At 46.4% G+C, this 50,379-nt stretch carries 42 protein-coding genes, 4 tRNA genes, 2 rRNA genes and 2 pseudogenes (2 of these 50 only partly in view); 24 read left to right on the forward strand and 26 right to left on the reverse strand.

Annotation, left to right across the window (positions count from 1 at the left end; genetic code table 11):
- From EYB58_RS24960 to EYB58_RS21775, 3 genes and pseudogenes are all read right to left on the reverse strand, one after another.
- Positions 1-119 (reverse strand): annotated as a pseudogene (locus tag EYB58_RS24960) (IS4 family transposase) (its annotated part extends 750 nt beyond the left edge of the window); the annotation flags it as partial.
- A gap of 36 nt (positions 120-155) precedes the next feature.
- Positions 156-491: pseudogene (locus EYB58_RS24965) on the reverse strand (GntR family transcriptional regulator); the annotation flags it as partial.
- A gap of 472 nt (positions 492-963) precedes the next feature.
- Positions 964-1,332, reverse strand: coding sequence for a VOC family protein (locus EYB58_RS21775; protein ID WP_111958883.1), 369 nt, complete (start codon positions 1,330-1,332; stop codon positions 964-966).
- 334 nt (positions 1,333-1,666) lie between these two features.
- Here EYB58_RS21775 and EYB58_RS21780 point away from each other — a divergent pair, with 334 nt between their 5' ends.
- The 7 genes from EYB58_RS21780 (at position 1,667) to EYB58_RS21810 (ending at position 8,612) form a co-directional block, all read left to right on the forward strand.
- Positions 1,667-1,852: a hypothetical protein gene (locus EYB58_RS21780; protein ID WP_111958885.1), complete on the forward strand. Its 186-nt coding sequence runs from the start codon at positions 1,667-1,669 to the stop codon at positions 1,850-1,852.
- A 188-nt stretch (positions 1,853-2,040) separates the two neighbouring features.
- Positions 2,041-3,162 (forward strand): branched-chain amino acid ABC transporter substrate-binding protein, encoded by a 1,122-nt coding sequence (locus tag EYB58_RS21785; protein ID WP_111958887.1) that lies wholly within the window; start codon positions 2,041-2,043, stop codon positions 3,160-3,162.
- A 15-nt stretch (positions 3,163-3,177) separates the two neighbouring features.
- Positions 3,178-4,086 carry a branched-chain amino acid ABC transporter permease gene (locus EYB58_RS21790; RefSeq protein ID WP_111958889.1) on the forward strand — a complete coding sequence of 303 codons (909 nt, stop codon included), beginning with the start codon at positions 3,178-3,180 and terminating at the stop codon, positions 4,084-4,086.
- A 25-nt stretch (positions 4,087-4,111) separates the two neighbouring features.
- Positions 4,112-5,329 (forward strand): ABC transporter permease subunit, encoded by a 1,218-nt coding sequence (locus tag EYB58_RS21795; RefSeq protein ID WP_111958891.1) that lies wholly within the window; start codon positions 4,112-4,114, stop codon positions 5,327-5,329.
- 2 nt (positions 5,330-5,331) lie between these two features.
- A complete protein-coding gene (locus tag EYB58_RS21800) occupies positions 5,332-6,129 on the forward strand; it encodes an ABC transporter ATP-binding protein (protein WP_111958893.1) in 798 nt (265 codons plus the stop codon).
- Positions 6,122-6,829, forward strand: a complete 708-nt coding sequence (locus EYB58_RS21805) for an ABC transporter ATP-binding protein (RefSeq protein ID WP_111958895.1) — start codon at positions 6,122-6,124, stop codon at positions 6,827-6,829. Before EYB58_RS21800 ends, EYB58_RS21805 begins: the two co-directional genes overlap by 8 nt.
- 16 nt (positions 6,830-6,845) lie before the next feature.
- Positions 6,846-8,612, forward strand: a complete 1,767-nt coding sequence (locus EYB58_RS21810) for an aminopeptidase P family protein (protein WP_111958897.1) — start codon at positions 6,846-6,848, stop codon at positions 8,610-8,612.
- Positions 8,613-8,855: 243 nt separating this feature from the next.
- Here the strand turns inward: EYB58_RS21810 and EYB58_RS21815 are convergent, their stop codons facing one another.
- From EYB58_RS21815 to EYB58_RS21850, 8 genes are all read right to left on the reverse strand, one after another.
- Positions 8,856-9,395, reverse strand: coding sequence for an LOG family protein (locus tag EYB58_RS21815; RefSeq protein WP_111958899.1), 540 nt, complete (start codon positions 9,393-9,395; stop codon positions 8,856-8,858).
- A gap of 3 nt (positions 9,396-9,398) precedes the next feature.
- A complete protein-coding gene (locus EYB58_RS21820; RefSeq protein WP_111958901.1) occupies positions 9,399-10,217 on the reverse strand; it encodes an RnfABCDGE type electron transport complex subunit B in 819 nt (272 codons plus the stop codon).
- Positions 10,214-11,002 (reverse strand): electron transport complex protein RnfA, encoded by a 789-nt coding sequence (locus tag EYB58_RS21825; RefSeq protein WP_242637481.1) that lies wholly within the window; start codon positions 11,000-11,002, stop codon positions 10,214-10,216. The genes EYB58_RS21820 and EYB58_RS21825 overlap by 4 nt, the downstream gene beginning before the upstream one ends.
- A 115-nt stretch (positions 11,003-11,117) precedes the next feature.
- Positions 11,118-11,735 (reverse strand): electron transport complex subunit RsxE, encoded by a 618-nt coding sequence (rsxE, locus tag EYB58_RS21830; protein WP_111958903.1) that lies wholly within the window; start codon positions 11,733-11,735, stop codon positions 11,118-11,120.
- The gene (locus EYB58_RS21835) at positions 11,735-12,427 is read right to left on the reverse strand and encodes an RnfABCDGE type electron transport complex subunit G (protein ID WP_111958905.1); all 693 of its coding nucleotides are present in this window, start codon (positions 12,425-12,427) and stop codon (positions 11,735-11,737) included. The genes rsxE and EYB58_RS21835 overlap by 1 nt, the downstream gene beginning before the upstream one ends.
- A 4-nt stretch (positions 12,428-12,431) precedes the next feature.
- Positions 12,432-13,448 carry an RnfABCDGE type electron transport complex subunit D gene (locus EYB58_RS21840; protein ID WP_111958907.1) on the reverse strand — a complete coding sequence of 339 codons (1,017 nt, stop codon included), beginning with the start codon at positions 13,446-13,448 and terminating at the stop codon, positions 12,432-12,434.
- A gap of 128 nt (positions 13,449-13,576) precedes the next feature.
- Complete coding sequence (gene rsxC / locus EYB58_RS21845) at positions 13,577-14,950, reverse strand: electron transport complex subunit RsxC (RefSeq protein WP_111958909.1); 1,374 nt, start codon at positions 14,948-14,950, stop codon at positions 13,577-13,579.
- A 162-nt stretch (positions 14,951-15,112) separates the two neighbouring features.
- Positions 15,113-15,847 (reverse strand): universal stress protein, encoded by a 735-nt coding sequence (locus tag EYB58_RS21850; protein WP_163354587.1) that lies wholly within the window; start codon positions 15,845-15,847, stop codon positions 15,113-15,115.
- A gap of 282 nt (positions 15,848-16,129) precedes the next feature.
- On the opposite strand from EYB58_RS21850, the gene EYB58_RS21855 reads away from it, so the two are divergent.
- On the forward strand, positions 16,130-16,561 hold the full coding sequence (locus tag EYB58_RS21855; protein ID WP_111958913.1) for a flavodoxin domain-containing protein: 432 nt from the start codon (positions 16,130-16,132) through the stop codon (positions 16,559-16,561).
- Positions 16,562-17,206: 645 nt separating this feature from the next.
- On the opposite strand, the gene EYB58_RS21860 is transcribed toward EYB58_RS21855, so the two are convergent.
- From EYB58_RS21860 to cbiQ, 5 genes are all read right to left on the reverse strand, one after another.
- A tRNA-Met gene (locus EYB58_RS21860) sits at positions 17,207-17,283 on the reverse strand.
- Between the two features lie 222 nt (positions 17,284-17,505).
- A complete protein-coding gene (gene serA / locus EYB58_RS21865; protein WP_111958915.1) occupies positions 17,506-19,089 on the reverse strand; it encodes a phosphoglycerate dehydrogenase in 1,584 nt (527 codons plus the stop codon).
- The gene (gene serC / locus EYB58_RS21870) at positions 19,089-20,177 is read right to left on the reverse strand and encodes a 3-phosphoserine/phosphohydroxythreonine transaminase (RefSeq protein ID WP_111958917.1); all 1,089 of its coding nucleotides are present in this window, start codon (positions 20,175-20,177) and stop codon (positions 19,089-19,091) included. The genes serA and serC overlap by 1 nt, the downstream gene beginning before the upstream one ends.
- 159 nt (positions 20,178-20,336) lie before the next feature.
- Positions 20,337-21,047 (reverse strand): energy-coupling factor ABC transporter ATP-binding protein, encoded by a 711-nt coding sequence (locus tag EYB58_RS21875; protein ID WP_111958919.1) that lies wholly within the window; start codon positions 21,045-21,047, stop codon positions 20,337-20,339.
- Entirely contained in the window at positions 21,008-21,787 is a 780-nt protein-coding gene (gene cbiQ / locus EYB58_RS21880) for a cobalt ECF transporter T component CbiQ (protein WP_111958921.1), read from the reverse strand. The genes EYB58_RS21875 and cbiQ overlap by 40 nt, the downstream gene beginning before the upstream one ends.
- Before the next feature lie 196 nt (positions 21,788-21,983).
- Between cbiQ and EYB58_RS21885 the strand changes: the two genes are divergently transcribed.
- Both EYB58_RS21885 and EYB58_RS21890 read left to right on the forward strand, forming a co-directional pair.
- Positions 21,984-23,750 (forward strand): long-chain-fatty-acid--CoA ligase, encoded by a 1,767-nt coding sequence (locus EYB58_RS21885; RefSeq protein ID WP_111958923.1) that lies wholly within the window; start codon positions 21,984-21,986, stop codon positions 23,748-23,750.
- Positions 23,751-23,943: 193 nt separating this feature from the next.
- A complete protein-coding gene (locus EYB58_RS21890) occupies positions 23,944-24,864 on the forward strand; it encodes a manganese-dependent inorganic pyrophosphatase (RefSeq protein ID WP_111958925.1) in 921 nt (306 codons plus the stop codon).
- Between the two features lie 80 nt (positions 24,865-24,944).
- Here the strand turns inward: EYB58_RS21890 and EYB58_RS21895 are convergent, their stop codons facing one another.
- Positions 24,945-25,406, reverse strand: coding sequence for a PilZ domain-containing protein (locus tag EYB58_RS21895; RefSeq protein ID WP_111958927.1), 462 nt, complete (start codon positions 25,404-25,406; stop codon positions 24,945-24,947).
- A gap of 789 nt (positions 25,407-26,195) precedes the next feature.
- Here EYB58_RS21895 and EYB58_RS21900 point away from each other — a divergent pair.
- A complete protein-coding gene (locus EYB58_RS21900) occupies positions 26,196-27,467 on the forward strand; it encodes a metallophosphoesterase family protein (RefSeq protein ID WP_111958929.1) in 1,272 nt (423 codons plus the stop codon).
- A complete protein-coding gene (locus tag EYB58_RS21905; RefSeq protein ID WP_111958931.1) occupies positions 27,457-30,969 on the forward strand; it encodes a YhaN family protein in 3,513 nt (1,170 codons plus the stop codon). Before EYB58_RS21900 ends, EYB58_RS21905 begins: the two co-directional genes overlap by 11 nt.
- Before the next feature lie 20 nt (positions 30,970-30,989).
- On the opposite strand, the gene EYB58_RS21910 is transcribed toward EYB58_RS21905, so the two are convergent.
- Positions 30,990-31,493, reverse strand: a complete 504-nt coding sequence (locus tag EYB58_RS21910; protein ID WP_111958933.1) for a hypothetical protein — start codon at positions 31,491-31,493, stop codon at positions 30,990-30,992.
- A gap of 569 nt (positions 31,494-32,062) precedes the next feature.
- Between EYB58_RS21910 and EYB58_RS21915 the strand changes: the two genes are divergently transcribed.
- Positions 32,063-32,899 (forward strand): cytidylate kinase-like family protein, encoded by an 837-nt coding sequence (locus EYB58_RS21915; protein ID WP_111958935.1) that lies wholly within the window; start codon positions 32,063-32,065, stop codon positions 32,897-32,899.
- Between the two features lie 145 nt (positions 32,900-33,044).
- Here EYB58_RS21915 and EYB58_RS21920 read toward each other — a convergent pair.
- A tRNA-His gene (locus EYB58_RS21920) sits at positions 33,045-33,120 on the reverse strand.
- Between the two features lie 164 nt (positions 33,121-33,284).
- On the opposite strand from EYB58_RS21920, the gene EYB58_RS23410 reads away from it, so the two are divergent.
- Entirely contained in the window at positions 33,285-33,461 is a 177-nt protein-coding gene (locus EYB58_RS23410) for a hypothetical protein (RefSeq protein WP_165477792.1), read from the forward strand.
- A 13-nt stretch (positions 33,462-33,474) separates the two neighbouring features.
- Complete coding sequence (gene selB / locus EYB58_RS21925; RefSeq protein ID WP_111958937.1) at positions 33,475-35,391, forward strand: selenocysteine-specific translation elongation factor; 1,917 nt, start codon at positions 33,475-33,477, stop codon at positions 35,389-35,391.
- A 3-nt stretch (positions 35,392-35,394) separates the two neighbouring features.
- On the opposite strand, the gene hemW is transcribed toward selB, so the two are convergent.
- Positions 35,395-36,576 carry a radical SAM family heme chaperone HemW gene (gene hemW, locus EYB58_RS21930; protein ID WP_111958939.1) on the reverse strand — a complete coding sequence of 394 codons (1,182 nt, stop codon included), beginning with the start codon at positions 36,574-36,576 and terminating at the stop codon, positions 35,395-35,397.
- Complete coding sequence (locus EYB58_RS21935; RefSeq protein WP_111958941.1) at positions 36,569-37,732, reverse strand: radical SAM protein; 1,164 nt, start codon at positions 37,730-37,732, stop codon at positions 36,569-36,571. Before EYB58_RS21935 ends, hemW begins: the two co-directional genes overlap by 8 nt.
- Before the next feature lie 212 nt (positions 37,733-37,944).
- On the opposite strand from EYB58_RS21935, the gene EYB58_RS21940 reads away from it, so the two are divergent.
- The 4 genes from EYB58_RS21940 to EYB58_RS21955 are packed head-to-tail and all read left to right on the forward strand — an operon-like array spanning position 37,945 to position 42,102.
- The gene (locus EYB58_RS21940; protein WP_111958943.1) at positions 37,945-39,129 is read left to right on the forward strand and encodes a DegT/DnrJ/EryC1/StrS family aminotransferase; all 1,185 of its coding nucleotides are present in this window, start codon (positions 37,945-37,947) and stop codon (positions 39,127-39,129) included.
- Positions 39,130-39,139: 10 nt separating this feature from the next.
- Positions 39,140-40,207, forward strand: a complete 1,068-nt coding sequence (locus EYB58_RS21945; RefSeq protein ID WP_111958945.1) for an iron-containing alcohol dehydrogenase family protein — start codon at positions 39,140-39,142, stop codon at positions 40,205-40,207.
- Positions 40,208-40,209: 2 nt separating this feature from the next.
- Positions 40,210-40,947, forward strand: a complete 738-nt coding sequence (gene kdsB, locus EYB58_RS21950; RefSeq protein WP_111958947.1) for a 3-deoxy-manno-octulosonate cytidylyltransferase — start codon at positions 40,210-40,212, stop codon at positions 40,945-40,947.
- Between the two features lie 6 nt (positions 40,948-40,953).
- Complete coding sequence (locus EYB58_RS21955; RefSeq protein ID WP_242637482.1) at positions 40,954-42,102, forward strand: glycosyltransferase; 1,149 nt, start codon at positions 40,954-40,956, stop codon at positions 42,100-42,102.
- A 126-nt stretch (positions 42,103-42,228) separates the two neighbouring features.
- Here EYB58_RS21955 and EYB58_RS21960 read toward each other — a convergent pair.
- Positions 42,229-42,305, reverse strand: a tRNA-Pro gene (locus EYB58_RS21960).
- A 397-nt stretch (positions 42,306-42,702) separates the two neighbouring features.
- Between EYB58_RS21960 and EYB58_RS21965 the strand changes: the two genes are divergently transcribed.
- The 5 genes from EYB58_RS21965 to EYB58_RS21990 are packed head-to-tail and all read left to right on the forward strand — an operon-like array spanning position 42,703 to position 49,031.
- Complete coding sequence (locus EYB58_RS21965) at positions 42,703-43,206, forward strand: hydrogenase maturation protease (RefSeq protein WP_111958951.1); 504 nt, start codon at positions 42,703-42,705, stop codon at positions 43,204-43,206.
- A gap of 36 nt (positions 43,207-43,242) precedes the next feature.
- Entirely contained in the window at positions 43,243-46,290 is a 3,048-nt protein-coding gene (locus EYB58_RS21975) for an FAD-dependent oxidoreductase (RefSeq protein ID WP_163354598.1), read from the forward strand.
- Positions 46,291-46,312: 22 nt separating this feature from the next.
- Positions 46,313-46,753 (forward strand): hydrogenase iron-sulfur subunit, encoded by a 441-nt coding sequence (locus EYB58_RS23680; protein ID WP_163354600.1) that lies wholly within the window; start codon positions 46,313-46,315, stop codon positions 46,751-46,753.
- Positions 46,744-47,679, forward strand: a complete 936-nt coding sequence (locus tag EYB58_RS21985) for an NADH-quinone oxidoreductase subunit B family protein (protein WP_111958955.1) — start codon at positions 46,744-46,746, stop codon at positions 47,677-47,679. Before EYB58_RS23680 ends, EYB58_RS21985 begins: the two co-directional genes overlap by 10 nt.
- A gap of 2 nt (positions 47,680-47,681) precedes the next feature.
- On the forward strand, positions 47,682-49,031 hold the full coding sequence (locus EYB58_RS21990; RefSeq protein WP_207309107.1) for a Ni/Fe hydrogenase subunit alpha: 1,350 nt from the start codon (positions 47,682-47,684) through the stop codon (positions 49,029-49,031).
- A gap of 365 nt (positions 49,032-49,396) precedes the next feature.
- Here EYB58_RS21990 and EYB58_RS24970 read toward each other — a convergent pair whose 3' ends face one another.
- From EYB58_RS24970 to EYB58_RS22010, 4 genes are all read right to left on the reverse strand, one after another.
- Positions 49,397-49,603 carry a GAF domain-containing protein gene (locus EYB58_RS24970; RefSeq protein ID WP_111958959.1) on the reverse strand — a complete coding sequence of 69 codons (207 nt, stop codon included), beginning with the start codon at positions 49,601-49,603 and terminating at the stop codon, positions 49,397-49,399.
- Between the two features lie 151 nt (positions 49,604-49,754).
- Positions 49,755-49,831, reverse strand: a tRNA-Arg gene (locus tag EYB58_RS22000).
- Positions 49,832-50,060: 229 nt separating this feature from the next.
- Positions 50,061-50,177: ribosomal RNA gene (gene rrf, locus EYB58_RS22005) — 5S ribosomal RNA — on the reverse strand.
- An 84-nt stretch (positions 50,178-50,261) separates the two neighbouring features.
- Positions 50,262-50,379 (reverse strand): 23S ribosomal RNA (locus tag EYB58_RS22010) (it continues 2,862 nt past the right edge of the window).

The following is a 50,379-nucleotide window of genomic DNA, read 5'->3' on the forward strand; positions in this document are numbered from 1 at the left end:
TGGGCCGTGGATTTTGTAACCGCTTCCTGGCGGCGATGATATCCGCAGGTCCTTTTATCAATATCAGGATTGATTTCATTGTATCGATTCTTTTCGTCTGCAGATGATAAAAGGGCAAAAGACCACAGCCGGTAGGTCAGGGCATAAAGATGCTCGGACATTTTAGCCAAAAACGGGTTGTCCGCAGCCTGATGAAATATCTGTTTGTTTTCCATGTCAATGCTGGACAATTTCTTAGGCGCTTTTTCCGACTTCAAAGCACTGCATTCAGTCTCAAGTTTCTTGAATCGCTGAATTTGGTCTGATGACATCCGGGCAAAGGCCATGGCGCCGATCACTAATTCAAGTTCCAGGCGGAAAAGAACAGTACGCAAAGGGGTGCGGCTTACGCCGAATTCAGCGGCCAGTTCCTGTTCCTTGAGAATGGTTTCCGGTTCACAATCCAGGTGGATGATCCGGTTTTTTAATGTGTTATAGATCTCTTTATTCATTGGAGCTCTGCTGGATTGGCGACATTGAACTGGAATACGCCTGATAAGGCCGCATTGCCATGACCACCAATCATATTCCGCGTTTCCACGTCATGGATGATAATATGGCCATGGTCACCTTCAAAGATGCGACCCTCTTTGAAGGTGTCGTTCTTGGGGGATGATCGCACATATTATTCTGCCGATAACAATAGCCCCCAAGCAGGACAGCCTATAGCGTATTCAAGACCAGGTGTATAGCCTTTGGATCGCAATCATAAATTGTCCAGGCATTGATCTCTTCCCCTTGCCTAAAGCCATGGTAAGGACCGTAAATTAAATAAGCTGGGCAGAAATAACGCCGAATGTTGGTTCATCTACAAGGCGCATTAAAGGTTGAATAGCAGGCCTATTGGGCCTTTAATTCAACGAAGGAGATGGGCTAAAAGGCAAGCTATTTCGTTCAAGTTATTTAATCTGCGGTCCTAAAGGACTATCGTACAGGCACGACCTCAAGCCAGTACCCGTCTGGGTCATTGATAAAATAGATACCCATATCCTTATTTTCATAGCAGATACACCCCATTTTTTCATGCAGGGCATGGGCTGCATCGAAATTATCTGTTTTGAATGCAATGTGAAACTCTTCATCACCGAGATCGTAAGGCTCTTTTCTGTCTTTAAGCCAGGTCAGTTCCAGTTTATTGGCAGACTGATTATCCGTCAAAAACACAATAATATAGGAACCGTCTGTGGCCGTTTTTCTTCTCTGCTCCTTAAGACCCAGCGCTTCCTCATAAAATACCATACTTTTTTCCAGGTTCAGTACGTTGATATTAAAATGATCAATTGTAAAACCCATATTTATGTTTTGCTCCCAAATTAAAAAAATTAAAACCCCTCGCTGTATAGATCTGTCGACCGTGGATCATTTTACAGTGACGAGAAATAGTGTCATAACATCACCATAGGGTGATCTTTGCGTAGGGTCAACAGAAAAAGAACACCTAATTATCGCAATAATATTAAATTTATTTAACAAAAAAAGTCATAAAAAATCAGGGATTCCCCGATTGATTTGTCCGATATAGTGCTGATATTATGTTTTGCATCTATGTGAAAGAGGAAAAAACACAAAAAAATAATCAATTTCCTCTACACAAAACCCTTAAAGATTGACACAGGGAGGAAGGCAAATGATTGAAGTAACTGAAACCCAGGTACAAAGTGATATCTTTGATTTTCTTAGAATCATCGACGATAAGATCTTAAGACTTAAAGGGGCTGACGAGATCGATTCAGGCTCAAACTTCAGCTTGCATGGCATCCATCAGTTAGGTTCCGTTATTAAATCCGAAACGGAAATTAAAGAAAAAGCCTAATTTCCTATTCTCTCTTCTAATAATTTTTCTTTCTGATATTCCGGTGCCGCTAAAAAGTTCCTTTTTAGCGGCACCGGAATATTTTTTTCTAAATAGTTTAACGCTATCACCTAATTGACAGTACTAATGGTATCGGTATAATAAGGACCATAGTAAAATACCTTGACTTAACAAAAAAAGGGGAAAAAATGAAAAAATTTTTATTTGCAATGGGTTGTATATTGGCAGCTTGCCTTATCTTTTCCTGTGGTAAAAAAGAAGAAGCGGAGCAAACAATTAAACTTGGGGTTGCCGGAGCACATTCAGGTGATCTTGCATCCTATGGACTCCCGTCGGTGAATGCCGCCAAGTTGGTCGTCAAAAAAATCAATGCGAACGGCGGTGTGTTAGGCCATCAGGTAGAACTGCTGGTTGAAGACGATGCCTGTAAACCGGAAGTTGCCGGGAATACAGCAACAAAACTGATCTCCGACGGTGTTGATGTTGTCATGGGCCATATCTGCTCCGGCGCAACCAAGGCGGCTCTGGGCATTTACAAGGAAGCTAACCTTGTTACCATGTCTCCGTCTGCCACCAATCCGGACCTGACGTTGTCCGGTGATTACCCCAACTTTTTCAGAACCATCCCCCATGACGCCAAACAGGCCCAACTCCAGGTTAAATTTGCCACCCAGACCCTTAATGTTAAAAATGTCGTTATCCTTCATGACAAAGGGGATTACGGTAAGAGCCAGGCGGAACTTGCGAAAAAATACTTTGAGGAAGCTGGTGTGAATGTTCTGCTGTTCGAAGGGGTTACCCCGGGTGCCGTGGACTATTCGGCCATTGTTACCAAAGTGGAAAAACAGCAGCCTGACCTGGTTATCTGGGGCGGCTACCATCCTGAAGCCTCCAAGATCGTTACGCTGATGAGAAAACAGAGAATGGATACCCTGTTCATGGGCGCTGACGGCGTAAAAGATGATACGTTTATTAAGGTTGCCGGTGAGTATGCTGAAGGCGTCTATGCTACAGGTCCCATGGATATTTCTAACAACCCCATGGCCAAGATGGCAAAAGAGGAACACCAGAAAGAGTTCGGTTCTGATCCCGGCGCTTTTTTTGACGCGGCATATGCAGCCACCCAGGCTCTGCTCAACGCCATTGAGAAAGCGGGTTCCACTGACTATGAAAAGGTGGTTCAGGCGCTAAGAACTGAATATGTTGAGACGCCTTTGGGAAAAATTCGCTTTGACGAAAATGGTGACGCCACAGGTATCGGATTTTCCGTATACAAAGTAACCAATGGCAAATTCGTTGAAGAAAAGTAATAAAACAGGTTACACATGGATTATGATTTTTTTTTAAAACTGTTCCTGGGCGGATTGACCCGGGGGAGCATCTATGCCTTGATTGCTCTGGGGTACACCATGGTGTACGGCATTATCGAACTAATTAATTTTGCCCATGGTGAAATCTATATGATTGGGGCTTTTACTGCGCTTATCATTTCCACGGTTTTGACCATGTCCGGCTTTCCTGCCTTGGCTGTGACGCTGATTGCAGCGACAGCAGCTGTATTTTATGCCTGCTGCTACGGATATACCATGGAAAAGATTGCCTACAAGCCTCTGCGAACGGCCCCTCGGCTGTCTGCACTGATCAGCGCCATCGGCATGTCATTGTTTCTTCAAAATTATGTATTGCTTGCCCAGACATCCGATTTTTTGCCGTTTCCCAGCCTGATTCCTGATTTTGAATTCTGGGAACCCTATGCACATATCATGTCCGCCCCGGAGCTTGCCATTATTGTCACCACGATCATCGTCATGGTCGGGTTGACCCTTCTGATCAAATTCACCCAGATCGGCAAGGCCATGCGGGCCACATCCCAGGATAAAACCATGGCCATGCTGCTCGGGGTCAATGTCAACCGGGTCATCTCCTTTACTTTCATCATCGGGTCCGGTACGGCTGCCATCGGCGGTATGCTCATCGCCTCCCACATCGGCCAGATTAATTTTTACATGGGATTTATTGCCGGCATCAAGGCCTTTGTAGCAGCCGTTTTAGGCGGCATAGGAAGCATTCCCGGCGCTGTTTTAGGATCCTTGATCCTGGGATGGACTGAAAGTTTTTTCACCGGTTATATTTCCAGTGATTATGAAGATGTATTTGCCTTTTTATTCCTGGTTCTGATCCTGATATTCAGACCATCCGGAATTTTAGGCCGAGCGGAAACCAAAAAAGTTTAATTGCAATGAATCAAAGATAGAAATTATGAATCTGTTACAAGAACTCAAACAGTCCACCATTGCAGCGGTCTGGTTTATGTTCCTAACCTTTCCTCTTATGGTGATCAAGGTCAATACCGTAACCAAAACCATTGAGTGGCGCTGGTGGAATATGGCCTTTATCGGCATTGCTTTTTTTTTCCTGTCCGCCCTGTGGCGCTACATGATTAAGCACAAAGAAAAAAATACAGGGAAATTTAGCCCAGGTAAAAAAATATCTGCGATCAGAAAACGTCTGGCAGAAAAACGGTTCTTTGTTCCCGCCATGGTTTTGTTAACGATTACCACCCTGGCGTTTCCCTACTCTTTTTCCCTGTACCAAACCAACATCATGATTTCAGCATTAATTTATGTGATGCTGGGCTTAGGACTCAACATCGTCATCGGCCTGGCAGGGCTTCTGGATCTGGGATATGTGGCCTTTTTTGCCGTGGGCGCCTATGCCTATGCACTTTTACATCTGAATTTCGGTATGACCTTCTGGATGGTGCTTCCCCTGGGGGGGCTTCTGGGTGCCATTATGGGCATTATCCTGGGGTATCCCGTACTTCGCCTGAGAGGCGACTATCTGGCCATTGTTACGTTAGGCTTTGGTGAAATCATCCGTCTGGTCCTTGAAAACTGGAATGAATTTTCCAAGGGTCCCAGCGGCATTGCCAATATCCCAAAACCCGGTCTATTTGGGCTTGACCTGACACTCCAGCAGCACTCCATCTACCTGTATTATATTATTGTGGCACTGGTTATTTTTACCATTTTTGTGATCAACCGTCTCCAGGATTCCCGGATCGGACGGGCCTGGATCGCCCTGAAAGATGATGAAATCGCCTGCCAGGCCATGGGCATTGATAAGGCCAAAACCAAACTGCGCGCCTTTGCGCTGGGAGCCACCTGGGCCGGCATGGCCGGCGTGGTTTTTGCCGCCAAGACCACATTTGTAAATCCGGCCAGTTTCACCATCTGGGAATCGGTCATTATTTTGTGTACTGTTGTACTAGGCGGCATGGGCTCCATTGCCGGTGTCATTGCCGGTGCCTTGATGCTGATTCTTCTGCCTGAATATCTTCGAGCCGTATCTGAATACCGGATGATTGTTTTTGGCGCCGTCCTGGTGCTGATGATGGTCTTCAAGCCCGGCGGACTGATTGAAAACGTCAGAAAAACCTATCACTACAAAGGACACGAACACATCACTGCGGAATAGATATGAACAAACCCATTTTGGAAGTTAAAAACCTGACCATGGATTTTGGAGGGTTGCGGGCCATTAACAGCCTGGATCTGAATATCAACCAGGGGGAGATTGCCGCTCTGATCGGTCCCAACGGGGCAGGGAAAACCACATTTTTTAACTGTATCACAGGAATTTATACCCCCACCCAGGGAGATGTTTTTATTCGGCCCAACGGGAATGATGCAACCAAAAAACGAATCAACGGGCTCAAACCCAACCTGGTGACCCGCAAAGGCCTGGCCCGAACATTTCAAAACATCCGGCTGTTTGCGTCCATGACGGTGCTGGAAAATGTCATGATCGGCTGCTACCCCGTCACAAAAGCCGGGATACTTGGCGCCATTTTCAGAGGCCCCGCCACCCGTGCCGAAGAGCAGTCTATCGTGGATAAAAGTTACGGGATCCTAAAAAAAATCGGTCTTGAAACATATGTGGATGAATTGGCCCTGAACCTGCCTTACGGTGCCCAGCGGCGCCTGGAAATTGCCAGGGCCATGGCCACGGATCCCTTTCTGCTTCTTCTTGACGAACCTGCGGCGGGTATGAACCCCAAAGAGACCCAGGCCCTGAACGAATTAATTCTGAAGTTAAGAGACGAAGAGCAAATTTCGATCCTTTTAATCGAACACGACATGAAACTTGTCATGACCCTGTCTGACAACATCTTTGTGGTGGATTACGGTAAAAAAATTGGTGAAGGCACCCCTGAGCGGATACTGAATAATCCGGTGGTGATCAAAGCGTACCTGGGAGAAGATATAGATGCTTAAGATCAGAAATGTACAAACCTATTACGGCAATATTCAGGCCTTAAAAAATATCAGCATGGACGTCCAGGAAGGTGAAATCATAACCCTGATTGGGGCCAACGGTGCCGGAAAATCTACAACCCTGATGACACTGTGCGGGGTGGTACCTGCCACCAGCGGCACCATTGAATTCCAGGGTCGGAATATCACCGGCATGCCTGCCGACCAAATCGCAGCATTAGGCATCAGCCAGGTGCCCGAAGGCCGCAGGATTTTTCCCTATCTCACGGTCATGGAAAATCTGGACATGGGGACCTTTTTACGAAAGGACAAGGATCAAATAAAACAGGATTTAAAAAATGTATTTCAAATGTTTCCCATTCTGGCTGATCGAAGAAACCAGCAGGGCGGCACTCTAAGCGGTGGGGAACAGCAGATGCTTGCCATTTCCCGGGCCATCATGAGCAAACCCAAACTGCTGTTGCTCGACGAACCGTCTCTTGGGCTTGCGCCCATCATCACCAAACGGATTTTCAATATTATCAAAAAAATCAACCAGGAATATAAAACCACCATATTTCTGGTTGAGCAGAACGCTAACCTGGCGCTTAAACTGGCAGACCGTGGATATGTTATGGAGATCGGTGCCATCACCATGACCGACACAGGAGAAAACCTTCTGGCCAGTGAAGCGGTCAAAAAAGCATACCTTGGCATGTAACATAAGGAATGGACAATTGAATACACAAGATAAACTTTGCCTGCTGCGAAGGAAGATGGATGAGGCCGGTGTCAGTGCCGTGATCATTCTCAATGCAGACCCCCATCAAAGTGAATACCTGGCCGAACACTGGCAGTCCCTGAAATGGCTGACCGGATTTTCCGGTTCTGCCGGTACGGCTGTGGTCACAAAAACACAGGCGGGAATGTGGACGGATTTTCGCTATTGGATCCAGGCCGCTGCCCAGTTGGACAGTTTTGAACTTTTCAGGCAGGGCGATACGGATGTCCCTGCCTTTGACCAATGGCTGACCCATACGTTGTCCACCAATGACCGCATTGCCCTGGATGGAAAAATGGTGTCCGCAGCCCAGGCCGACAGGCTGAAAAAAGAATTTTCACAAAAGGGCATTGTTTTAGACACCACTATGGACCTGGTCTCCGATCTGTGGCAGGATCAACCGCCCATGCCCAGGAGCCCGGCCTTTGAGCTGGATGTCGTCTATGCGGGTGAAGCCCGGAAAGAAAAATTTGCTCGCATACGCAAAAAAATGGCTGATTATAATGCTGATTACCATGTACTGGCCGCCTTAGATGATATTGCCTGGACCTTTAATCTCAGGGGAGAAGACATTCACTCTAATCCGGTGAACCTGGCCTTTGCCCTAATCACCATGGATAAAATCAGTTTATTCATTGATCCTGCCAAGGTCAGTCCGGCACTCGGGGCAGCCCTTAAGACGGATGGCGTTGCATTATTTGGCTACAACGCTTTTTACGAAACAATTCAGAATCTGAACAAAAAATATAGGGTACTGCTTGATCCCGAAAGAATTTCAGATTTTATTTACCAGGCCATAGATAAACGTTTGGATATCATTAAGCATTCAAACCCTTCGGTAATGTTTAAATGCCTGAAAAATAAAGTTGAAATCTCCCATATCCGTGAGACTGCCGTCAAAGACGGACGAGCCGTGGTCAATTTTCTGCACTGGCTTAACACAAGTAATACGCCCAAAACTGAAATTTCAGCCGCAGAACAACTTTTGAATTTTCGCAAAGAACAGGATGCCTTTATCCACCCCTCCTTTGACTCTATTATGGCATTTAAGGAACATTCAGCCATCTGCCATTACAGTGCCGACGCTGATACGGATCGGCCCTTAAGTCCTGATGCCATGTTTCTCACCGATTCCGGGGGCAATTACCTGACCGGTACCACGGACATTACACGCACGGTGCACTTAGGATCACCGACAACCCACGAAATCCGGGATTACACCCTGGTACTCAAAGCCCACATTGCCGTTGCAACGGCACGCTTTCCCACCACAGCCAGGGGGTACCAAATAGATGCCATGGCACGCCGGAATTTATGGCAGCAGGGACTTGACTTTGGGCACGGTACAGGCCATGGGGTGGGGTTTTTCCTTTGCGTGCACGAAGGTCCGGCACGGTTAAGCGCACTTCCCGTGGATATCGCGCTTGGACCCGGCATGCTTTTGACCAACGAGCCCGGCCTTTACCGGGAAGGACAGTACGGAATCCGGCTTGAAAACATGATTCTTGTCATCGAAGACAAGGAAACGCAGTTCGGCAAATTTTTAAAATTTGAGAACATAACCTTTTGCCATTTTGAACGCAGCCTTATGGATAAAAACATGCTGAGCTTCGCGGAGATAAACTGGATCAATGATTATCATCAGATGGTTTATGAACGGCTGGCACCGGGTCTTGATGCCCCGGTCCGGCAATGGCTTGGATATAAGACCAAACCTCTTTGAGGGCAATGTTATAAAAAGCTGTGTAAGTTATACAGCTTTTTATTATAAAAACTTCGTGTTCTCCGCGAACTTTGTGGTTCTAATCTGAAACTCGATCATCAAATTTTTAAGAAATTTGTTCAAATTCAAGGCGGAAACAATTTTTAACCGGAGGAATATACAACATATTTTGAGGATTAAAACTTTTTTCCAACGCCGAAGTTGGGCAAATTAACAAAAACTTGATCATCGAGTGAAAGTATCTTAACTGTCCAGGAACAAATCCAGCAGCGCCTTGGGGTCTTCTTTAATAATGAGTTTTGTTTCCATCTCTTTTCTAATGAATCCCTGATCGACGCCATGCTGCATAAACGCATTCAAATGATCATAATATCCGACCACGTTGAGTAATGCACATGGCTTTTTATGAATCCCAAGATGGGACCAACTCAGTATTTCAAAAAGTTCGTCCATGGTGCCGATACCGCCGGGCAGTGCAATAAACCCGTCCGACAGATCAGCCATCATGAACTTTCTTTCATGCATGGACCCCACAACCACAAGCTCTGTTAAGCCAGGATGGCTGATTTCCCGGTTGATCAGGGGTTCGGGAATAACGCCTGTGACCCTGCCACCGCCGTTAAGAACGGTGTCAGCCAGTGTGCCCATAAGCCCCACACTGCCACCGCCGTAAACCAGGTCAATATCCTTTACCACCATGGCATGACCAAGGGCTGCTGCGGCCTGCCGGTATTCAGGACGGCCCCCGTCACTGGAACCGCAGAATACACATATTTTCTGCATTCTTTATTCCACCTGGGTTCCCACGAAATGAATGCATCCAGTGGGGCATTTTTCAATGGCCTTCATGGCCTCTTCACGTTTTTGGACTGAATAGTCATCATAACTGCATTTAGACAGATTCTCCGAGATGGTGAAAAGATCTGACACCTTTGCACAGGCTTTGCATCCAACGCATGCATTTTTACATACGGCTTTGGCATCCTTTGCCTTATCTTTATTGGAACAGGCCACCACAGGAATGGTCTCTTCCCTGAACCCTTCAATGGAAATGATACCTCTCGGGCAAGCCTTGGCGCAGGCACCGCAACCGATACATTTTTCATAGTCCACTTGGGCAAGGCCGTCTACGATATGAATGGCGTCGTAATTACAGGCCTGAACACAGTCGCCAAACCCAAGGCACCCAAAGGTGCAGGCCTGGACGCCGGCCACTTGCTGGGCAGATGCGCACCGCTGTTCTCCCATGTATTGGGTCAGCCCTAATCGACTGGACAATGGTGCGTTGCAATGGACGATGGCATGCATGGGCACCATATCGCCTACATCAACACCCATGATACCGGCAATCTCTTTGGCACAGGCCTTGCCGCCCACCGTGCATTTGTTCACAGGATCATTGTCCATGACGATGGCAACCGCATAGTCGCTGCACCCAAGATAACCGCATCCCCCGCAGTTTGCACCGGGAAGTGCTTCCCTGACCGCCTCGATTTTAGGGTCCACCTCAACCATAAATTTTTTATTGGCCCACCCCAGGATATAGGAAAATATCACAGCCATAACCAGCATACTCGCGCCAGCAATACCAAGGGAAATCATCATGGCATTATTACTCCCTGGATGTTACAGTCTTTAATATCAAGCAGGGCAACACTCTCCCCTTGCGCTACAGCCTGGGAAACCTGGGGCGAAGGACGTAATGCCTTTTTAACGCCTGAATCCACACCGGTAAATCCCATGAAGGCAATGGCTAAAATCCCTCCAATGACCAAGGTAATGGCAGCCCCTTCAAAGGGTTTAGGAATATCGCAAAGTTCCAGTTCTTCCCGAATACCCGCCATAATCACGATGGCAATGGTGAATCCCAGTCCACCAAAAAGGGCCAAAGTCATGGCTCGTCCCAAGTCCCACATCTCTTTGGGGTTATCAACGCCCGCCACATGGTTCATAATGGTCAGGCAAGCAAAAAGGATGGCACAATTAGTTGTAATTAGAGGTAGAAACACCCCGAAGGACCGGTAAAGCGGCGGAAAAAATTTTCTGACATACATCTCCACAAACTGAACCGAAGAGGCAATGGCAAAAATATATACAATGTAACTGAGCACTGTCAGATCAATTTGCGCGGCTGCTTCAGGCGTGGTAAAAAAACCGGCAATAAAAGCTGACACCGGTGCGCCTGGAATCAGTACAAAAACCGTGATGCTCCAGGAAAGGAATGCGGCAATACTCATGACAAAGGTCACAGCACATCCCATGCCAAAGGCCATCTCAACCTTCTTGGACACTCCCACAAACGGGCAGATACCCACAAAGTAATAAAATATAAAGTTGTTAATTATCGAAGCTGATAGGGCAATCAGCAGGATATCCACAAAATAGTCCATTAGACCCGCCTCAATCTTTTATAAATTTTCATCTAAATTGTACCTAAAGGAAACCCGTGTTTGGACGCAAAGTTGCCCAGATGCAGATGGTTGACTTTTCGTTCAAACATTAAATTCATTTACGGGCTTCCTCCCGTTTAAAATCAATATAGTTCACCAGTCCCAACAACAGCCCCAGCGTAATGAATGCACCGGGGGGCAGAACCATGATGACCCAGTCCGGCCATAAAGCCGGCAGAACCCTGAATCCCATGAGCATCCCTGTACCCAGAATTTCCCTGACCGCAGCAATACTTGCCAGTGCCAGCCCAAATCCAAGGGCCTGGCCCAGGCCGTCGGCCGCTGCGGTAAATGGATTCTGCTTGGACGCACACACCTCACACCGGCAGATGATCAGGCAGTTAACAATGATCAACGGGATATAGGGGCCAAGGGTTTTACTCATCTGGAACAGATATGCGGCCAGAACCCTGTCCGCCACCGTTACAAAGGTAGCAATGGTCAGAGTAAAAACCACGATCCGCAGATGGGGTTTTAACAGGTTCCGGATCAAGCTGATCACAACATTGGCACAGACCAGAACAAAAGCCACAGAAACGGCCATGGTTAACGCCGGCTTCATGCCGTTGGTAACAGCCAGGGTGGGACAGAGCCCAAGAAGCTGCCGGTAGACGGGGTTCTCGGGCAGAATCCCCTGTATAAATCTCTCTATCGCTGTGGGTTGATCAGCCATCAGGAACGCTCCTTATTTTTACCGGGTTCTTTGTTTTGAACAGCCGGGGTTTTGTTATTTTCAGGGCTGTCAGTAACCTGAAGCTGAGATGCCACATTGGCAAGGGTCGTATTAACGATGCCGGTCACACTTTTTGAAGAAATGGTGGCGCCGGAAATGGCGTCGATCTCATCTTCTTTGGCCCCGCTCCCTTTAACAACGGAAAGATGTTTTTCCGTAGATTTTTCTTTGAACTGGCCTCGCCAGGCATCTTCCAGGATCTTGGCGCCCAGGCCGGGCGTCTCTTTCTGGTCCAGAACAAAAAGCCCTGTAATACTTTTGCCCTGGGCATCAAGTCCCACCAGCAACTCAATCTTATCTGCATATCCCTGGCCATCGGCTTTAACCACATGTCCAACCATTTTCCCTTCCGGCAGCCAGGCATCATACACGGTGTAAAATTTGGTGGTTCCGTTTTTATTTACTTCAACCACCCGTGATTTGATGGTCAGGGACTGGTTGTCGGCGGCAAGCTCGGCAGCCAAATCATCTCCAAGCACCAGTACGGGGATTTTTGCCATGGTCTCTTTGATCTTGTTCGCCTCAATCACAGGCCCGAGTTTTACCTGGATGCCAGCAAGGGCGGTGCCAAACAGGGTGGCAAGGAGAAGTACCAACCAGGCTTGAGCCAAGTTACTGTTTTTCAATGACATTATATCATGCCTCCCTTTGTCCCATGGGTTGGGGAATGGTCCAGCGGTTGATCAGCGGGGTCATAGCATTCATGATCAGCACGGCAAACATCACACCTTCCGGATAACCGGAAAAAAGGCGGATAACCATGATCAGACAACCGGTACCCACGCCGAAAATCATTTTCCCTTTAGCAGTTAACGGAGATGTCACGGGATCCGTGGCAATGAAAAATGCACCAAACATCAGTGCGCCTGCAAACAGATGGTGCAACAGGAACACCCCTTGATATCCCCCTGCGATGTCCGTAATTGCCGCGATCAGGGCAACGGTTATCAAAATACTTGCAGGAATCTGCCAGGAAGCGGTTTTTCTATAAATCAGATAAAGCCCCCCTATAATGCAGGCAATGGCACTCACCTCACCGACGGACCCGTTGGTAACACCCATAAACAATGGAGCAATACCGGTATGAACGCCATTGAACTTCAATGCACTCAACGGTGTTGCCCCGGACACGGCATCCACCAGTCCAGTTACATTTTCATAGGCACCTGCCCCCATGAGCTGTGCAAAGGCAATCATGACAAAAGCCCGCCCAACCATGGCAGGATTGAATATGTTCATGCCAACGCCGCCGAATATGATCTTGCCGATCCCGATGCCGACGACCGAGGCTAAAGCCCCCACAAACCAGGGGGCTGACCCCGGCATGGAAAGGCCTAAAATGATGCCCGTAACTATGGCGGAGCAATCTTTTAACGTAAAAAATTTGCCCCTCATTCGGACAAAGAGATATTCCGCAGCAAGGCAGACCGCCACACAAACAAGAATCTGTTTAAGGGCATAAAACCGAAATAAATAAAGAGATACGACAATGGCAGGTGACAGCCCAATGATCACATCGACCATCATCCTTTGTGTGCTCGCCCTGCTATCTGAAATATGCGGGGACGGGGCCACGTGGATGAAGGGCGGCTTTCGCCCGGGCCTGTTTTCATGCGACATGGCTGAATCTATCTGTCTATTTGTGTCTGACACGTTTTGTTCCTTGTATCAATTGATCTTTTGTTTTTATATTAATCCGAATTTAGCCGGATTCGTTCTTCTTTCCTTCAAGTGCCTGAACAGCATAACGCAACGGTCCAAAGCCGATTTCAGGCATAAAGTCAACGACGTTCCCAGGCGTTTAGCTGGGCCTTGCCCTCACGAATCAACTGGACCAGATTCAACTTTGCCGGACATACATAGGAACAGCTCCCGCATTCAACACAGGCACGAATATGGTATTGTCCGGCAAGCTCGGGATTCTTATACCGGGCCGCTAACGCCAGCTTTGTGGGCACAAGGTTCATGGGACAGGCGTCCACACAGCGCCCGCAACGCACGCAATGGGTCTCCTCTGCCTTGCGGACCTCGTCATGGGTAAGGATCGTCAGCCCTGATGAGCCCTTGGTTACGGGGGCAGACAGATCTGAGAATGAAAAGCCCATCATGGGGCCGCCGGAAATAATCCGGGCTGCATCCGGCGTCAGTCCGCCGCAGAAGTCAACAACCTGAGCCAAAGAGACCCCTATGGGCACAAAAATATTCTTCGGGTTGCAGATCCCACGGCCGGAAACACTGATCACCCTGTGTGTCATGGGAATGTCCTTGATAATGCTGCGGGCGACTGTAGCCATGGTTTGCACATTACTAATGGCAACACCCGCATCAGCCGGCAGACCTCCCAACGGAATCTCAAGACCCAGCACTGCTTTTACAAGATGCTTTTCACTTCCCTGGGGATATTTGGTCTTAAGCACGGCAACCTGCACCACAGTCTTCCGGGCTGCATCTTGAAGGTGTCTTATTGCCTCGGGTTTATTGTCCTCAACACAAATGACAATTTCCCTGGCTGAAACAGCCCTTCCCGCCAAAAGCGCGCCGGTCACGATAGCCTCAGGTGCCTCAACCATCAGCCTGTAATCACAGGTTAGATATGGCTCGCACTCGCACCCGTTCACCATTAAGGTATCAATCATCCGGGTATCATTGGGCATCACCTTGACATGGGTGGGGAACGCGGCCCCGCCTAAGCCCACTATACCGGACGCCTGAATCTTTTTCACAATGTCCATGGGCTCGTAATCGGTAAAGCAGTCCTTGGGCCTGGGCCATTGTGTAAATCTCACATCTTCCCAGATTCTTTCCGGGGGGATCTGCTCCCCTTCCGCCTGGATGGCGATAGCGTCAAGACGCCTGCCGTTGGGCAGGGTTACCTTTATATTTCTTTTAACTTTTCCGGCAATTGGCGCGTGAAGTGAGGCGGAAACAAAGGCTTCTCCCTTACCAACCATCTGCCCGTAACTAACCGTTTCCCCGGACTTGACAATCTGCTTGCAGGGCACCCCAAGATGCTGAAGCAACGGTAACGTCACTGTTCCGGGTGTTTCCATCACTTCAACAGCCATATTGGCGGACAACGCTTTATTATCCGGAGGGTGAATCCCATGGGGAAAACTGCCGGTTCCCGGAAATCCCTTTAATCTAAATAAACCCATAAATTCCTGTACACCTTGTTTCTGATCTACCTAATACAACGCCTAAAAGACAGTCTTTAAAAAAATCCATAAAAAAAGAATGTAGAATTCCAGATTTTTTAATTTTTATCAAGCCCCAAATTTTAAAAAATAAATACTTGTTAATTGGGACTAAAAACCAAGCTATTGAACCACCCAGACAACGTGATTCTCAGCATGTCTGAAAATTCTATTGCCAACCCGCATCAAAAACAGTCTTTTCAGAGTTGAAAGCCCGCGCCGACCGATAACAATGGTTCCGTAACCTCCATAGCGGGCCTTATTAAGAATGCACAGGGTGGGATTTTTTTCTCCTTCTACGATTTCAAAGGAGACCTGATCTTCAGAAAAGCCGGCCTCCAACAGATACGCCACAGATAAATCAAACATTTCAGATGATTTTTTCTGATTTGACAACAAACGAGAACGATGTTGTGAATAACATAACAGTAACTTACAGTCCTGTATATTAATCATTGAACTTAAAGATTTCACCGCTTTTGTAATGGCCCGGGTGCCATCAAAGGCGATAAGAATATTCTTATGGGCAGGTTTTTTACCCACCACAATCAACGGAATATTCCTTATTTTTCCAAGCAGTCTCACGGGTAAACTGTTAACAAAAAAATCCTTAACTGCACTCTGCCCCTTGCGCCCCATGACCAACGCATCATATCCGAGTTGAGACTCTTCAACAATATCCCTGGCAATCCCCTGTTTTTTAATGTGTACCCGGGTTTGAATGGCATTGGCAGGAAAGCCTAAATCCAAAAGCAGATTTTTTGCCTTTTCCATGCCCATATTAATATTTTTTTTTCTTTGTGCCATACTGGCCCGAATTTCAGATGTCCGGAAGCAATAATCAAGGTTTTTTCTCATATGCCAAAAAGACCTGGGAATTTTTGTTTCAACATAAAAAATAACCACTTCGGTTCTGTCCTTTGGAAAAGTTTCTCCAACATACTCGAGCGAATCTACTGCAAAGTGGGAGTTGTCATAAGCAAGCAAAAGTTTAATTTTTCTTGGCTCTATCATGAATTTATATTACCTTATTATGGTTTTTGATTATACAACCCATGTGACAGAATAACTGTCGATATAACGTAATAAAAATTTAAACAAGTAAATTCAAGTAAATTCAAAATAAACAGGGATAAAAAAATGGGAACCATACTTATTGTGTATTCATCCAGAGTAGACGAAACAAAGGGAATAGCAGAATTAATCGCAGAGGGCGCTCGTCAGTCAGGGCACCAGGTGCAGGTTAAAACCGCTAAACAGATAGAAACCGAAAAAGATTTAACAGGTTTCGATGCTTACGTCTTCGGTTCCCCCACCTATCACGGAGAAATGCTGCCTTCCATGAAACAGGTTTTATTCATGGCTGAACACGCAAAGCTTGAGGACAAGCCGGGTGGCGCCTTTGGTGCGTATGGATGGAGCGGCGAGGCCAATAAAAGAATATTTGATACAATGAATTATATTTTCAAAATGAAAATGGCCTCCGGCCCTTTGATGATCAAGGCATCCTGGGTCGAAGACGGCGTTGACACCGCACAAGCCTACGGAAAAGAGATTGCTGAAATGATATAGTGTGTTCAACTCTCCTTCTGAGTCAATAAATTCAGGAGGGGGGAATAAATCCCGAGTCACCACAATACGCCCTTCCTGCTCGGCGATGTCGGTAATTTATGCATCCTCATAAGAAGAGGAACAGCAGACATCAAAAGTTGACTCAACTGCGCCGACCGACGGTATGCCGCCAGTCAGGCCGACAAAATAAAAATCAGCGGGCCAGCGGTCAAACACGGCTGCCGTTTTCTGTGTGGGGCACACCATATGATTCCACAATATCTTTAACAGATCAAGGAGGCTCAAGGGAACCACAATAAATTTGTGGAATGATTTTGATTTTCCAATTTGAAGCTCAATGATCAGCTCAGACCTCTGTTAGTCTCCACTGCCGGGGGCTTATCCCATCGCCTGTCAGTTCGCCTTACACGCCAATTCAGGGCATGGTGACTCATATCAGGCTCAACTTGTCGTGGTTTAGATGCTGAAAAATCGGCTCAAAACGGCGCGGTTAAATGCAGAAGGTTGACCGAAAATTCGGATAGCCCTCTCCACGGTGATGCCGGAAAGATCTCCCCAATTTTAAGGCAAGCAGGTAAGCCTTATTCAAAGGTTTGGACAAACTACAAAGGCCCCCAGCAAAAAAGCTGAGAGCCTTTATTTTTTTGGTAGCGGGGGAAGGATTTGAACCAACGACCTTCGGGTTATGAGCCCGACGAGCTACCAGACTGCTCCACCCCGCAACAACGAAAGAGAATATAGATCAAAAGGGCTCTTGAGTCAAAGTAAAATTAATGAATCTTGTACTTTTTACCTGCTCAAGTGAGTACTGCCGGTAGAATGAAACTTTTTTTCTGAAATTATCCGCCCAGCATCTATTTGAGCATCGCTGCACGGAACGCTATCGGGATCGAAATATCCATTATTTTCGATCCCGATAGCACTTTTACGAACAACTTACCTTTCTATAGCTCAAAGGTGGTCATACTGACCACAAGGTCAAGGTCTTCGATCTCCTTGACCACATTAGCCGGTACCGGGGTCTCTATTCTTAAGAATATAATATTTCTATCCCCGTCATCCTCACGGCCCACCATCATTCTGGAAATGTTGATGTTGTGCTCGCCTAATTTCAGGCCGATGGAGCCGATGGAACCAGGTTTATCCACATTATGGATGATAGCCAGATGGCCCTCGGGAATGACCTCTAAACGGAATTTATTAATTCTAACAATCCGGGCATCATCCTTTCCAAAAATGGTGCCTTCCAGGACATTGGTCTGGGTATCCGTGATCACGATCATCCGAACAAGGTTCAGGAAGTTGCCGGCCTCCTTGGCGGTGGATTCGGAAATTTTGATCCCCATCTCATTGGCCAGGGAAATGGCATTTACCGAATTGACCTCGTCCCCGACATATTCATTGAGGAGACCCTTTATTCCGTTAATGGTCAAAGGTTTGAGATCAAGGTCCGGAAATTTCCCGATGTATTCGATGTTGACCTCCCGCACGCCGCCCTTGGTGATCTGAGCCTGCATTTTCCCCATTTTTTCCACCAGGTAGAGAAAGGGTTTAAGCTGCTTTAAGACATCCCCGGTCACCGACGGTACATTCACGGCATTGATCACTGTGTCGTTTAACAGATAGGCGATAATCTGGTTGGCAGCCGCCACGGAAACATTGGTCTGGGCCTCCTTGGTAGATGCGCCTAAATGAGGCGTGGCAATCACCTGATCCAGCAGAAGCAGAGGATGGTCTGCGCTCGGGGGCTCGACGGAAAACACATCAAGGGCCGCACCTGCTACCTTTCCTGACTGGATGGCAGCATGCAGGGCTTCTTCATTGACAATACCGCCCCTGGCACAGTTGACAATCATGACGCCTGTCTTCATTTTTTCAAAGGCCTGGGCGTCCAGTAAGTCAATGGTGGCATCCATTTTAGGCACATGGATGGTGATATAATCCGACCGGGCATAGAGTTCATCCAACGTCACATATTCGAACCCGGCCTTTTCAATATGTTCCGAAGAGATATTGGGGTCGTACACAATGACGTTCATGCGCAACCCTTTGGCAAGACCTGCGGCAATGGAACCGATATTTCCGAAACCCACGACACCCAGGGTCTTGTTGAAAAGTTCCCGGCCCTGGAGCAGTTTCTTATCCCAGCGCCCGGCTTTCAGGGATGCGGTACCCCGGGGGATATTCCGGGTTAGGGCCATCATCATGGCAATGGCATGCTCGGCGGTGGTTACAGTGTTACCGCCCGGGGTATTCATGACGGCAACCCCTTTTTTGGTGGCCGCATCAATGTCCACATTATCCAGACCAATGCCGGCCCTTGCAATAACCTTAAGATTGCTTGCTGATTCAAGCAGGTCCGCAGTCACCTTGGTGGAACTCCGGATGGCCAAGCCATCGTATTGCCCAATGATCTCTTTGAGTTCTTCGGGGGAAAGACCAGTATTGACATCGACCTCTATGCCTTCCTGTTTTCTGAAAATATCAATGCCGGACTCATCCATTTTATCACTGATCAGTACCTTCATTATTTGGCCTCCTTTTGAAACACTTCCATAAATGCCACCAGGGCTTTAATACCCTCCATGGTGGCGGCATTATAAATAGAAGCCCTGCATCCGCCGACAGATCTGTGGCCCTTGAGACCGCCAAGTCCTTTGGCTGTTGCCTCTTTTATAAATTTTTGTTCAAGCTCTTCGCTGGGCAGACGGAAGGTTACGTTCATCAGAGACCTTGAGCCCTGGGCTGCTGTGGCCCGATAAAAATTACTTGCCTCCATAAAATCGTATAAAAGCCCGGCTTTTTCCTTATTAAAAGCTTCCATCTTTTCAAGGCCGCCCATCTCCTCTTCGATCCATTTAAGCACCAGATCAATGGTGTATATCCCAAAGCAGGGTGGGGTATTGTACATGGAATTTTTTTCTGCATAGGTGGAATATTTGAGCATGGAAGGCAGATCCGGATTGGCTGTTTCCAGAAGGTCTTTACGCAAAATTACCATGCAGGTGCCGGACGGTCCTAAATTCTTCTGGGCACCGGCGTAGATCATGCTGAATTTTTCCATGGGAAGGGGACGTGAAAAAAAATCGGATGACATATCCGCAATAAGCGGAATCCCGCCGGTGTCGGGAAAATCGGCAAACTGGGTTCCCTTAATGGTATTGTTGGAGGTGATGTGGACATATTTCGCATCTTTGCTGAAGGGGATATTTTCAGGGATATATGAAAAGTCCTTGTCCTCGGAAGAGGCCACGACCACATGTTTTTTATTCTGAATTTTAGCCTCTTTAATGGCTTTTGTAGACCAGGTCCCGGTATTAACATAGTCGGCACTTTGATCCCCGGAAAGAAAATTCATGGGAATCATGGCAAACTGTAAAGATGCCCCGCCCTGGAGGAAAAGAACATGATATTGGTCATCCAGTCCTAAAAGACGTTTGGTCCGTTCTACGGCATCATTGATAACATCGTCAAAATAGGAAGATCTGTGGCTGATTTCTGTGATGGACATGCCTGAATTGCTAAAGTTCAGGAAAGAAGCCTGAATTTCTTCAAGGACAGGCAGAGGCAGGGCCGCAGGGCCGGCATTGAAATTGAAAATTCTTTGGTCTGTCATTTTTTACCTTTCTGTTTATGGGTTATCTTTGTTTTCACTGTCCGTATATGTTTCATTGCCTCAAAACCCAAGGCAATCTGATATCCAACCCTATTCATTAACGCCCTCGCAGATGAAAATCAATAGCCTGACCACCTTTATGTAAAAATCATCCCGAAATCATCCCGCCGGTTTGAATTTATCTGAGGTGCATTGAAATCGAATCTGCCCGTTCTTCATGGCAAAGATGTCACGGGTGGTTTTTGCAAGGAAATCAAATTCATGGGACACCACGACATATCCCATATCCAGGTCATTGAGTAAATCGACTATCCGCCTTACGGTCTGCTCGTCCAGACCGGTGGTGGGCTCATCCAACAGCAGAACATCAGGTTCCATGACCAGTACCGTGGCCAGAGAGACCAGCTTCTTCTCCCCGCCGGAAAGCTTATATGTGATGCGGTCCTCAAAGCCGTCAAGATCTAAGGCCTGGAGCATTTTTTTTGACAATGCCACCGCTTCTTTGGGTGTTTTACCGTTGTTCAGCAATCCAAAGGCCACATCCTCGACAACAGTGGGGGAAAACAGCTGGTCATCCGCATTCTGGAATACAAATCCCAGACGCTTTCTTGCCTGTTTGAAATCTTTTTCACCTTCCATGGGCTGCCCAAACAGCCGAACAGAACCTGAATCGGGTTTGATCAGACCCATGAGCAAATGCATAAACGTGGATTTACCGCTACCATTAGGGCCGATCAATCCCAGGCGCTCCCCTTTGCGCAATTGAAAATTGAGACCGTTCAAAACCTGTCCTTGACCCGGATAAGAGAAACTTACGTTTTCCAGATCAATTAAAAATTCATCACATTGAAAGGCATTGGATTCAGCCATTCCATACTCCCCAGTACAATCAGAATTAATGCCAGGACAACTGATCCGATCCGGTCCAGGCCGGAAAATGAAAATCCGTGGATGCAGTAAAATCTGCCTTTGAATCCCCGGCAGAGCATGGACTGGTATACCCGGTCCGCCCTTGCCGTCGCACGAACCAGCAGCATCCCAAACAGATAGGCGTAGGTCCGGTAGGTGTGCAAATTGGTTTTGGGCTCAAACCCCCTGACTTTTATGGCCGTTGCCAGGCGCAAATATTCCTGCTCCAGCACAAACACGTACCGGTAGGCAAGGAGCATCAGATATACAATTTTTTCAGGCATGTGGATGCGGTTCAAGGCGTTCCCCAAAGTGGCAATGGTCATGGTGGTCACAAGTGAAAGAAAGGCCAACAGGATGGCATTGGATTTAAGTGTGATCTGGGCAGCCAGAATCACGCCCTGGACAGAGCCGTCCGCGGGCCCGATACAAAACAGGGGGGTCCCCTCAAAAGTGATGGGCAACAGCACAAAAAGTACCAGATTAAACCCGTTGATCACCGCCAGTCTTTTTAACGCCTTTTTTAAAGGGATTTGGGACAACCAGATCATTGCCATTGACAGCCCCAGCCCTGCCGCCATAGTGGGAAAGGATTTTGAAACGGCCAACAGAAAGGAAAACAGGGTGGCAAACACGATCCGCAACCTCGGATCAAGGCGGTGGAAAATGGAATTTCCACCAGCAAATGCTTCGCTCAGCATAGGAACCCCTTAACTTCTTTTTTTACGCCGATAACCGAAAAAGGTGCTGATCATCATTCTTCTCATTTGGAGTTCCTATCTTTTAATATAAAGTTGCGATGGATAAAATAAGAAAATTTCTTTATTATTACAAGAGTAAAGATATGCGCCATCTTGACGGCAGTCGGGTTGATATACAATAAAAAGGAGGTCCCCCATGGCAGATCAGACAAACCAGGCAAACCAGGCAAACACAGTAGCCGGTCCCTGGAACACCCCATTTTGGCCCGAAGGGGTTGCGCACAATGTCACCGATTACCACTATCCGGTTTTCAAACTGCTGGACGATTCGGCAGCCCGTTATCCCAATCAAGTTTTCACCATATTCAACGGAGCAAAAAAGACCTTTTCCCAGGTTAAAGACACGGCTGACCGGATCGCCTATTTTCTGGTAAAAAAAGGCATCAAAAAAGGGGACAAGGTGGCAATAGTCTTGCCCAATCTGCCCCATTTCCCTGAAATATTTTTCGGTATCATGAAGACCGGGGCCGTGGCCGTAAACTGCAACCCGATATACACCCCCACAGAATTAAAACAGCAGCTTAATGATTCCACTGCAAAAATGGTATTCTGCATGGACCACTCCACCTTTTATCCCAATGCAGTCAAGGCCGCTGAAGGCACAGCGATTGAAACCATGGTGGTCTGTAATATCAAAAGCTACCTACCTAAACTCCAGGGATTTTTAGGCGGACTGTTAGGCAAAATTCCCAAAGCCGATCACCATGACCCCGAACATATCATGTTTGACGACATGGTGGCCCGGTCCAGACCCGAGCCGCCCGACATCACCATTGACCCAATCAACGATACGGCGGTCATGCTATACACCGGCGGCACCACAGGCGTCCCCAAGGGGGCAGAACTTGTACACATCAACTTCACCTACCAGGTGACCGCAATCATGGAATATCTAAGGCTGTCCCATGGTGACGGCAAACCGTTGGAAAAAGCATATTACGGAGGATACCATCGTTTTTTAGGCATCTTACCCTGGTATCACAGCTTCGGCATATCCGTAGCCATGCTGTGCGCCGCAGGCTCCGGCAGCAGCCTGGTATGCATCCCGGACCCCAGAACAGGCAAGCCCCCCTTCACGGATGTCCTCAAGGCCGTCCAGAAATACCGCCCCACGCTCATGCCGGCCGTCCCCACAATTTTTGTGGCCTTTACAAACCATGCCAAGCTTGATGAGTATGACCTGTCTTCCCTGATGGGATGCTTTTCAGGGGGAGCACCCATGCCGCCGGATGTATGCCGTCAGTTTGAGGAGAAAACCGGCGCTGTTATTTTTGAAGGATACGGGTTAACGGAAACCGCGCCTGTGCTGTCTGCCAATCCCACCAACCGGGAGATCAGAAAAATAGGCTCCATTGGATTTCCATTACCCGGCACGGACATAAAAATCCTGGATCTTGAGAATCCCACAAAGGAATTGTCCAGGGGCAAAGACGGCGAAGTGGCCGCTTGCGGCCCCCAGGTCATGAAAGGATACTGGAACAATTCCGATGCCAATGCTGACGCTTTTGTCACCATTGCCGGCAAACGCTATTTTCTAACCGGGGATATCGGTCACATTGACGAGGACGGGTATATCCTGATCACGGACAGAAAAAAAGATATGATCCTCGTGGGCGGATTTAATGTATACCCCAGGGATGTAGAAGATATTATATATACTCATCCCAAAGTTGAATTGTGCGCAGTGATCGGGGTAGCAAACAAACACAGTGGTGAAACCGTAAAAGCGGTTATCAAACTCAAACAAGGTCAGACTGCCACCCAGGAAGAATTCATGGCATTTTGCAAGGAAAACATGGCAGGATACAAACGCCCCAGGATCATTGAATTCAAAGATGATATTCCGGTCTCCAACATCGGCAAAGTGCTGCGCAGGGAACTGCGGGCCCCCCATTCCGATTAGCCCCGTCTTCGCACATATCATTCAATTCCTGGCCCGACAGATATTTTTTCAAATTTTGCTTGAGGTTAAGTGCGATTAATTCTATAAGACCAGGTGGTATTAAAGTTAAAACTTAAATGGATGGCTGCCGGTTGTGGGAGTCGTTCATAGAGGATTATAACCTGATGACAACACTAAATTTTTAGGAGGTTTTATGTCAACTCTCGTATTGGGTCACAAAAACCCAGATACCGACTCTGTAGTCGCAGCCATCGCGCTGGCCGATCTGAAAAAAAGCCTTGGTGAAGATATTGCGCCGGCTATTCAGGGCGCCCTGAACCCCGAATCCAAATTTGTCCTGGATAAATTCAGCCTAACTGCCCCTGAAGTTATCACCAGTTATGCAGGCAAAGATGTTTACCTGGTGGATCATTCTGACCTGGCCCAAAGCCCTGACGACCTTGGCGATGCCAATATTCTGGGTATTGTAGACCATCATAAGCTGGGTGATGTAACCACCGGACAGCCCCTGGAATGCTGGATCTGGCCTGTGGGCTGCACCTGCACCGTAATTACTTGCATGTACGATTACTTCAATGTCGAAATTCCCAAAGGCATTGCCGGTGCCATGCTGTGCGCCATCCTGTCCGACACCGTAATTTTCAAATCCGCCACCTGTACAGACAAAGACAAAGAAGTATGTGCAAAGCTGTCTGAAATCTGCGGCGAATCCGATCTTGATACCCTGGGCATTGAAATGTTCAAGGTAAAATCTGCTGTAGACGGCACTCCGGTTCGTGAGCTGGTTCTGCGCGACTACAAAGACTTTAACATGAGTGGTTCCGGCATTGGCTGCGGCCAACTTGAACTGGTTGACCTGTCTATCGTTGACGGCATCAAGGCTGATCTTGAAAAAGACATCCGTGATCTGAAGGCGGAAAAAGGTCATCACACTGTACTGTTGATGCTCACCGACATCATGAAAGAAGGCACCGAGCTTCTCGTCGCTTCTGACGACGAATCTGTTGTTGAAAAAGCCTTTGGTGAAAAACCGGTTGACGGCAAATGCTGGCTGCCCGGCATCATGAGCCGTAAAAAACAGATCATTCCCTTTCTGGAAAAAGTATTTGGTTAGTTAAGTAATTCAAGGGCTTTTGGTGTTTTGCCAAAAGCCCTGCCCTTCATCTTTTAAAATTGGAAGATGAATTAATATTTTTAAGAAGTAAAAAGGACTTCAATGTTTGGTCTGAGCCAGTTTGCCTTTGGATGATTTTCACCTAAGAAAAGAATTCCAATACCTTCATTAGTCTTTCTTGCCACCCGGCCAATCTCCTTGACGGGCTTTAAATCAGGTCTCTGAAAAGTTATCGTGAGTTTATCAAAAATTTTGAAATCATCTAATGGGATAGATTTAATAAAAATCCCAGTCTCACTTATGTTGATACTAATTCCTTTATAAAGTTTTCTTTTAAAGAGGATATCAACTGGCAGCCCATAATCAAACCTTGGAGAATTTCGCCAGTCATATGATTTTTGGTAAGTCATTTTCCTCTCTATTTTTGGGATTTCTTGAAAAAGACCAAATAAACCTATCAATTTAAATGTTCTTTGTAAATAATCAAAATGAAGTATCCCCCTTGTTATGAAAAGATCGACTCCGCACTTTTGCGGCGTCATATCTCCTCAGTTTTGAGGTGATCTTTTTTGCATCCCGGGGGCAATAATTTCGTTCAGAGTTACCTTGGCCGTTAAATAACGCATTCAAAATTTTAGTTCGTAATTGTCGAATCCTTTGTTAAAATATCAACCAATTCGACTTTTAAACAATCCTTTTTTACTGGCAAATAAATACGCTGCAACCAAGAAAGATTTTTTTCCCTTGCATGGAAAAGTGAGCGCAGATATAGACGATAAGACATTTAACCTTAAGGACCACAGATTAAATAACGGCCATGGCCGACCTGGTCTTTCACCGAGCTCAGGCCACAACAAATCATGAAAGGAACTAACCGGTTAGTTTAGTTCTTTCATATAAAAAATTGAACGAAATAGCTTGCCTTTTGGCCCATCTACTTCGTTGCATAAAAGGCCAATAGACCTGCTAGTTAACCTTTAATGCGCCTTGTAGATGAACCCTAATTCGGCGTTATTTCTGCCCAACTTATTTAATCTGCGGTCCTAAGTTAACTTTTTCTTCACATATAACTCCCCATTCGCTTATTTTGAAATCAGAAAAGCCAATTTATAATCATGGGGAGTCATTATTTGCCTAAAAAAAGACAATCCTGAATAATTTTAGTTTTTAATTCTTATATGGTTTGTTTTTTGCATATAAAAATTATGATTTTGCATTCCAAATATGACATAATTTTTCTGAGCAAGAGTATTATAACACAATATATTGTGTGTAAAAATTAACAAAACACTAAAAAAAATAAGCGAATGGGGAGATATAAAAGGTCTACAATGTTTAAATTTATTCATGCAGCCGATATCCATTTAGACAGTCCATTGCGCGGTCTATCCAGATATGAGTCCGCGCCCGTTGATGCCATTCGAAACGCGTGCAGAAGAGCCTTTCAAAATCTGGTGGGTCTGGCGATAGAAGAAAAAGTGGCTTTCGTGCTTTTAGCCGGAGATCTCTATGACGGAGACTGGAAAGACTACAGCACGGGAATTTTTTTAAGCCGGCAAATGGGCCGCTTAAATCAGCATGATATACAAGTATTTTGTGTCGCAGGAAACCATGATGCTGCTAATCGGATGACCAAAGCCTTGGATACGCCCTCAAACATGAAAATTTTTTCTGCCGGAAAAGTGGAAACAGTAAAACTGGAAGAATTGTCTACTGCCATTCATGGGCGCAGTTTCAAAAGCCGGCATGTTGACGAAAACCTGGCAACGGGATTTTGTGAAGCTGAAAAAGGCGTGTTCAATATAGGACTTCTTCATACCAGTCTTGATGGCCGGGAAGGACACGCAAGCTATGCGCCGTGCTCCCTGGATGATCTTATTTCAAAGGGATATCAATACTGGGCATTAGGCCATATCCACAAACAGGAAATCGTTTGTAAAGACCCCCTTGTTGTGTTTCCCGGATGTATACAAGGCCGTCATATTCGGGAGAGCGGCCCAAAGGGTTGTGTTATTGTCACGGTTGAGGACGAAACCGTAAAGGAAATTGAAAAAATTCCCCTTGATGTCCTGCGCTGGACGCAAATACAAATTGATATGACCGATATTGAAGAACGTCGGGATATCCTGGAAAAAATCAGGGAAGCCGTTGAAAAAGAACAAATATCGGCAGAGGACAGGCCCCTTGCAATGAGAATAAAACTGATCGGTACAACAAAGCTGTCTGATCAACTTGCCGCTTTCCCGGAAAGATTTGAACAACAAATTAAAGCGCTTGGGGCTGAAATTGCAGGCGATCAACTTTGGATTGAGCGTGTTGAAAACAAAACCCAGGGAAAATATGATTTAGAAACGGCCCTGGCTGATGATAATGCACTGGGGAAATTACTCAAGTCGATCATTTCAACACCAAATGATGTTGAGATGATAGATGGTTTGGCAGATAAAATAGCAGAACTTCGGCAAAAAGTTCCCCCACAAGCATTTGGGCCCGATACCATTATAGATTTGAACGATGAACAAACCATCAAACGAATAACCCAGGAAGCCCAAAAAATGCTGATCGGCAGAATGCTTTCAAGCGGGGGTGATAATGAGAATTAACCGCCTTGATCTTATGGCTTTCGGACACTTCACAGAAAAATCCTTAGACCTGTCTGATGGTAATTTGGGATTACATATTATTTACGGAGATAATGAAGCCGGGAAAAGTACATCATTGAGAGCGCTTATCGGTTGGCTGTTCGGCATTCAAACCAGAACCAAAGACAACTTTCTTCATTCCAATCCCCAGCTTCGAATAGGTGGAGAATTACAGTTTTTAAATGGACAAAAATTTGAATTTATCAGAAGAAAAGGAAACAAAGACACGCTGCTCAATTTTGGAAGCAATGAGCCGTTAGATGAAAACCGGTTCACACGATTTCTTCCTGCCGGCATTGATGAAACCCTTTTTACTAAACTATGGGGTATTGACCATGGCCGGTTAATTGCCGGTGGCCAGGAACTGTTGGAACAATCCGGGGATCTTGGCCAGGCGTTATTCAGTGCCGCGGTGGGGACTGCGGATTTCAGAAAAATCCTGGAGGGAATGCAAAACAGTGCAGCGGAGATATTCAAACCTCGAAGTTCCAAGGCTCTGTTAAACAAGGCGATATCAGATTATAAAGATGCGCAAAAAAGAATGCGTGATGCCATCCTGCCCGTTTCTAACTGGAAAGCACTGCAAAAAGAGTTATCAAAAAGCAATGCCGATATCAGTGGTGTTGAACAAAAGATCACTGAAACGAACAAACAAAAAAACCGCCTGGAAAGAATCAACCGTGTCAAAGGCGCCCTGGCCCAACGTCGAAACTATCTGGCGAAAATTGAAGAATTAGGCCCTGTGTTGCTGCTGCCCCAAGATTTTACCGACCAACATAAAACAGCCGTAGAAACGCTTCAAAATGCATTAGACTTAAAAGAACGCCTGGGAGTCAAACTTGCCGCCTTAAATAAAGAATCCGGTGCTTTAAGTGTCCGGGATGATCTGCTGAAAAATGAAGATGCGATCCTAATGCTCTACAAAAATCTTGGTGCGGTTGAAAAAACAAATGCGGACCGACCCCAGCAGGATGGAAAAAGACGGTTGTTGCGCAATGATGCCCAAACCCTGTTAAAAGGTATCCGGCCTGATATGGATTTAGATGACGCAGATCAACTCAGGCCCCTTCTAAACAATAAAAAATGGATCTCGGGATTGGTCCGGAAGAACAGTTTATTGATACAAAAGGAAGCAGGATTCAAAGCCGCATTAAAAGATCTGCTGGACGAACAAAAATCACTTAAAAGTAAATTAGAAGATATATCACAAAGTCAAATTGACTTAACGCAGTTAAAAGCGTCAATTGCTTCAGCACGCAAAGCAGGAGACATTGAACAACGCCTGGATGACATTACAATACAGGCCGCACAAGAAAACGCAGCCGGGAAAAATGAATTTGCAAGATTAGGGAACTACCACGGCACGGCAGACGCATTGTTATCTATGATTTTACCGGTTCCTGAGACCATAGACCGGTTTGAAAAAGAAAACGATGAACTTATAGAAAAATTCAAAACCGCATCCCGAAAAAAGCAGGAACTGGAAGATGAAAAAAAACAGGCTGAACAGGAGTTAAACGCTTTATTATTAAAAGAAGACGTACCTCAAATTGCTGATTTAGAGGCATTGCGTAAAGACCGAGATCTGGGATGGGCATTAATAAAACAAAAATATATCCAACAACTGGATATCAGCAACACGCTTTCGGCATATACACAAGAAATTGACTTACCAACTGTTTATGAAAAAAAAATCAGACAAGCTGATAATATATCAGACCGCCTGAGGCTGGATGCTGATCAGGTGGTTAAACGGGCAGAACTGGAAGCCCAGATTGATAGCATGGTGTCTCAAATCAATGAGCTGTCAACGGTTCTCGAAAAAACAAAAAAGGATCAAACTGATTTTAATATCAGGTGGACGGATATTTGGAAGTCTTTAAATATTATTGCCGGCACCCCCCGGGAAATGAAACAGTGGTTGCTGAAAGCAGAAAGGCTGATCGAAAAAATCCAAACGGTAAAGGCCGTTTCAACCAATAAAGAAAAACTGTCTGAAGCGTGCGATCAGTTAAAAAAACTGATTTCAAATCAGATTTTCCAATTTAATCCTTTGCAAAAGACAAAAGAAAAACGCCTTGAAGCATTGATTTCATTGTGTGAACAACGAATTGAAAAAGAACAAAAAGAGCGTGATAAACGTCGTGAAATAGAGCTGTCTTTAAAGGATTCAGGAATCCGTTTAAAGCGAACCCAGGATGAGCTGAAAACGGTTAAAAATGATTTGATGGCCTGGTCCGATGAATGGAAAAAAGCAATAGACGGCCTAAGCCTGAAAACCGACGTACACCCGGAAACAGTTACCGAAATCGTTGACAACCTGGTGCTGTTCTTCCAAAAATTCGATCAATCTGAAGAGTTGCGTAAAAGAATTTACGGCATGGATAAGGTTAAAGAAAACTTTCACAGCAAAGTTTATGAATTTGCCAAGCGCATTGAATTCAAAACAGACGATCAGGATGCACTGACAATTGCGGCTCTTTTACATCGAGATCTGAATGCTGCGCGCGAAGCCCGGGCAAGTTTAATCAAAATTAAAGACCAACTTGATGAAAAAGAGCAGGATATACAAGCGGTCAATATTACTATCCGCCATTCACAAGAAAAAATTATCGAATTAAAAAAGCAAGCCAGGACTGAAACAGATGGGGCACTTATTAAGGCCGCTGAAAGATCAAACAATAAGCGTGATCTGTTAGAACGCATTGAAACGCTTGAACAGGAACTTAATCGCAATGGTGACGGTTTAAGCATTGCCGCGTTGGAAGAAGAGTTAAACAATTGTGAAATTGACGCCATAGAAGCCGAGACTGAAAAAATATCCATTGAGCTAAACGACCTTCAATCCCAAAGAGACAATTTACGAGATCAGCGGCGGACAATTCAAGACGAAATCAAAGAAAAAGATGGGAATGCGCTGGCAGCCAACGCGTCCGCACAATCAGAAGAACATCTGGCCGGCATAGCCCAGCATGCTGAACATTATCTGCGTTTCCAGATAGGCGCGCTCATCCTTGAACAGCAAATAGAAAGCTACAGAAAAGAAAATCAGGCTCCTGTATTAGGCAGAGCAGGTGAATTATTTTCTACGCTTACATTGGGTTCCTACGCAGGGCTGAGGGACGAACTGGATTCTTCCGGAAAGCCAATACTGCTTGGTGTTCGACCGGACGATCACGAGGTGGCCATAGCCGGCATGAGTGACGGGTCCCGGGATCAACTCTATCTTGCTTTGCGCCTGGCGACCCTTGAGCAGCATATAAAAAAAGAAGAACCCATGCCCTTTGTTGTAGATGATATCCTTATCGGATTTGATGATGATCGAACCTGTGTCTGCCTGGAAGTGCTGGCCCAATTATCAACAAACATTCAAGTCCTGCTTTTTACACACCATCAACGGGTGCTGGAATTGGCAATGAACTGTAATGAAAGCGATAGGATTTTTCAACACAGGCTTTCTTAACGAATTAGGCTTGGGATTGCTTAATGGGCTTTTTTTGTAACGGCGGGATCCACAACCACCAGAGGAACGCCTAACCTTTCTTTAAGTTTCTTGATCCGGGCAAATGCAGGTGCATGGTCATGGGAGGGGTCAAATACGGCAAGAACGATATCATGGTGGGAATCAACGTAGCCGGATAAAACATTTTCAGGACTGCCGGCACTCAATGCGACAGAATAGGGAACCGGACAGTTCAAATTTTTAAGCATTTTTTTCAACGGCCCGGAGATACCCGCAAGGTGTTTGGTGTCCTGGCCGAACATATCACGGTGTTCTATTTCAATATTTCCGATTTTGCCGCCTATATTATTTGAATAATTTGTATGATCTGCCGTATAATCCGCGCCAAGTGTTCTGCCTTTTCTATTGTTTATAAACTGGAGAATACACAGCCGGGCACTGATATGCTTACACAAATCAGCGGCATATTTAAAAATCGGACGGGAGGGATCATTCCCGTCAATGGCAAGCAGTATCTGCTTCATCTTACCCCTTTCTGTTATTTTTTAAGAACCCGTGCGAGAAAATTTATGGGAAACACCAATGTTAATAGAATGAATCAGCATTTTATATACCAGACAATGCAGGTTCCTCAATTTTTTCTTTATACCACGCCCACAAGAGCCTTCAGCGATCAGAAAAAGGCAAGTTGCCTGGATCGTGAAAACAGGAGGCTGTTTCATTTTGAAATAGAGGTATTTTCAAAAAGCACCAAAGCATACTGATATCATTTACAATACGCACCTATTGCAGAAAATATATCCCCTGTTATGATTTGCAACGCAGTTTTTACCTTGAAATTTTAGCCCCGTCATTTAGGATAAATGATATATATAACAGGCACGGGCTGAACTTTCTTTTTACCGTGGTTCAGCCCACAACGAAAGTTGAAAGATCTGTGCCGGCTACACAGATCTTTCTTATAACAGCCACGGACTGACCTGGCCTATCAACACCCAGGCCCAGTCCACAACGAAACAAGAAAGTAATTCAACAACTTATTGAAACTTTCATATAAAAAAACGTATTATAAAATTAAAAGAAAGGGGTTACAATGTCCGTTATCACCATCTCAAGAGGTTCTTACAGTCGCGGAAAGGAAGTTGCTGAAAAGGTAGCCTCTGAACTGGGTTATAAATGTATTTCCCGTGATATTCTGCTTGAAGCGTCGGAAGAATTCAATATCCCGGAGATCAGACTGATCAGGGCACTTCATGACGCACCATCCGCTCTTGAAAGATACACCCACGGCAGGGAACGCTATGTAAGTTATATCCGGAAGGCGCTCTTACAGCATATCCAAAAAGACAATATTGTTTATCACGGACTGGCGGGGCACTATTTTTTGCTGGATCTTCCCAATGTCCTGAAAATCAGAATCACATCGGATATAGAGGAACGTGTAAAAGAAGAAGTCCGGCGGGAAAATATATCCGAGGAAAAAGCACGCTATATCCTGAAAAAAGATGATGATGAGCGAAGGAAATGGGGCCTGAGGTTATACGGAATTGATACATGGGACAGTAAACTTTATGATATGGTCATCAATATAAAAAACCTTTCAGTTGAGGATGCCGCAGACCTGATTTGCCGAGCGGTTCGAAAACCCAATTTTAAAACCACACCCAAATCGGAAAAAATGCTTGATGATGCCCTTCTTGCCGCAAAAGTTCATGCGGCTCTTGTGAAATTATCTCCAAAAAGCATTGTCACAGCCGATGACGGTGTTGTAAGGATCGGTGATCCGGAAGTTTCGTTGGACATAAAAAATGATGCATATAATGAAATAAAAAAAATTGCTGAAAATGTCGAAGGCGTTAAAGAGGTTATTATAAGTATGAACAAAAAAACCGATGACCACCATGCCGTTAATCCATTCCACAATATATGACCATAAACCTTAGAGCTTGTTTGGGAATTGGGGCCATTTTCATGAGATTTCGCTTCGATCCCCTAATTATCAAACAAGCTCTTAGCCGAGACAACGCATTTCACCAATAAAAAAAGCAGCCAATCGGCTGCTTTTGAAATCTTTGTGGGGTGAGTGACCGGGATTGAACCGGCGGCCACCAGGGCCACAACCTGGTGCTCTACCGACTGAGCTACACCCACCACAAAAAACTCTGCATAACTATCAGAACTGCTTTTCTTTTTCAAGTCTTTTTTTGCACTATTAATGAAATTTGAGTTACATATTGTGATTGACCTGCCCTGCCCCTTTGATTATTATTCTTTAAATATTTACAAACAAAACACGCAACAAGGCGGTTAATATAATGAATATGAATACGCTGATCATTTTTACCATACGTCTGATTATAGGCCTTGCATTCGGAATCATCCTTACCCGGCTGTTCAAACCGGACTGGGGCATCTTCCATGGTGTTGCCACAGGCATAATTCTTGTGGCCCTGGCTTATGGCATGAGCTATTACAGAAAATCCAAAGGGTAACAGGCAGGCATTTGTGGACAATATAATTCTGGGCACAGCAGGACACATTGATCATGGGAAAACCAGCCTGGTCAAGGCATTGACAGGCATTGAAACAGACCGTCTCAAGGAAGAAAAAGAACGCGGTATCACTATAGAACTTGGGTTTGCCTCCCTGGATCTTCCCAATGGACAGCACATCGGCATCGTGGACATGCCCGGTCATGAAAAATTTGTAAAAAACATGGTGGCCGGTTCGTCGGGCATTGATGTGGTGGTCATGGTTATTGCGGCAGATGAAGGCGTCATGCCCCAGACCCGGGAGCACATGGAGATCTGCAACCTCATGGGCATCAACCACGGCATGATTGCCCTGACTAAAACGGATCTTGTGGATGACGATCTGCTGGAACTTGCAATGGACGACATCCATGACTTTATCCAAGACACCTTCCTTGAAGACAAACCCATTGTCCCCGTGTCCTCTGCCACAGGCCAAGGGCTGGAGGACTTTTTAAGCACCCTTGAAGAAATATGTACACAAATCCCGCCCCGTAAATTTTCTTCCATTTTCCGACTTCCCGTGGACCGGGTATTTTCCATGAAAGGGTTCGGCACGGTCATCACCGGAACTCTGATTTCAGGTCAGGTGAGCGTGGGCCAGGACATCATGGTGTTTCCAAGGAAAATCACATCAAAGGTCCGGGGCCTGCAGGTGCATTCCAGCTCGGTGGAAACAGCCATAGCCGGTACCCGGACGGCCATCAATTTCCAGGGTCTTGACCGGGAAGCCGTATTCAGAGGCGATGTACTCTCCACGCCGGGGGCTTTGATTGAAAGCTATATGGTGGATGCACAGTTTCATTACCTGAAAAGCAATGCCAAGCCGGCCAAAGCCCGGACAAGGGTAAGATTCCATTCGGGCACAAGTGAAATACAAGGGTACATGATCCTGCTGGACAGGGAAACGCTTTTGCCCGGGGACACGGCACCGGTTCAGTTCCGCCTGGAATCCCCGGTCTGCTGTATCAAAGACGACAGATACGTTATCCGATCCTACTCTCCTGTTAAAACCATCGGGGGCGGTGCCATCCTCAACCCGGTGTCCCAGAAATACAAGCTTAAAGACACGGCTACGATTGAAGGACTTTATGACCTTGCTGCACAGGATGATGAAAAAACCATTGCCTATTTTCTCTCCATCAAGGGATATTCCGGGTTGACCTTAAATGAATTAAGGGTCATGACCAATGTCCCGGACAAAAAACTGGCTGCCGCTTTGCAGAAAATGCTTGCAAAACAGGAAGCTGTCATAACGGACAAGGAGAAGCAGATCTATGTACATGGCACTATTTTTGATGAATTTAAGGAAAAAGTACTGGAACGGCTGACCATCTATCACCAGGCAAACCCTTTGAAGGAAGGCATGCCGGCCCAGGAGCTGAAATCCAAATTTCAATATGTGGATGATGCCCGGTTTTTCAACATCCTGTTCCACCGCCTGGAAAAGGAAAACCTCATTGTTCTGAACAAAAACCTTGTGAAACTTTCAGAATTCAAGGTGGCCCTGCAGGTGGACCAGCATGAAACCAAAGAAAAAATTGCCAACATTTACAAAAAAGCTGGTCTGACCCCACCCTTTTTCCGCACCATATGCCAAGATCTGGACCTGGACCAGAAAACGGGGAAGGATGTGATGCAGATGCTCATTGATGAAAAACAGGTGATCAAAACAAAAGATGACCTATTTTTTGATGCCGTTGCCGTCAATAATCTTGCAACAGAACTCATTGAATTCCTCAAAGCCAATGAAAAGATCACCACACCGCAATTTAAGGATATGACCGGCATTTCCAGAAAATATGTTATCCCTTTGATTGAATATTTTGACGCCATGCACCTGACCATACGGGTTGAGGACCACCGGCAGTTAAGGAAGAAACTGGCCTGAGCATCAAATTTTTTCAACAAAAGAAGTAACGATACTGTCCAGGCGCATCCAGCCGTCAAGGGTCAAAACAAATCGTTGCCCGGCGTCCTGGAATCGGGCCAACCCTTTATCTTCAAGGTTGTCCATTAGGCGTTGAAACACGGTTAAAAACCGATTCTGCCACAGGCTTTGCCCGGTTCTAATGTCAAGGCCCATGGATGTCCGCAGCCCCACCATAACAAATTCTATCTGCCGCTGTTCCAGGGTAAGGATTTCACTGTCAAATGCGGGAAATTCTCCTTTTTTCAAGGCTCTGATATATCCATTCAGGTCCGGGGCATTCCAGAACCTTTTATACACAGCCGATCCATCCGTATCGCCCTTTACGGCATAGGAATGGGCGGCCGGCCCGAATCCATGGTAGGGCAACATCTGCCAATACGCACGGTTGTGCAGGGAACGAAGGGCTGTATGCGTTGCAAAACTGGATACTTCATAATGATCCCATCCACGGGCCTTCAAATATGTGGCAACCGCATAGAACAGATCAACCTGATCCGATTGTGCCATAGGTAAAAACTGACCCCGTTCATGCATGGCATGCAGAGCCGTGCCCGGTTCCAGAGTAAGCATATAACAGGAAAGATGCGCAGGCGATAGATCCAAGGCAGCATCCAGCTCCCGGATCAGGTGTTCTCCGGTCTGACCGGGAAGGCCGTAAATAAGATCCAGACTTATATTTTCAATACCGGCAGCACGGACCTTTTCCACGGCATGTACGGCATCATCTGCTGAATGAATACGCCCTAAAAGGGCAAGCTGTACCGGATCAAGTGACTGGACACCGAGGCTTACACGATTAATCCCCATACTTTGGAACGATTTCAAATGGATCTCGTCCAGGGTACCGGGATTGGCTTCAAGGGTGATTTCGGTCTGACGACAAAGGCCAAAGGCGTTGTCCAAAGCTCGCAGAATGGCTTCAAGGTGCTGAGGTCCAAGCAGAGACGGCGTGCCGCCACCGAAGTACACAGTTGCAGCGTTGCCTTTGGGCTGTAATACAGTTGAAGGTGAACGCAGCCGAATTTCCTGGACTAGGGCCGTGACATAATCAGAAATCAAAGAGAGGTTGGTTTTGGAATAAAAATCGCAATACCTGCATTTTTTTATACAAAAGGGAACGTGAATATAAAGGTGCTTACACAAACCGCGTCATCAGCCGGTCAAGAATCTGGTCCACGTTTTTTGGGGTGACGCCGTAATTTTCACAGGCAAGCCGCACCTGGTCCATTTGGGGGCTTGTATCCATATCTTCAAGCCCCTTAAAAAAACCCATGCGCCGACCGATCTGATAAAGGATACGCTCTTGGGGGGCCAATTCAAAAAACCGGTCAATAACCCCAATCATTTTCTCCTTGTCATGGGGCATCTTACCGGTAACAGTTTCAAACAGATTCAGAATGTGATCACTTTTTACACGGGACTGGATATTGTCCAGTGCCTCAAGCATCAGGCGCACTTCCGTGGCAATCATGGCATCACCCGGTTTTTCAAACATACCCCGAAGCTGCCAGTGGGAAAGTTCTGTGGAAGGAGAAAGACCCAGGGTCCGAATTTTGATCACATCCGGATTAATGGCATTCAGTGCTTCAGCGGTCTCAAGGGCATGCTCAATGGACAAATCAACGCCACCTAAACCCGGCATCACATACGTATACAACTTAATACCTGCCTGCCGGATCCGTTTACCCGCCTCTATGTGGCCGGCTCTGTCAACTCCTGTACGCATACGGTTAAGCACCAAATTTGACCCACTTTCAAGGCCCAGATGAATTCGGTTAAGACCAAGTTTATGCAACTGTTCCAGAGTATCGTCAGGCAATTGAAGGATGGTGCTGCTTCTGGCATAGGTGGCAATGGTTTCAGTTTGAGTAAAACAGTCCTTGATATGCCCGAGCACAAAAAGCAGGTCCTTGGGTTTCATAACCAGGGGATTGGCATCCTGGAGGAAAATGGAGGCCATGCCCGCAGCATGCCACTTGACAGCATTGTTGAATGCAACCCGGTCCCGAACCTCGAAAGCGGTATAAATGGAATGAATCCGCTCCTGATCAAAGGCAATGGGCGTGGCATTTTCCTGAAGCAGCCTGTCAATGTATGTACGAACCAGGTCAATGTCTTTAATAATATCTTCCACAGGGCGTATGGAAAATTTCTGCTTTTTATAAACCGGACAAAAGGAACAGCGATTCCACGGGCAGTTCCGGATCAGACGCAGCAGCAGGCTGTATGCATCATTGGCCGGATAAATGGTTCCCTGTTCATATCCCTGGTATGTCTGTGTCTGTTTATCGTCTGTCATAGTAAAAAAACTTGGTAAAAAGAGCTACGGTTTCTGCCTCATATTGAACCTTTCCGATAAAAGGGTTATAAGCATTAGAAAAATGAAAGTCAATATTTGGATCTGTCTTGAAAAGATATCCCGATTTTGTTATTTATTCCTAATTTTTATAGTTAATTATCAAATTTTTCCGCACTGGGCGGAAAGATATGTGCAACACGTAAGGAGATCGCATGCCTGGCTTTGAATTATTTTCAGATGAGGAACGTAAACAGGTCAATGATGTACTGGAAACGGGCGTTTTATTCAGATACGGATTTGAAGGGGCCAGAAACGGCCATTTTAAAGCCCTGGAATTTGAGAAAAAACTGGCCCAAATAACAGGTACGAGGTTCAGCCACCTATGTTCCAGCGGAACAGCAGCCCTTTGCACGGCCCTTGCCGCCTGCGGCATCGGGGCTGGGGACGAGGTTATTGTTCCGCCGTTTACCTTTGTGGCCACATTTGAAGCCTTGATCCAGGCAGGTGCAGTCCCTGTGTTTGCAGACATTGACCAGACCCTTTGCTTGGACCCGGACCGCCTGGAAGCGGCTATAACACCGAGGACCAAGGCAGTAGTACCGGTGCACATGTGCGGGGCCATGGCAAGGATTGATGAGATAAAAGCCTTTTGCGATAAAAAGGGTCTGATACTTTTGGAAGATGCGTGCCAGTCTTTGGGCGCAAGTTTTAAGGGCAGTCATCTGGGCACATTCGGCAAGGCCGGCTGTTTTTCCTTTGACTCGGTTAAAACCGTGACCTGTGGTGAAGGCGGCGGTATTATTACAAATGACGAAGATATTTATACCCGGTGCTGCCAGTATGCCGATCATGGCCATGACCACCTAGGCGGGCCGGACCGAGGCGCGGACGACCATCCCATCATGGGCACCAACTACAGAATATCCGAACTTAATGCCGCAGTGGGGGTTGCCCAGTTAGGCAAACTTGACCGCATCGTTGAAATCCAGAAAAAAAATAAAGCCGCCATAAAAGATGCCATGAAAAAAATTGAAGGCGTTACCTTCCGCGCACTTCCCGACCCGGATGGGGACTCGGCTACCTTCTTGAGCTTTTTTATGCCCACACAAGATCAGGCCGAACAGGCGGCAAAAAAACTTGCAAAAAACGGGGCACCTTGTGCCTACTGGTATAACAACAACTGGCATTATTATAAAGAATGGCACCACCTCAAGAAAATGAAACGTGCAGCCAAACTGCCTTTTGAATTGAGTGCCGACCTGCCGGATTATGAAGGCCTTGTCCTGGAACAAAGTGAAGACATCATGAAACGGGCGCTGTCCATGCAGATCATGCTGTCCTGGACCGATGATGATATGGACAAACGTATACAGGCTGTATTAAATGCTTTAACCTAAGGATTTATCAATGTTCAGAAATTTTAAGCTGGTTCCCAAAATTCTTTTCGGCCGGGGCTGTTTTGCCCAGCTTGACGAGGTAGTGGGCGGTCGGCGCAAGTCCGGTGAAGACTGGGCAGTTTTTGTTGTGGATGATGTATTTAAAGGCAAGGACCTTGAAAAACGCATCCCCTTGCATGACAACGATTTTCTTTTGTGGGTCAATGTCGCGGATGAGCCCAAAACAGGCTATGTGGATAAGCTCACCCTGGAAGCAAAAAATTTCAACGCTGCCTTTCCCTGTGCTGTCATCGGTATTGGGGGCGGCTCCGCCATGGACCTTGCCAAATCCGTCTCTTTGATGCTCACCAATGAGGGTTCATCCACCGAGTACCAGGGATGGGATCTGATCAAGAACCCGGCCGTATGGCATGCAGCCGTACCCACCCTTTCCGGTACGGGTGCCGAGGTTTCCCGGACGGCCGTGCTCACCGGACCCGAGAAAAAACTGGGACTGAACTCCGATTATACGGTGTTTGACCAGGTGGTCCTGGACCCTGAACTGACCAAAGACGTGCCCAAGGAACAGCACTTTTACACCGGCATGGACTGCTATATTCACTGCATTGAGTCTTTGCAGGGCACCTATATCAATGAATTTTCCAAAGCCTATGGGGAAAAATCATTGGATCTTTGCCGCCAGGTATTTGTGGATAACCATCCAGATTCGGCTGACAAGCTGATGATGGCCTCCTTTTTCGGCGGCATGAGCATTGCGTACTCCCAGGTGGGTGCCTGCCATGCCTTGTCCTATGGCCTATCCTATGTGCTTGGCACCCATCACGGTGTAGGCTGCTGCATCACCTTTGACACCCTGGATGAATACTATCCTGACGGGGTGAAAGAATTTCGAGCCATTATGAACAAAACAGGGGTGGACATTCCCAGAGGGCTAACAAAGGACCTTACCGGGGATCAAATGGAAACCATGATCCGTGTAGCATTAGGCCTTGATCCCTTGTGGGAAAACTGCCTGGGTAAAGACTGGAAAAATATCATGACCCGTGACAAGGCCCGCAGCCTTTTTGAGAAGATGTAGCCATGCCCATCGCAGTGATTCCAGCTCGTTTCGGTTCCAGTCGACTTGGGGGCAAGCCGTTGATTAACATTGCAGGCAAGCCCATGATCCAGCGGGTATTTGAGCAATCCCAAAAATCATCCGTGGTGACAAGAACCATTGTTGCCACGGATGATGAACGTATTGTCAGTGCCGTCAAGGCATTTGGCGGAGACGCCGTAATGACCTTGGACACCTGCCGCTCCGGTACGGACCGGGTGGCTGAAACCGCCAAGATGCTTGGTGCGGATGATAAAGATATTATCATCAATATCCAGGGGGATCAGCCTATGTTTGATCCTATAAGCCTTGATGATTTGATCAGGCCCTTTGACGAAGATCCCGGCCTTGCCATGTCCACCCTGGCGTATAAAATCAAAAATCCCCGGGAAATTACAGATCCCAAGGACGTAAAGGTCGTGTTCAATCGCCAGGGCTTTGCCATGTATTTTTCCCGGGCCCAGATTCCCTTTCCCCGGGACGGCCAGACAGATGTAGACTACTATAAGCATTTAGGGTTTTACGCCTATACGAAAGCCTTTCTGGACCAAATCGTCACCCTTGACAGCGGCACCTGCGAACAGGTGGAAAAGCTGGAACAGCTTCGGGTGCTGGAATACGGCTTCCCCATCAAAGTGGCTGTCACCCAATATGATTCACCTGAGATTGATCTGCCCGAAGATATTGAACGTGTTGAAGCAATCCTGCGCGAACACGGCTGATTATACATGAATAAATTCTATAAAATCATCCATACGTCAAGTCGAATCCTATGGGGAAACAGGGAAAAACGAATTCTTTGTGAATCATTGTGGATGAAAAAAAATGGTCACCAGGTAGCCATTATTGCACCTGGGGATAGTGTTTTGTTCAAAAAAGCCAAACAAAATGGATTGATGGTTTATCCCATGTCCTTCAAATCATTGGCCGGAATCGGTGAGTATGGGCGGATCAAACAGATATTTGCCGGAGAACAACCCTTTGTGGTCAATGCCCACGGAAAAGGCGATGCCAAACTTGCTTTGAAGGCAGCCCAGACCATGGGCGTCCCCTGCCGGATCATGTCCCGCCACAATGGGAAACGGGTTAAAAGCACCTGGCCCAACAAAAAAATTTATAAAACCCTTTGCCACTACATTTTCACCACTTCAAAAGACAGCGCAAAGCACTTGAAGCAGACCTTTTCCCTTTCAGACATGCAAATTTTCTCCATTCCCGACGGCATTATCATGCCTGATGCTACCGCTCCCCCAAACGAAACACCCCAAACAGCGGCCAGACAAAAGCTGGCAAACAGCTTGGGATTGGAAACAGATGCCCGGTTTATTGGTATTTTTGGTAAAACAGCACGCCAAAGTAAACAGCAGCTTTACAAAATCGCTGACCAACTTAGTCGGCACTTCCCTTCTCATCATCTGGTGATTGCCGGTATCCCCGAAAACCAGAATACCATGGATAAAAGATTCATCTCCCTGGCGCATATACCGGCGCTGCCAGAAGGACAGGATGCCTTCTACCAGGCCTTGGACTGCTGTCTTTATTTCCCCAACTCCCAAAATTTTTACCAGGGGGTACCTTGGGAAGTAATAAGGGCCATGGCTTGCTTCTGCCCGGTGATCGGTCCGGATGCGCCCGGTATCAGAGATATTCTTATTGATAATAAAACCGGTAGGGTCTTTGACCCAAGGCAATCTGAATCGTTGCCAAAAATCATTAACTGGGTCCTGAATACTCCTCAGACGATTCAGACCCTGGTCCGGGAAGCCCAGTCCAGGGTTGAAAAACACTACACCATGGATGCCATGGGCAGGGATATCTTGCGTATTTACCGGTTACGCCAAATAAAAATTGATCGAAAATTTCAAATGAGTTCTTAGAACCTTTTAAAAATACAATAGGTTCCATCTCTGGAAAGTTCACTTCTGGAATACAGCCGCAATCAACCCAGGCATACACAAACAAAAAAGGCTTTCAGTAATTTAACTGAAAGCCTTTTTTTATTTTGGTCGGGACGACTGGATTTGAACCAGCGACCACTTGTCCCCCAGACAAGTGCGCTACCAGGCTGCGCTACGTCCCGTTTAAAGCAACGTCGGTGTATTTATCACTTCCATCTGGGGGTGTCAATAAAGATTATTTTTTTTTAAATAAAACCCGAGAACAAAATTTTTTTTGAACATATAATTCAATAAAATTGAATTATTCTCAGCATGATACATCTGTATAAATTATAAAACATTTTTATACATTATTTTTAATCCTATAGATAAAATAACTTTATAAAATCATAAAATCATTTTTATTCAATAGGTTATATAATACAAAAAATTTATATTAATTTTATAACGTTACCCTCTTCGTATTGACACCCCATTTTATTTTTGCTACTCACATCACTTTTTAATAAAAAATATTGATAATAAATAATTGAATGCTTTTTAAACGCCGCATTCAAAATTAAAAACGGAAGAAATTCAGTGACATCTAAAGTTTATACAAAAAAAACCCTGGTTTTCGGCTGTGGTAATATATTATTTGGCAATGACGGCTTTGGCCCTGAGGTTATTTACAAAATAGAGCAAGCGGATACCCTTCCGGACAGCGTTCTGGTGATGGACGCAGGAACGGGAATTCGTGATCTTGTTTTTGACCTGCTGCTCATGGACACCCCCCCGGAGTTAGTCGTGGTCATTGACGCCATCACCGTGCCTGATCGTCGTCATGGAGAAATATTCACCATTGATGTGGCCAAGGTACCGAAAAAAAAACTTGCGGATTTTTCCCTGCACCAATGCCCGTCATCAAATCTCTTGGCCCAGCTTGCCCAACGGGGGACTAAAGTTGAGGTCATTGCAATGAACACAGAATTTATTCCCGATGAAATCTGTCCGGGGCTTTGCCCGGTGGCACAAAAAGCAGTGGAAGAAGCTGCACAACTGGTTCTTGAAAAATTAAAAAGCCGCATTGCTTTTAATTTATAATCCATCAATTTTTTATTTTGAAAGAGGTGTTTGAACATGGTTAGTCAAGTAAAGGGCTCTGTACTTGTTGCAGGGGGAGGCATTGCCGGAATTCAGGCCGCACTGGATGCAGCTGATTCCGGATTTTACGTGTATCTTGTTGAGAAAACCGCCGGCATAGGAGGGGCCATGTCACAATTGGACAAAACCTTCCCCACAAACGACTGTGCCATGTGAATTATTTCACCCAAATTGGTTGAGTGCGGTCGGCACTTGAATATTGAAATTTTAACGCTGTCGGAAATTACGGACGTATCCGGCGAGCTTGGCAATTTTACGGTTAAGGTAAAAAAGAATCCCAGGTTTGTGGATGAAGAAAAATGTATTGCCTGTGGTCTTTGCGCTGAAAAATGCCCTAAAAAAGTAGATGATGAATACAATGCAGGTCTAAACAAAAGAAAAGCCGCCTATATTAAGTACGGACAGACCGTTCCTTTGAAATATGCCATTGATCCGGACAACTGTATCTATCTAACTAAAGGCAAATGCGGGATCTGCGCAAAGGTCTGCCCCGCCGGGGCCATCAACCACGATATGAAGGCAGAAATTCTTGAACTTGATGTCGGTGCTCTGATTCTGGCACCGGGGTTCGAGGCTTTTTCCCCGAAAGGCATTGACTATTACGGGTATGACACAAATAAAGATGTGGTCACAAGTCTTGAATATGAACGTATGCTCTCCGCCTCAGGTCCATGGGAAGGTCATCTTAAAAAAGCATCAAACAACGAAGAACCTAAAAAGATTGCCTGGATTCAGTGCGTGGGATCCAGAAACATCAATTGTGGCGACAATGGATACTGCTCGAGCGTCTGCTGCATGTATGCCATCAAACAGGCGGTAATGACCCGGTCCCACATGACCGATGGAGACGGTGAACAAACCATTTTTTACATGGATATCCGCTCCCATGGCAAGGAATACGAGCGCTACTACGAAAAAGCCCGGCAGACGGGTGTATCCTTTGTCAGATCCCGTCCCCATACCTTGCTTAAAGGTCCGCAAGGACACGGCGTCAGCATGCTGTGGGTGGATGAAACCGGGAAAAATCATGAATCGTTTTTTGATCTTGTGATTTTATCCGTTGGGCTTACGAATCCTGAAAGCACGAAAAATCTGGCCAATGCCTGCCGCATTGAACTGGATCAATACGGATTTGCGAAAACCAGCAGCTTTTCCCCTTCTGTAAGCAGCCGTCCGGGCATTTTTGTCACCGGCAGTTTCCAAAGTCCCAAGGCCATTCCCCAGTCCGTGGCCGTGGCCTCTACGGCAGCAGCCCGGGCCAAGGCAGTGCTGGCATCGGCAAGAAACACCCAGACCATCGAGAAAAAATTTGTCGATGAATTTGATATTTCAGGCCAGGAGAAACGCATCGGTGTATTTGTCTGCGCCTGCGGCACCAATATCGCGGCGGTGGTGGACGTCAATGCCGTATCCGAATATGCAGCCACCCTACCCCATGTGGTGCATGTGGGAAACAATATGTTCACTTGCTCCGCGGATACCCAGGACCTAATCGCCGAAACCATTAAAAAAGAAAAACTTAATGCTGTGGTGATTGCTGCCTGCACCCCGAGAACCCATGAACCGTTGTTCCAGGAAACTTTACAGAATACGGGCCTAAACAAATACATGGTGGAGATGGCCAATATCCGAAACATGAATGCCTGGGTTCACCCGCATGAACCGGAAAAGGCAACGCAAAAAGCCAAGACCCAGGTAAAAATGGCTGTTGCAAAGGTAACCCAAAATTTTCCGCTCACGGACATTAAAGTCAACATCACGCCTAAGGCACTGATCATCGGCGGCGGCCTTTCGGGTTTAAGTGCGGCCAAAAATATGGCCGACCAAGGATATGACACCATTCTCGTTGAAAAACAAAAACAGCTGGGCGGTCAGACCAATGCGCTGGGATTCACCTGGAAAAACGAAGATATCCAGGCAGCCTTAAAGGTGTTAATTCAGGATGTTGAAAATCACGAACGCATCCAGGTCATGACCGGCACGACACTTACCCGGGTATCCGGGTTTGTGGGCAGTTTTACCGGAGAACTGACAACAGGTGAACAGACCAGTGACATTGAGTTCGGTGCCTGCATCATTGCCAGCGGCGCCCATGAAACCCGTCCAAGCCAATATCTTTATAATGAAGATCCCAGAGTTATGACGCTGATGGATTTCAGTGCCAAGACCCAAAAAAGTCCAGAATACCCCGGCAGTCTGGATTCCGTAGTTTTCATCCAGTGTGTGGGATCAAGGGATGAGAATCACCCATACTGCTCACGGGTGTGCTGCACCCACTCCATCCAAAAAGCCGTGCGTCTGAAAAAAGAGAAGCCGGAAATAAATATTTTTATCCTTTACCGGGACATTCGCACCTATGCAGACAAGGAGGAGCTCTATCGGGAAGCCCGGAATCTTGGGGTCATTTTTATCCGGTACAGCCGGGACAAAAAGCCATCTGTCTCCAACGAAAACGGCGAACTCACAGTGAATGCATTTGACCCGGTATTGCAGATGCCGGTAAGCATTTCGGCTGATGCAATTTTTCTTGCAACGGCCATAGAACCCAACAACACGGCCCCTTTTGTGGACCTGTTTAAATGTTCATCCAATGCCGATGGTTTTCTCATGGAAGCCCATCCCAAGCTTCGACCGGTTGATTCAACCGTGGACGGGGTATTTCTTGCAGGCATGTGCCACTACCCCAAACCCATAGACGAAGCCATTGCCCAGGGCCGCGCTGCAGCCTCACGTGCCTCGGTAATCCTGTCCCAAAAAATCCTGAAACTGGATGCCATCAAATCCTGTGTCACACACAATTGTGACGGCTGCGCTCTTTGTGTGGATATTTGTCCGTTCAATGCCATATCCCTTGTCTCGTTCACATCACAGGACGGACACCGACACCAACGCGTTCAGATTCAGGAAGCCCTTTGTAAAGGATGCGGACTTTGTGCCGCCACCTGCCCCAAGGAAGGTGTACAGGTAAACGGATTTACCAACGGCCAGTTGCGCGCCCAGGTTGACGCCATTTTAAACGCATAATCAATGGAGATTTTAACATAAAATGAAAGATACATTTGAACCCACGATCATTGGATTTCTGTGCAACTGGTGCTCCTATGCCGGCGGCGATCTCGCCGGCGTGTCCAGACTGGAATATCCACCCAACATGAAAGCCATCCGGGTCATGTGCACGGGCATGGTCCACCCTGATATTGTGCTGTCTGCCCTTAAAAAAGGTGCGGACGGCGTCATGGTCATGGGTTGACACCCCGGCGAATGTCATTACCTGGATGGTAATCAAAAAGCATTGTCCCGTATTACTGTGATTAAACTACTGCTCGAAGACGCCGGCATTGATCCTGACAGGGTCACCATTGAATGGGTGTCTGGCGCCGAAGGCCCAAGATTTGCCGAAAAAGTCACTGAGTTCACCAATAAAATAAGGGCGCTTGGCCCCAATATGTTCAATATCCATAAAAAGGAGGTGATCCCATGCCGGTAAAAGTTGCCAATGAATGGCTCAACTCCTGTTCAGGGTGTGAAATTGCCATATTGAATCTGGGTGAAACCCTTCTGGATCTTTTGCCCCAGATTGAATTTGTTCATATTCCGGTTCTCATGGACCACAAGCACTATGGACAACTTGGAGAAAAAAGGGAAATTGATATCCCCAAGGCTACGGTGGGATTACTATCCGGGGGCCTCCGCAATGAAGAACACCTTGAGGTGGCCCATGAAATGCGCAAAAAATGCGACATTCTCATTGCCCTTGGCACCTGCGCTACCCATGGCGGTATCCCTGCGCTGATAAATTCGTTCACCAACGATGAGTTTTTGGAATATTATTATTCCACAGACAGCACAGAACCAGGCGCCAAAATCCCCGATCAAGGAATTTCCCCGCTGCTGGATCGCTGTTATGCCCTGGATGAAAAGATAGATGTGGATATTTATCTGCCCGGATGCCCTCCCCACCCGGACCAAATTGCCACGGCCATATTAGCGTTATTAAATGGAGAGACCCCGGATCTTCCCTTTAAAAGTGTGTGTGACACCTGCCCTGCAATTCGAAAAGGCAAAGGTAATATCACCACGATCAAACGCTTCACAGAAAATCCGGAATACGATCCGGACAAAGGTATAGATGAAATGCGCTGCCTTCTGGAACAGGGGTATTTGTGTGCAGGTCCCGTGACCCGAGCCGGTTGCGCAGGCAATGACGGCGACGCGCCCAGGTGCATCAGCGCCCGGGTTCCCTGCAGGGGATGCTACGGCCCTGTTCGCCAAGACGGAAACCAGCTATTGGACATGCTAAATGCCCTGGCTTCCAACGGTATCGACATCACATCCATCCCCGATCGAAGCAGCCTACTGCGATTTTCAGGTGCTCATAATCGGCTGGTTCCTTCTATAAAAGGAGACAAATAAAAATGGGAAAAACAATTCACATCTCCCCCCTGTCACGAATAGAGGGGCATGCAAATATTGACATACAGCTTGACGACAACGGCGAAGTGGCTTCGGCCACCACTCATTTTAACTCCATCAGGGGATTTGAAAAATATGTCCAGGGGAAACCGGCTGAGGAGGTGACTCGTATTGTCACCCGTATCTGCGGAATCTGCCCTTGGCATCATCATCTGTCATCCACTAAAGCCGTGGATGCCTGTTTCGGTGCAAACGTTGCCCCGGCAGGCCACATGCTGCGCGAATGCATGCAGAATATGGCGCATATCAACGACAAAATTTTGCACTTTTATTTTCTGGCAGCACCGGATTTTATCATGGGTCCGGATGCTGATTACAAAGTCAGGAACGTCATCGGGATTGCCCAGGCAGCACCGGAGTTAGCCAAGAAAGTCATTAAAATGAGGCAGCTGGGACAGATGATGATGGAAAAATTCGCAGGAAAGGTCATCCATCCAATAGCAGCTGTCCCGGGCGGATTTTCAAAACCCATGTCGGACAGCCAGCGCAAAGAGTTGATCGAGAGCACCAAGACCCTGCTGGACTTTGCCACCTTTTCCATGGCCCATGCCAAGGAAAACATTTTCCCGGCTTATATGGATGACGTAACCACGCTTGGCTCTATCACTACAGGTTTTATCGGTACGGTGGACTACCACGGGGCATTGAATTTCTATGATGGAAATATCCGACTCATGATGATAGACGGATCATTCCAGGATTTTAATGATGCAGATTACCTTGATTATATCGCAGAACACGTGGAACCAACATCCTATGGCAAATTTCCCTATGCGAAGTCCTGGAACCAGGGATTCTCCATGGATATTGACAATCCCAAAGGTGTCTACCGCTCCAATTGCCTAGCAAGACTGAATACCTGCGATCATATATCCACCCCCCTTGCCCAGGCTGAACTGGAAGCGTTCAGGGAACAATTCGGCCGCCCTGCCCAGCATACTCTGCTCTACCATTGGGCCAGACTTATCGAATTGGTATATGCCTGTGAAAAGACTCTTGAGCTGCTTATGGATACAGCCATCTGCGGAAAAGAAACCCGATTTGAAGTCTCCCCGAAAGCCGGTCGCGGCGTAGGCCATGTGGAAGCGCCCAGAGGGACCTTGATACATGACTACACAACCGATGAAAACGGACTCATTGAAAAAGCCAACATGATTGTTGGTACCACCCACAACCTGGCCCCTATTTCAATGAGCGTAGAGCAGTCCGCAAAAATGCTTATCAAAGACGGCCATGTGGATGAAACAATATTAAATAAGGTAGAGATGTCGGTGCGAGCGTACGACCCCTGAATCAGCTGCGCCACTCACCGCCTGGATGGCGGTAAAATGATTGATATCAAAGTATATGACAATAACGGTGAAATAATCCACCAATAAAGGCTTTTAAAAATTTACGGGTGCTGGAAAGTCGGCACCCGTTTTTTATTTTCATTGGCACCCAAAGTGCCACTTTCTTTTAAAATACTTTTCAGCCTTAATTTGTAACCATTGCATTCTGCCTGGGTAAAAGAAGCAATTCCTCACGGTAGATGTCCAGATATGGGATTTACCCACTTCAACACCACCCCGTACCTCTCCCTGCTATAACCAAATAGGATATATCTCATTGACACTTTCTTTTATCTCCAGAACCGTAATTGAAAGTCTAAAATACATTAGGCTATGCCGACATTATGAGTCAGCACCTGTAGAAAGGAGAGATCCTCCTCTGAGAGATCCCACACCGTTGAATGATAGATTCTGAGAGCACCGATCATTTTACCCCGAAGATTTATGGGAAGGGATACAATGGCCCTTATCCTCTCCTCTTCGGCTTTTTCAGGATACTGAAGTATATCGCTTTTTTGTGTATCTTTGATGATGACAGGGGGTTTTTCATTCCTGGCACGGTCCTTTTATGAACCATGTAAAAAAAGCCCCCTATACTTTAGAAAGTGGAACTATGTGGGGGGACAAACTCCATTCCAAATAAAAAAGGCTCTCAAGTTATGCCCTGAAAACCCTTGGTGTTTGTGGTACGCCCGGCAGGATTCGAACCTGCGACTCCTTGATTCGTAGTCAAGTACTCTATCCAGCTGAGCTACGGGCGCCAAAAACTTTATATTTATATCAATCTTTAAGTAATAATTCAAGTGATTTTATTAATTCCGATGAATTTTAATTCAAAAAAATATACTCATAAAAACTAAATAGTTACACTTAATTCGGGAGAGCAAGCCTTGTTTCTTGGGTCAGAATTTTTACTTTTATTCTAACCCCCAAATATTCAAATAAAAAAGCCCGGGCCAATTTTAAATTGACCCGGGCTTTCAAAAAATAATCCGGCGACGTTCTACTCTCCCACACAGTCTCCCATGCAGTACCATCGACGCTAAAGAGCTTAACTTCCGTGTTCGAGATGGGTACGGGTGTGGCCTCTTTGCCATCGTCACCGGATTAAACTGATAATATTTAATCTGTTGTAGTAAATTCAAGCTTGCTATGTTCTATCAAAACGTTCAAAATTATTCATGGAAAAAAGTGGCTAAGCCTCACGACCTATTAGTACTGGTAAGCTCAACATGTTGCCATGCTTACACACCCAGCCTATCAACCTTGTAGTCTTCAAGGGGTCTTCAGTACTTACGTATGGGATATC

Source organism: Desulfobacter hydrogenophilus (assembly GCF_004319545.1).
Lineage (GTDB): Bacteria > Desulfobacterota > Desulfobacteria > Desulfobacterales > Desulfobacteraceae > Desulfobacter > Desulfobacter hydrogenophilus.

What these genes read in the sequence shown, in the direction of transcription:
- kdsB (WP_111958947.1), top strand. Translation starts at nt 40,210, where the DNA reads ATGCCCATCGCAGTGATTCCAGCTCGTTTCGGTTCCAGTCGACTTGGG.
- EYB58_RS21815 (WP_111958899.1), bottom strand. Translation starts at nt 9,395, where the DNA reads ATGCAGAAAATATGTGTATTCTGCGGTTCCAGTGACGGGGGCCGTCCT.
- EYB58_RS21890 (WP_111958925.1), top strand. Translation starts at nt 23,944, where the DNA reads ATGTCAACTCTCGTATTGGGTCACAAAAACCCAGATACCGACTCTGTA.
- EYB58_RS21945 (WP_111958945.1), top strand. Translation starts at nt 39,140, where the DNA reads ATGTTCAGAAATTTTAAGCTGGTTCCCAAAATTCTTTTCGGCCGGGGC.
- EYB58_RS21835 (WP_111958905.1), bottom strand. Translation starts at nt 12,427, where the DNA reads ATGTCATTGAAAAACAGTAACTTGGCTCAAGCCTGGTTGGTACTTCTC.
- EYB58_RS21910 (WP_111958933.1), bottom strand. Translation starts at nt 31,493, where the DNA reads ATGAAGCAGATACTGCTTGCCATTGACGGGAATGATCCCTCCCGTCCG.
- EYB58_RS21795 (WP_111958891.1), top strand. Translation starts at nt 4,112, where the DNA reads ATGAATCTGTTACAAGAACTCAAACAGTCCACCATTGCAGCGGTCTGG.
- EYB58_RS21780 (WP_111958885.1), top strand. Translation starts at nt 1,667, where the DNA reads ATGATTGAAGTAACTGAAACCCAGGTACAAAGTGATATCTTTGATTTT.
- EYB58_RS21955 (WP_242637482.1), top strand. Translation starts at nt 40,954, where the DNA reads ATGAATAAATTCTATAAAATCATCCATACGTCAAGTCGAATCCTATGG.
- EYB58_RS21895 (WP_111958927.1), bottom strand. Translation starts at nt 25,406, where the DNA reads ATGACGCCGCAAAAGTGCGGAGTCGATCTTTTCATAACAAGGGGGATA.
- EYB58_RS21805 (WP_111958895.1), top strand. Translation starts at nt 6,122, where the DNA reads ATGCTTAAGATCAGAAATGTACAAACCTATTACGGCAATATTCAGGCC.
- EYB58_RS21940 (WP_111958943.1), top strand. Translation starts at nt 37,945, where the DNA reads ATGCCTGGCTTTGAATTATTTTCAGATGAGGAACGTAAACAGGTCAAT.
- rsxC (WP_111958909.1), bottom strand. Translation starts at nt 14,950, where the DNA reads ATGGGTTTATTTAGATTAAAGGGATTTCCGGGAACCGGCAGTTTTCCC.
- EYB58_RS21905 (WP_111958931.1), top strand. Translation starts at nt 27,457, where the DNA reads ATGAGAATTAACCGCCTTGATCTTATGGCTTTCGGACACTTCACAGAA.
- EYB58_RS21790 (WP_111958889.1), top strand. Translation starts at nt 3,178, where the DNA reads ATGGATTATGATTTTTTTTTAAAACTGTTCCTGGGCGGATTGACCCGG.
- EYB58_RS21820 (WP_111958901.1), bottom strand. Translation starts at nt 10,217, where the DNA reads ATGATGATTTCCCTTGGTATTGCTGGCGCGAGTATGCTGGTTATGGCT.
- serA (WP_111958915.1), bottom strand. Translation starts at nt 19,089, where the DNA reads ATGAAGGTACTGATCAGTGATAAAATGGATGAGTCCGGCATTGATATT.
- EYB58_RS21935 (WP_111958941.1), bottom strand. Translation starts at nt 37,732, where the DNA reads ATGACAGACGATAAACAGACACAGACATACCAGGGATATGAACAGGGA.
- EYB58_RS21915 (WP_111958935.1), top strand. Translation starts at nt 32,063, where the DNA reads ATGTCCGTTATCACCATCTCAAGAGGTTCTTACAGTCGCGGAAAGGAA.
- EYB58_RS21825 (WP_242637481.1), bottom strand. Translation starts at nt 11,002, where the DNA reads ATGGACTATTTTGTGGATATCCTGCTGATTGCCCTATCAGCTTCGATA.
- EYB58_RS21990 (WP_207309107.1), top strand. Translation starts at nt 47,682, where the DNA reads ATGGGAAAAACAATTCACATCTCCCCCCTGTCACGAATAGAGGGGCAT.
- EYB58_RS23410 (WP_165477792.1), top strand. Translation starts at nt 33,285, where the DNA reads ATGAATATGAATACGCTGATCATTTTTACCATACGTCTGATTATAGGC.
- EYB58_RS21875 (WP_111958919.1), bottom strand. Translation starts at nt 21,047, where the DNA reads ATGGCTGAATCCAATGCCTTTCAATGTGATGAATTTTTAATTGATCTG.
- EYB58_RS21785 (WP_111958887.1), top strand. Translation starts at nt 2,041, where the DNA reads ATGAAAAAATTTTTATTTGCAATGGGTTGTATATTGGCAGCTTGCCTT.
- EYB58_RS21855 (WP_111958913.1), top strand. Translation starts at nt 16,130, where the DNA reads ATGGGAACCATACTTATTGTGTATTCATCCAGAGTAGACGAAACAAAG.
- EYB58_RS21985 (WP_111958955.1), top strand. Translation starts at nt 46,744, where the DNA reads ATGCCGGTAAAAGTTGCCAATGAATGGCTCAACTCCTGTTCAGGGTGT.
- EYB58_RS21885 (WP_111958923.1), top strand. Translation starts at nt 21,984, where the DNA reads ATGGCAGATCAGACAAACCAGGCAAACCAGGCAAACACAGTAGCCGGT.
- EYB58_RS21775 (WP_111958883.1), bottom strand. Translation starts at nt 1,332, where the DNA reads ATGGGTTTTACAATTGATCATTTTAATATCAACGTACTGAACCTGGAA.
- rsxE (WP_111958903.1), bottom strand. Translation starts at nt 11,735, where the DNA reads ATGGCTGATCAACCCACAGCGATAGAGAGATTTATACAGGGGATTCTG.
- EYB58_RS21900 (WP_111958929.1), top strand. Translation starts at nt 26,196, where the DNA reads ATGTTTAAATTTATTCATGCAGCCGATATCCATTTAGACAGTCCATTG.
- EYB58_RS21850 (WP_163354587.1), bottom strand. Translation starts at nt 15,847, where the DNA reads ATGAGAAAAAACCTTGATTATTGCTTCCGGACATCTGAAATTCGGGCC.
- EYB58_RS21800 (WP_111958893.1), top strand. Translation starts at nt 5,332, where the DNA reads ATGAACAAACCCATTTTGGAAGTTAAAAACCTGACCATGGATTTTGGA.
- cbiQ (WP_111958921.1), bottom strand. Translation starts at nt 21,787, where the DNA reads ATGCTGAGCGAAGCATTTGCTGGTGGAAATTCCATTTTCCACCGCCTT.
- serC (WP_111958917.1), bottom strand. Translation starts at nt 20,177, where the DNA reads ATGACAGACCAAAGAATTTTCAATTTCAATGCCGGCCCTGCGGCCCTG.